The organism is Bradyrhizobium sp. 159 (assembly GCF_023073795.1).
Lineage (GTDB): Bacteria > Pseudomonadota > Alphaproteobacteria > Rhizobiales > Xanthobacteraceae > Bradyrhizobium.
The window spans coordinates 1-56,995 of the sequence record NZ_JADPKE010000072.1 but is presented as its reverse complement, the minus strand read 5'-3'; the positions used below and the strand labels follow the sequence as shown (position 1 = coordinate 56,995).

Here is a 56,995-nt window from a genome sequence, read left to right as displayed (position 1 = left end):
TTACTGCCTTGTATGGTGCTTCAATCGCGCGACGCGCCGCTCTCGGTGCCAGACTTCGAGGTCGTGCCCATCCAGGAATTGAGCCGCCTTCTCTTTGGCTTCTTGGTCGTTGGCGCAATCCAGCTCGTGCACGCCGGTGATGCGCCCATCACCATCAAGGATGTAAGCGCGGTAATCCATGGCAGTCGTTCCCTGAAGGGAACCATTATACCATGATCCAAGCGGCTGAAAAGCGAATTAGGACACTCCAAAATCAACTTAGGAGCGCCGGGACAATGTATTTCGAGCCCGGCGGCGTATCTCTTTAGGAAGGCTTTACCGCCTCAGCCTTCTGGCGTGAGCCGCCAGCCGCTGCCGGTCGTCATGCATTCGGCGCCGGCGCTTCATGACGGCCCCCGCAGCTCAATGTTCCACCGGGCGTCGTATTGGGGTCTAAGCAGACATTCTCTGCTCGACCAGAGTATTCCTGGTTGTGACCCGCATTGCAGATGCGCGGCCTATTGCTGCGCTCTGCTTTCAAGCAGCCGCTCGCGGACCTCCTCCGATACAAAGCGCTCCGCCCGCTGCCATGCCTCGTCATTGTCACCGCGGAACTGGAAGTACTTTCTGAACACGACGCGCTGGGCTGTTGTATCGATGGCAGCAATCCGCACAGTCTGCACCAGCGTGCTTAGCTTGTGAACGATGCCGATGATCAGGATCTGCGTGCCGGCCTGTGACGCCGCGCGCAGCCGATCGCGCAACGCCGGTCCGTCGGTCGGACAATTTGGTGCGCAGGAGGAGGGCACGAGCTCAAAACGCCGGTCTGCCGTGACCTCGATCCGCAGCGCGGTCATAAAAGCCCGCAATCGCTTTTCATGCACGGCCGTCTGATCAGTGGGCTCATTCGACGTGTCGATATAATCGAAATTGTCGACGGAGACGGCCAAGGCCTGGCCGGCCGTCGCGGCGGATGCATCTGAGATGAGGCTGGATCCTAGGAACAGACCGGCTGTGGTAAGAGCTTGCAACAGGGAGGCGTGGCGCATGGCGATGGCTCGATCTCCGTGGCTGAATTGCGGTGCGACTATAACCCTTCGCATCAACTGCTGCATTCCCTACCGCTATTCGGCACCGTCGTTCAGACCAAGTCGCGCCAATGTCCAAAGCCATTGGATATGGAAGCTTCCATAGGTTGCCGCCGCCTTTTCATCCAGCTGTCACGTGGCCTTTTTAGCATTAGCGTGCGGCGGCCGCCCCGTCGCACCTGGCTCCCCGTCCCTTTGGCTTCATGACCGCCAGACGGACGGGGAGTTGGCCGGGCGGCAAGTGCCGATTTTCACAGGATGCAGTGCATCTGATACCCAGCGAAAACTTCGTCGCCAACACCATCTTCGGCTTCTCCGGGGGGTAAGCTTCTCGACATTTGAATTGCCGTCCCTCGCCTCAAGCTGCACCTGCAAGAAATCAAGACCTCGGGCGCGCGCGCCGCGAAACCCCAGCGGGCGTTCCGTCGTTGATTAAAGCATTCACTTCGCACTTGAGGTCATTCGATGTGCAAAGTTGCGACTACTCATGAGGAACTGACGGTCAAGGTGCTCGCCGCCGTCCAAGCACATCAGGGCTGCGAGTTCGTGAAGGAGATCGCGATCACGCCGGTTCAGATCGTCGGGGCAGGAACGACCTGGCATGCGAGCCTTGTCGACAGCGGCTCCGCCGACCCGCAGCTCGCGGCCAGCGTGCTGAGACAAACCAGGGACGAACTAGAGCCTGCGTTCGAGCTGGTGGGCAGCCCCTCAGTGTGAGGAATAGCGATGCCAAAACCTGCGATACATCCGAACGACTTTCCAGTCGAGTCGGACAAGACGACCGTCAAGACCAACGAGGGTAAACCCCTTGCGGAGGCGGAAAGCGAGCCTGTGGCAGAGGAGATTGCGGACCGCTTAACGAGCAAGCTTACCGCGAAGAGAACGATAGATGGACGCCCTAGAGAAGAAACACACCGAGATTAGCGCGGGTACTTTTCTGCTCGGTGTTGTGACGCTGCTGTTCACATGCGTTTGGGTCCAGAGTCGCCCCCAGCCATGAGACGCCATAGCAGGCTAAATGACACCACGCGCCGCCATGACATGAAATACGCTTGGCTTTGGTGATCGCCGTACTCGTGATTTCGCCGGGCTGATGCTTGTCTGGGATTACGGCGTGGGCTGAACGAAGGGATCTCCATGGCAGATGATGACAGCACTAACTGGCCGATGATCATCGGCTTTATCGTCGCGATCGCAATCGCACTTGCTTCGGCGCATTTTCATGGTCAACTCTGATCCTCAACCGCATGTCTACGGGTCCTCGGAGCCACTAACGCTCCGTAATCGCGTCTTAAAACTGGGAACATGCCAGGACCAAGCTCGACGGTGCCCGTGATGTTTCTCCTAGTGCTGCTCAGTTGAGCCATCAGGCTACGATAATGCGGGACGTCCTCCTCAGCGCGGCCATCTCGGCGTTGATGATCCTAGTCACGCTCCTCGCGTTATCTTTGTTTAATTTGATCTAGCCTTGGCCGCAAAGCGTTCTATTTCGAGACTAGTGAGACGGCCGCCGGGCGCCGAGATCATCGGCGGGCCGTCATTCGTCCTTTTAGCGGCAGCAATTCCACTGTATCGCTGGACCGCTATTCAGACCCATTTCCTAGCTTGCGCCTGCCCAGCGAGCGGCGAGCGCGGATGATCTCGGCGCCGTTGACGCGCTCGCCAGCCAAGATTTTGGCCTCGAGCTTCCGGCGAAGTGTCTGTGACGTCGCCGAAGACGACAACTGTATCAAAGCGCGCCAATCGGCGTTGAACATCTCCGGGCGATCCCCGTATAGCCGGGCCACGCGCATCATCTCAGCGACAAGCTGGGAATCGTGAAGATCGAAGTGTTTGCGAACGGCGCAACCAAATGCCTTGTTGCTCGGCGTCATGTCTCGCAATGCCGCCAGCTTGCGGCCTAGCTCAATCCTCTGCTCAACGACCTTCCGGCGCCGCTCTTTCTTGCTGGACAGCTTTGCCGGCTCGGACTGCGGCGGGCAAAGGATGCGACGCACCTTGTTGCGGACGATCTCGCCGAGGACGCTCTGGACATCGCTCAGCCTGAAGTACTCCAGCGAGCGCATAGTCTCGATAATGGCGGTCAGTTTGATTTGGTCGAACGCCTCGATCAGCTCCAAGCCGCGGTCCGCGAACTCCTCTTTGCCGACCACAGACAAGACCGCGCTGACGAATGGCTGGCGAAATGCGTCCGCGTTGCCCTCAGATTCGAAGATGCAGCGACATGCCAGGATGATCTGCCCGCGGGCGTCGTGATCGAAATATTTGCGCCGATATAGAGTTCTCTGAAACGCGGCAAGCACCTCGGCGTCGGCGGGTGCGGCTTCGAGTGCATCGAGGATATCGCGGACTTCGGCGGCGAGTTCGGGAGTTTCCCAGCGATTCCGTACTGCCAGCAATTCGATCGCGTCCATATAACCCCCCACCTAAAACCGTGCTTTTGAATGCGGCGGCTACCCACGTAGCCCAAACGTCGAGCGGGCCTTCGCAGCCCCTGCAAAACAAGGGGTCTAGAGCGGAGACATCAGCTAAGGTCCGCCCCCGGGCGCGGTTACATCCGCCGGCGCCCGGGGGTGTGCTGGCAGGGCGAAGACCGCCCGCCAAACGATAGGCCTCACATCCAGATCTGCGGCATCAGATTGTCCACCGGGGCGCCGGCCTGCTGGACCGCGTCGGCAGTGGAGCCGTTGTTCGTTTCACCGCCCGTATCGACGCTGAGTGCGCTCTGGGTCGCGCTAACGATCTTGTACTGGACGATCATGAAGTCCGCGTTGTCCTGAATTTCCGTCCAGCCCGTGGCCGGCGTTCCATTGCCGGTGTTCAGACGCGCGCAGTGGATCAGGAAGTCGTTGGCGTTGGACGTGGTAATGGACCGCGCGCCCGAAGTCCCTGTGTACGGCAGGGCTCCGTTGGGGTCGAATGGGGTGGACGTGTCCGCCCCGCTGATGCCCCAGGCCGTCGCCGTGATGAAGCTGCTGTCCCCTGCCCCGAGGCTGACCGTGATGGCGTTGTTGAATGCGGCAACGGACGTCGTCCACCACAGCTCGATGATGAACGGGTCTGCGCCGGCGGTGGTGCGCCGCTGCCAGGTGTGGCCCCCGGTGTCGGTAACGCTGGAGACCGGGCCGCCGTTGATCTCGATCGCGATCAGAACGACCACGTTGCCGCTCGACGTCGTCAGCGTTCCTGCTGCCAGCGAAGAGCCGGAGCCAACCGCGTGAATTGAACCATCTAATGCTAGAGCCACTGTCCTACCTCGCCACAACCCTTCACCGCGCCACAGGAAATGGTCATGGCGGTGTGCCCCCATCGCTCCAGAAGGTGAAGGTAGTACCTGTCACCATGTTGACGTTGTCGTGGAAATTTCCGTCAGGCCCTGAGGCAGCGTAGTTGAACACGACAGAATTCGGGAAACCGCCACCCTTGAGTCTTGCGTAATTGTGATGGATGTCGATCAACTGGCTTCCTGGTGTGTACGGCGACACGTAGAAATTGATGTGCTGCGTGTCCGAAACGAAGAACGTGTTGTGATCAATCGTTCCTCCGTACCACGGACCACCAGGATCGCCGCAGACGCCCTGCACGGCCCCGCCGCCACTGATCTCGGCGCAAGTGTTGTACGAAAAATCAATCTCGATAATTGCGCCGCCATAGGTCTGCACCCAATCTGGATGCCAGCCTAGGGACGAATTGTATCCGGTGTCGTTCCAGACGTTGTACCTGCAGGTCCACTTCGAGATGGTGCCGTCGTTGTAGTACGACGAGATACTGAAGATGTCGCACGCGACATTGTGAATCCAGTTGTACTCGAAGATGTGATCCCCGTTCGCCCTGTAGTCTATCAGGAACTCTGGGGCATTCGTGTCTGCGCTCGTAACGCCGCCGTCAAACTCGCAGTAGCGGATCGTCGTTCCTGGATTGCCGGCACCGGGCTGGTTCCTGATCCACATAGTGTTGTATCGGAACTTACAGTTGGTGATGGTGGCGTTGTTTCCACCAATTTGGCTCACGCTTCCGACATTGAGGTACCAACCACCTCCCATGCTGAAGTCGTATCCATTGATCGTTACGTTATCGCCGAGAATAGTGACTATGCGCGAACCCGTGTCGACGCTGACGCCAGACATGCTGATGGTCGCCGGGTCTTTCAGCGTGACGCCGCTGTTGATGCCGGTGCGATAGTCAACACCAGCAACATTCCAGGGCGGTCGCACTGCCATGCCGCTCAACAAGTTCGGGAATTGCGCCGTTCCGGTCGGAGCATTCGCTGCTCCATCACCAGAGCTGACGCCGCTCGACGCCGTGATGCTGACGATCCCGGTGTTGCTGCCGAGTGCATTGGTGGCTTGCACCGTCAGGCTGTAGGCCTGCGCCGTCAGGCCCGACGCGCCTGCCGAGGTGACGGTGATGAGGCCGGAATTGTCGATCGCGAAGTATCCGGCGGAATTGCCCGCAGTGATGGACCAACCCGTCGGGGTGCCGCCGGCCGCGGACACGGTGCCGACGGTGGTCCCGGCCGCCGCCGGTATCGAAAGGGCGAAAGAGAAATTGGCAACAACCGGCGCAGCGCCGACGGTCACGGTAATCGCCTTCGGCGGGCTGGTGCCGAAGCTGTTCGATGCGGTGATCGTCAGATTATAGATGTTGTCGGGGGGCGCCGCCGAGAGGCCGGTGCGCATGTTGCCGCTGGAATAGATGGCGAAGAAGCCCGACGGATTCCCGGCGGTGATCGCGTAGGAGGTCGGGCTGTTGGTGGCGTCGACGTGCCCAATGAGCGCGTCGAAGCCGGGGTTGGTGCCAAGCGTGAATGAGGTCGAGGTGATGACCGGGACGCTCCCCAGCCCGGACGTCCACGACCAGCGTGCGGTGGCCTTGCCGGACAATGGCGTCGTGCCGCCGGAGGCGGCCTTCACCCGACTGCGGGAGAACGCCTTGCCGACAAGCGCGAGCGAGCCTGGAATGGGAAAGCGGACGCCAACACCAAAACGCATTTGTTATGCTCCGTCACTATCTCGATGCGGAGGGAGCAACCGCCCGGCCCGTCGGCGGCCGTCTCGCGTCGGCCAAGGTTCGTACTGGAGGCGCATCCGCACCTCTGGAATAATGCCAAGCTCCTTGAAGGCTTTGGCGTGAACGAAAACATCGCCGCCGCCGTCGTCGGGCTTGATGAAACCATAGCCCTTCAGGTCGTTGAATAATTTCAAAGTACCGCCGTTCATTTCGTCCTCGACAGGTGTTCGATCTGGTCCAGAAGCCGGTCAAAACGTTCTTCCGTTTCAAGCACAAAGCGCTCTGCATCGCCCGAGTCGGGTGCGCTGGCGTCAACATGAACGTTCGCGCGCAACTCCCGCATCAACTCCCTGCGCAAGGCATCGGGCACCGAACGCAATACCAGGCCGAGGGATGTCGACAGCATCACTTCGCCAACTATCTGACGGATTGCCACGCGGTCGAGCCGATCTTCGAGAGACTTCACGCGGTCCTCGAGATTTCGTCGTCGTCTCCACATCGTCACAGCGGCGAATTGCCAGCCGAGCCGACGTGCGGCGTTGCCGGCGCCGCGGCATCGGGGCTTGATTTGCCTGTCGAGCCGACGCCGTTGGCGGTATACTGCCCGGCCAGCTTGATCGCGTTCTGCGCGCCCTGGACCAAGGCCTCAAAATACTGAGACGCCTTCACCTCGATGATGTTCTTGACCTCACCGTGCACTTCGGCAGACCCGGTAAGCGCGGCCTGTACGTTAGCTCCCTCGAGCGACTGCACCGGTGGCATGGCAGACTTTCGAGGGTCCGCGGTCGGCATCGGGATGATCGGCCCACCGCCACCAAGTCCCGAGCGCTTCGCTGCCGCCGCGAGCTCTTCCTTGGTAACGACCGGTGGCATCGTTGCCAGGTCATTGGACTGATCGATCGCGCGCTGGAGATCGAACTGGCGTATTCTGAGACGCCCCCTTGCCTCATCGCCGATCGCCCACGAATCCAGCTTGGAGCCGAGGTCCCGGCGCTGCGCTTCCATATTTTCACGGCGGTTGCGCTCATCCGTTGGCGTGTTCCACCAATTCTGGACCGCGTGCAGGCCGGGCGACGACTCCGGCATCTTCCCGGTGCGCATGAACGTGGCATAGTTCGCGAAGTCGCCCGCCACTGTATTCATCGCGCTGGTTATGGTTTCGAGACCCATAAATGCGCCGCCGAGATCCAGCGCTTGCGTCTTCAATCCCTCAAGCGCCAGCGCCGCGTCCTTTGCCTGCAGATCAGGAACGCCCTCCAGCCCCGTCGTCTTGCGTCCGCGGGCCCGCTCTACGAGCGACTCGTCGATCAGGTTCGTAGCCATGAGGTCGGCGGCGTTACGGGCCGAGAAATGACCTTGCAGCCATTTGACGGTCGTGCCCTTGTCCTCCTCGCTCATGTGCTCGCCGAAATGGACGCCTTGCTTTTCCAGTAGCGGCTTGATGTGCTTTTGCGTCCACTCGTAATTATTTGAGATGTAACCTTCAGTATCGACGAGCTTGCCGTTCTTATCGAGCAGCCCGCTCTCACTGAGCTCGCCTTTGACCTTTTTCGTCATGCGGCCACCGACCAGCGCCGAAAGCCCCGTCGCCAATTTGTTGCCAAAACCGGAGGTGTGCGATGCCAGGATCGGGAAAACATTCTCCATGTAATCCTTGGACAATCCGTACTTGGCCGAGGATGCCGCCGACAGGTCCGACCGGAATTGCTCGCCGGTATAGTCCGGGTTGGCCGCCTTCGCCTTGGACCACATGTTCATGCCGGATGCGAAGTCGGCAGCGCTGTTCGCCTTACCAGCACCTTCCAGCGCTCGGACGACCTGCTCCAGTTCGTGCTCGTCACCGCCGGATATCCTGTTGGATATCCGCGCGCGCGCGTATGTGTCCGCGATCTCCTTGGCCCGGTCGAAACTTCCGAGGCGCGATGCGTTCTTTCGGAGATCGTCGAGAACGTCGGCCCTGGAAATGGTCGGGTACTTCGCTGACAGGCTATCGGCGAGGATGTTGGCTTCACCGAGCTGGGTATCGCTCAGGCCCATCTGTTCATAGCGGACTGCTGCACGGTTCTGTGCGCCAGCCGTCTTGACGGTTGCCCTGACCGCGTGACCGGCCATATAGCCGCCGCCTACGAGTCCTGCGGCGTGCAGGCCGAAACGTGCCGCACTAGATGCTGCGCTAGCGAAGAACTTCTTATGTGCCTTCTCGGCCTCGTCGACACCAGCCTTGATGTTTCGCCAGTGGTCGACCGTCTTGCCTTGCCATTCGTGGATCGCGCGAAAATAATGATCAGCCTTTGGCCGGCCCTGCTTCAGCGTATCGTTAAACAGCGCGAACTCTTTGCGCACGCCCTGCAGTTGCTTCTCGGATAACTGAAGTCTTCTCAACTCCTCGAACATATCGCCCGTAAACTTCAACCGCTTGATGCCCTCAAGCGCCTTCGCGTTCTTCTCGACCGACTTGAACTTTGACGCGATCTTGTCGAGCGTCGACCCGGTTTTGTCCGACGCCTGAATAACTGCGGTAGCGGTAATCGTCTTTGACATTTAACCGTTTCCTATTGAATTCGTGGCGCCGCGCGGCGTCTGACAACCGCGCGGCGCCAGACGCCGGCGGTTTCAAGATGTGCCCGCCGGCGGCGATTGATTCAGTCGGTTCAAGTCGCGGATAACCTCGTTCCACGATTCAGCAATCTTCAGCTTTGCGGCCTGCTCGCTCCGCATCCGCTGCCCCGCCTCGTGCGCTGCTTTGCGGGCGCGCACTGAGATTAGATCGTGCGATGCGTTGCTGGCAGCGGATGACGGTACCGGCGAGCGGTGACTGGCGTGATGCACGCTGGCGCTGTAGGTCGGAGTTGTTGCGTGCGCTGCGTAGCCGCCCCGTATGGCGGCCTCCTCCAGACACCCGGGACACTCGCTGGGCGACTTGGAGAGGTCGTGCTTGATCTGCTGCAGGCGTTGACACGCTGGGCAGTCGTAGATGGATTTACTGTAGTCGTGCGCAACCATCAGGCTGCCTCGATCTCGGCCTTTGTCGGCTCGGCGAGAGCATCGTCGGCGGGGACGAGTTCGATCAACTCGCGCGGCTTCCCGGGCTCAACAACGCGGCCGCGATCGAACAGCAGGCCGGGGCCATCGAACCGCGGCAGCCGCAGGACCATCGCCAACGGATCGAGATACTGGCGCTCGCCGGCTTCGAGATAAGTGATCTGCCGAAACCTTCGACGGACAACTTGGATATTGCGCATGTGGGATGGGATGTAGCCACGCTCATACGACCGCTCAACTACGACGTCTGGGTCGCCGACAATCTCGCCGTTTTGCTCGAAGGTCCACAAATCAACGATGTCCTCTGCGAGATCCTGTCGGGGAGCCGGGGCGCGATAGCGAGCGATGTGGTCGCCAGATAGCAGAGGTGCGTCGTCGTCACCCAGTTTACGATTGAACAACTCGACTGCCTCGGCATTGAGCTTGGCCTGCTCTGCCAGCGCGACCAGAACCGCTGCCGCCTGAGCGCCCTCCTCGGCAATGCGGCTGGCGAGCGCCTTTGATTGCCGTTCTAGTTCGACGCGGCGCGCTGCCCTGGCTGCGACGGTGGCATCGGCTGCATCTTGCTCGAGATCGGCCTCCAATTTCTGGACCAGCAGCGCGAGACGCTCGATTTCTAGTTCTGCTTCCTCGTGGGCAAGTCGCCATTTCGCGAACGCTGCAGACGTCTTAAGGGCATCAGTCCGCTGCTCGTTCAAGACCGTCAGCGCTGCGGTTGCCGCTGTAAGATCGGCGCGGGCCTGCTCGAGTTGTCGGTGAATCTTCAGCGTCACTTCGCGTCCTCGCTTTCGTAAACTGATGGATGATCGACAGTTATCGCAAGCTGGACGTTCTCCGCCACCGACACCGCGGACTTCGCGGACACCGCGAACGAGCACTCACCGCGCTCGACGCGAGCCGCGAACTCGTCGAACAAGTCGGCATCGACATACCAGGCGCCATCCGTGAGCCTCTTGGCCCACTCTGGGTGGTTTGAGCAAATTCGGCGTATGGTGTGCGGCTCGAATGCAAATCGCTTAAAAGCCTTCGCCGCCAGCTCCCAGCGAGGACGGCGTTCCGCGACGGGCTGCTTTCTCGGCGGTTCAGGCTGTGCACAGATTGCTGTTCCCTGCAGCAGTGCGCGCAGCGAACTGATCTCTGCCTCGATAACATCTAGTTGCGCGGCAATGTCGGCGCTGGTCATGTCGGGGTACTCTCCCTCACCGGCGCCCGGATAAGGCTTTAGCGCGGACGCGCTTCTTGCTCGGCTTGGGCCGACTCCGCTTCTTTGCGACCCGCTCTTCAGGCGAAACCACCTCGATCAGGTCGCCGTCGTCGGTCCTCAAGTGCGTCTTTCCCATCAACTTCATTGCGTGCGCAAAAAGTGCGCCCAGCGCCTGACCTTCCTCACGGTCCCAGATTGTCCAAAATAGCTCGCGCTCGGACTGCGACTTGGACTTAGCAGCCGTCAAAAATGACATCATCGCTGTGCTCCGCTGAATCGCGCTGCTCGCAGCTCGAACGTCTTCCAGGCCTGCACCGTCTTCGAAGGCCCGCTCGTTCAGCTGCGCGGCCATCCGGGCCAAGTCCTCGGCCTCATCAAAACACCGATCCCAATCTCGCTCGGACCCGCTGCTGTATAGTCGATAACGTTGGCGCGACAGCTCCAAGTCGTGCCCCTCGTCGCGCGCCGGGGGCAGGATCCTCTCGTCGACGAGTTGACGAATTCTGCGGTCCGTCAGCTTCAGGTCGTGAGCGAGCTCGATTTGGGAAACGAAAACTGGTTCGCGTGCTGTGGTTGCGGTCATCCATGTACTCCTACTGCTCAAACCGGAAGCGGAAGGGCTGATGCGGGCCGGCCCCAATATAGTGAAATGGAGCACGGTTCCGCCGCGCACGGTCGAGACCCGCCGAAAGGTACCTTGGAAATTTCGCGCGAATTTGCCTTCTCGCCGCCCCTGGCGCTGCCGCTGGTGCGGTGGCTGCGCGCGACGTGGAGAAACAGCTTGCCAATGGATCCGACGCTCACGGGTGGGCTTTCCACGATGCCGATTGCCGCTGATGCGTGCCCTCCAGCAGCCCCCGGCACCCGGACGGCTTGGTGCGACGAGCGGCTGTAGAGAGCGGTGCGGAGCGCCGACCAGCGGTACACAAGTATGTGTGTGTGAGCTCGTTCACACCCGCCTGCCCCATCGTTTGGCAGAGTGGCGCCATGACTGAGGACCACGAGCGCGTACCGCGATGGCTGGTGACCGACCTCCTTATTCTTGGGGTTGGAGCGGCCTTCATTGTCGCCGGGCTCTGGCTTGGATTGTAGTTCCAGCAAGGCAGGAGCGTTCATGCAGCCCTCCAGGCGCGGTTCATTGCCCCCAGCTTTTCGTCAATCTCGATTTCATGGATGAGCCAATTGCGCCAGCTCACGTCCCAATCGGTCGAATAGGTCCTCTGCGAAAGGTGGAAAAGCGTGAACTCATCAAACAGGTTCTGGACACAGTCCCGCGAGATACCCTCCTCGGCCGCGATCTCGCGTTGACGGCGCGTCAGCCGGAATGTCGAACGGATTCTCGTCTTGTTTGGCTTCCGCGATAGAGTGACATCGGGATCTTCATCCCAAAAAGCGCGCGCTGGGATCGGACCGTCAGGTCCGTCCGGTTGCCGAGCCAATGACTGGTCATCGGACAGCACGCCGGAGATCGACCCGATGGGGTCTTTGGCTTGTTGACCGACGCGCGCAAGCGCGCGTCCATTAAAATCCTTGTTTGTACGACTCTCGACGTCACGCTTTAATCCGTCACGCGTCCTAATATTACTTATGTCGCGTGACGCATTTTTCCGTGACGCACGATGGCGCCTTGCGCGTTTGGCATCCTGCGTCCTCTGCCGTTTCAGCTTTTCTTCCTCCGAAAGCTTAAGCGCCGGCCTGCCGCGCTTGCCGCCGGTGCTGCGGGCGGCGCGGTATTTGCGCGATCGTTTCGCAGCATCCTCTCGCTTCAGCGCATACCTGATCTCGTAGTTTGGGTCGTCATTGGCACCGATGAAACGAAACCGGAGATGCCGACTGATGCGCAGTGACACCTCAAGCACGGCAGCACACTGGTCATTGGACCAACGCTTGTTCGAGACCTCGGTCTTCGCGACAATCTGACTGAGTTCTCCGTCGGTCAGCCACGGTGCCCATTTTCGGCACCACCGCCGGACGGAACGTTTCGGGTTGGTCGGCCCCGCCAGCCAAGCGTGATCGGCGCCCCAACGAAGGATGCGCATTCCTCGTTCATTCCGGGGAAGCACTTTCCAGAAGCGGCGCTCGAACAATTTGCGTGCGTCCGCGAGCCGACTGCGGGCGAGTACAGCCTTGCTATCGCGATCTTCGTATTCATCGCTGCCAAATGTCTTGATGTCCGCGGTGTTTTGTGATTTTGTACTGGTACGCATATTAATCCTTTGACGCCGGTGGGCCCTCCAACCCGCCGGCGGTTTTTTGTGGGTTAAGCTAATTTCCCTTGGTTCTTCGGCAGATCCTCTATGCCGACGGCGTCAATGACGTCCGCCTCGTTCCGCAATTCGGTCACCACTTCGCCAATCGTGTATCCTTTGACAGCCTGCCGGCGCGCGAACCTGTGGATCGCCCACGCAAGCGCATCGGCGCGCTTGTCGCGCTCCTTCAGCACCACCGCTTCGGCTCGGTTCACCTCGCGAGCGAGTTCAAGATCGATTACGTTAGTCATGCTCAGCCTCTCTCGTTGAATTGACGGAAGTGTCTGCTGTGCCGCCGCAGCCAACCGAGCGAGCGGCAGCGTGCGACGATGTTCTGAGTGCTGCGATGCATTCGGCAAACTGCCGCGTCTCGAACGGCCCAAGCGGCTCGACCAGGTCGACCTCGAACAGCCCGTCGTCCCGCTGGACTATCGGCAGGTGGTGCATCACGGCGCCTCGGCCGCCTGCGCGGTGACGAAGCATCGAACGCCGCCGGAGCTAGTGACCTCGCACCACTCGGTATTCGCGAAGTGGCCGTTCGCCTCGATCTCAGCCCGCTCGTCCTCGAGCCGGTGACGCTTACTCGGCTTGCGGCTTGCTCGAAAGCACAGTTGCTGAAGGCGGCGCCGATGGTGGCCATCCGGAAGCAACCACGACAGCAGAAGGCCGAGCGCTGGTTTTCCGTCGGCGCCGCGCCTGGCGCGGCAACGGCGGCAGTATGCCCGGGCCTCGGTTACCGGCTTCCTTTTCAGTGAGACACGACGCTGAGACAAACATCGGGAAATATCGGGATTTCCGGCTGTCTCAGTTCTCGCCAAGCCATTGATATCTTGAGTTTGGGATGGGCCTGCCGGGCCCACCAGCGCGCTATTTCGGTGTGTCGGTCCACTTTAAGAACGACTCGCTCGGGCTATAAGAGCGATTCGATTCCGGGCTTTAAGAACGACTCGATTTTGTAAATCGATGCCAGATCAGGGGAAATCGGCGGCCGGGCTCGAAGGTGAACATTAACGCCGCAAAAATTTCGCCGTGGACAGGATAATGGGTTTTGCGCTGATCGCAAGCGGCCAGCAGCCGCTGGCTGTCGTGGTGCTGGTGCTGCTGCTGATGCCGCCGGTGATCATGCCCGGGCGGATGATGATCGACATGTCCATCATCATGCTGGTCGTGGTGGTCCCGCCGATGATCGGCGCCGGCGCCGATGAGGCCGGCGATGATCGCGTGCATCTTGCTGGGGCGATGATCGCCGGCCCGCCGTCGTGTACCGATTGTTAGCCCTAGCCCTCGTCCAAGCTTCCCAAGAACTGGTCTAGTGCCCGGTCGTCCGTCTCGGCTTGCGCGCGTTGGACGTCGCGGTCCAATTGGTAGACCAAGTCAGCCAGATGCCCGTCATTCAGCGAGGGGACGAGATCGAACGCCTCGCCTTCGATCACCAGAAGCGGGACGCCTTCATCACCGTAGTGCCTCAGCGCTTCCGCGGTCTGCTTCGGCAGCCACCCTTCGTAGTCCGAAAGCGGGACACGGAAAGAGCCATCATATTTCCGGAGCGTCAGGCGCCTGCTCATCAAGCCCTGGTACTCTCGGTCTCGTTGAGCTCGAGACCGGGCCTGACGGGCTCTTTCGTAGATGGCGCGCTTGACCTCGCGAAGCGCGTCCAGTTCGCCCGCCGCCGCGTTGCTGGCGAACGCGAGTTCTCCATCCGCGGTCCTGGCCAGAAAACCCCGCTTCTCCGAAAGGCGTCCCTTGTAGCCTTTCTTGATGGCGCAAGCCTGCCAGACGTCGACGGCAGTACGCGACGACAAACCGCGGAGAACCTGCGACGACACCTTCTTCAGACTCAGCGGATGGTAGGCCAGAACGGAATGCAGCCCGGCGTCGTGGACGTCGGTCGACCAGTTTCGATGGACCCGCAGAACGCTTCGGTTGAACATCACGCAAGCGTCTTGATGGTCGTCGACGATCTGCACTACCCATTGCGGGGCTCGGGCCGGCATCACCTGCCTCACTAGCGCCGCAAGCCGTTCGTCCGCCAGCACCGGCATCGGAAATCCTCCTCGTTCCTTGCCGATTTGCTCTCGGCTTGCCTACCAGAACTTTAAGGCGGAACGCCGCCGGCGATCCCGACGCGACGCTGTTCGATTCTTCCTCAACGAATCCTTCGAAATTTGTCGAAGCCGCCGTTTTCGAAGGCAACGCATTCTTTCCGATGAAGCGAAGCCGTCGTCGCCTGTCCTCGCGACCTTTCAAATCGTAACGATCAGTGGCGGCCCTCGTTCATCTGCGCTGACCGACCATCGAAGCACACGCGGATCTTCTCCCGCGCACGAAGAAACTCAGCGAGGGCGATGCGCCTGTTGGGCGCGTCGAGAAAGGAAGTGCGACGTGTCCTCCGTACGATCGGGCGCTTGCAGGCGGAACCTGCCTTATCGGGACTGCGATGTAGTCGTCTCCGGGAGCGATGATCCGTCCACCCCGGACACTCTCAGTTGCATCGACGCCAATACTGGCACGTTCGTCGGCATCGCAAGGATAGCAGATCATCGAGAGGATCGTCCGATCACGGACGAGGAGGTCGCGCGCATGATCGGGGGAACGTACCGGTTGGCGTCGATCGCTGTGGACCTGGAAATGGACCTGCTCACCCGGCGGACGCGACGCGTGTCAGACAAGCTGAGACTTCGCCGCCGGCTATGGCGTCGGCGGTACCGCCCCCTGACCTGGAGAGATGAGGTGGAGGACCCAGGGGACGCTCGCTCGCGGTCGCTTCAGTACGGCCCCCGCATTTAACGAGAGATCACGGGCCCTTCGGGCCAAGCGAGACCTCGTCGAGATCGGCCTCGTCCGCATCGACCTCGGCGAGGATGGGCTCTTCGCCGAACGGACGGTTGATGATGGCGAGAGCTTCGGGAGCGGCGTAGATCCGGTTTCGCGCGTATCCGGTCCTCTCCTGCAGAATGCCGGCTTCCTGTAATTGCGCGATGGCCTGATTTACTTGCGCGGGCGACACATCGAGCAGTTGTCCGAGGCGCTTCGCCGTCACAACCGGGTAGTTGTGAAGTTCGTCCAGGGCGCGGATGGCAGCAGATCCCTTTCGGAATTTTCGGCGCTCCCTCCAGCGCCCCGACAAATCCGACAGTGCCGTCCGGGTGCGGATGAGCTCTTCGACGGTACCTGTGACGGCGTCGGCCATGAAGGTGATGATCGGCTCCCAGTCGAGCCGCTGTTGAGCGTCCTTGAGAGAAGCGTAGTACGTGCCCTTCTTGCTTTCGATGTAAGGCGAAAGGTACAAAGGCACGTGCTTCTCTGCCGCCATCATGAGCGGAAGCAGAAGGCGACCGACGCGTCCATTGCCATCGCGGAACGGGTGTACCGCCTCGAAATGGGTGTGCGCGATCGCCATGCGCGTGATGAACCCTTGCGTCATCTGCTGCATGCCTTCGTTCCGCAGGTAGTCGACCGTCTGGGCAAGGCAGTCGGGCACGTCATCGGGGGGCGGAGGATTCAGGCTGGAATATGCGATGTCTTTGTTTCCGCCGATCCACACGACGCGCGTACGGAGATCGCCGGGAACGTCCTGATAGTCGGGGTCGTCCTTCATCACGGCGCGATGGAGGTCCTTGATCAGGTCCATGGTGAAGACGCTATAGCCGGCCTTGGCGGCTCTAGGGATGAATCCGTCCAAGGCAACGGCGTAGTTGCGGACTTGACGCGCTTCGTCCCGGGCGCCGTCGTCGCCCGTCTCTTCGACGGAAAGCAGTTCGTCGAGAGTGCTCTGGGTACCTTCGATCGAGGAGGAACTGACTGCCTCTCGTCTGGTCAGGACCCGGCTGACGATGTAGGGGTCCTTCATCTGGGCGGCGATGGCGTCGACCTTGCCGAAGGAGGCTTGGGCGGCTTCCAAGGCTTTCACCGCCCCGCCCACGAACACGCCGTCCTCCGGGGGTGCCGGCGGGACGATCCCGTAATGAGAATCGTAGGGCGGCGGAAGCCGCTTCAGGGTCTCGCGGATCGTATGGCTGAGATCGCTGCGCTTCATAGGAACCCAGAATAAGACGTCGTTTTCCTGTTTTATATTTTGGGTTTCGGCAAAAAGCCATAACAGGGTGAGATCGCGGGGCAGCTTATTTTGGCTTTTTGGGTCTCACGCCTCCGTTCTTTAAGTTCCCATTAACCAAGCCATGACCCTCAAATGGGTACTCGGAAACGGGAATTAGGCCGCCAAACCGCGCCAACCGCGGTCCGTTTGAGGAGATTCGTGAGAAGATTCTCGCTGCCTCCACCCGTTCAGGCGGCTGGGTCGGTGCGGCTATGGTCGCCGCTTCGTCGGCAAAAACGGGCTGCTGGCCATCTTTGCGGCACATAGCACTCGACGGCATGGTTCGGGCATCCGGAGCGCCCCCAAGCTGGCGGATTGACGATCCGAGCAGCCGGGACGCTTGGATACCACCTGGAATCGACGCCGACGAGTGATGGGGCGCTTACCGCCCGGTTTTCCGTGCTCTCGACGGAGCGAAGCGCCGGCCGTTCCAAGCGAACGACCTGACACCCGCGGCATCGACGACCTCGATGCCCGCCGTCCCGCCCTCCTTCGTCAATTTCATGTCACGTGCGTAGACGCTGAAGACGAGCCACTGGCGTCTGCCGTCGTCTGCGAAGACCTCGTGGAGGCAGCCGCTCGGGCGGCACACCAGAGACGGCCTGGCGCAGGCGAAGTCTTCGAAGTGCTGTGCCCTAAAGCGCAGTCCCGACGCTTCGATGAATACCAAGAAATAGTGTGACCGGGCCGGCGCATTGCCGCAGGCCTCGACGTGCCCCGCGACATGGCGGCGGATATCCTTGGGCAGTCCCTCGATGTGTTCGGGTGCCCAGGGGCGCTCGGCGGCCATGCTGCCGCGGGAGTTGGCCTGGCCTGTCATCGTCGTTGAGAGCAAGAGAGCTAGGACAGATTTCGCAAAGATCGCGGCCGGCGCTTTCATGCTACCCTCCCGAAGGTTTGAGCAGACGCAGCGCGTTCACGGTCACCAGCACGGTCGCGCCGGTATCGGCGAGGATGGCGGGCCATAGACCGGTGATCCCGACGACGGTGGTGACCAGGAAGACCGCCTTAAATCCCAGCGCGATGCTGATGTTCTGCCGGATGTTGCTCATGGTCCGCTTGGACAAATCGACCATGGCCGCGATGTCCGACACGCGACCGTGCAGCACCGCGGCGTCCGCCGTCTCCAGCGCCACGTCCGTGCCTCCGCCCATGGCGATGCCGACGTCGGCGGCGGCGAGCGCCGGCGCGTCGTTGATGCCGTCGCCGACCTTTGCCACCACGGATCCCTGTTGCTGGAGCCGGCCGACGATGCGCTGCTTGTCCTCGGGTAGAAGCTCGGCCTCGACTTCGATCCCGAGCTGTTTGCCGATTGCGACGGCCGTCCGCCGGTTGTCGCCCGTCAACATCATCCTCCGGATGCCCGCGTCCGATAGCAGCTTGAGACCCTTTTCGGCGTCAGGACGGGGCTCGTCGCGCATGGCGATCGCACCTGCGATCTTCTCGTCGATGACGAGCAAGGAGACGGTCTTACCTTCGTCGTTGAGCACCGCGATCCGCGCCTGCTGCGCGTCCGAAAGGGCCGCCAATTCCGCAGCCGCCTTCGGTGAACCGAGGAAAACCTCCATCCCATCCACGATCGCGCGCACGCCCTTGCCGCGGTTAGCCGACGCGTTGGAGGCCGGCGGGATCCGCGTCTTCGCCTCCGCCGCTTTCGACAGGATCGCGGTGGCAAGCGGATGGCTCGATCCGGATTCGAGCGCCGCAGCCATCCGCAGAACGTCCTCCGCGCTGCGGGAGAAGCCGACGATGTCCGTCACCTGCGGCTTGCCCGCGGTGAGCGTGCCAGTCTTGTCGAAGCAGGCGACCGTTATCCGGCCAATCTGCTCGAGCACCGCGCCGCCCTTGAGCAGAAGCCCCCGGCGGGCGCCGGCCGACAGGCTGGCGGCGATGGCCGCGGGCGTGGAGATGACGAGAGCACAGGGACATCCGATCAGGAGGACGGCCAGCCCCTTGTAGATCCAGCCGACCCAGTCACCGCCGAACAGAAGCGGAGGTGCGACGGCGACAAGGGCCGCAACCACGACCACTCCGGGGGTGTAGTACCGTGCGAACCTGTCGATGAAGCGCTCGGTCGGCGCCTTGGACTCCTGCGCCTCCTCGACCAGGCGCACCACCCGCGCGATAGTGTTGTCGGCCGCCGCGGCGGTCACCCGCACCCGCAGCAGGCCGTCGCCGTTCACGGTGCCGGCGAACACGGTCGCTGCCGCGCCCTTCCGGACGGGCGTGCTCTCGCCGGTGACCGGCGCCTCGTCGACCGCGCTCTCTCCGGAGAGGACGACACCATCGGCAGGAACGCGGTCGCCGGGCCTGACCTGGATCGTCGCTCCGATTTGCAGGCTGTCGGCGGGCACGTCCCGCACACCACCGTCATGCTCGAGGCGAGCGGTCTTCGGAACGAGTGCCGTCAGGCCTTGAATGCTGGCGCGGGCGCGGCCTGCGGCAACACCTTCCAGGAGCTCTCCGATCAGAAATAGAAAGACGACGGTCGCGGCCTCCTCGGTCGCCCCGATGATCACCGCGCCGATGGCTGCGATCGACATCAGCATTTCGATCGAGAACGGAGTGCCAGCCCCCGCAGCCGCAATGGCGCGGCGAGCGACAGGAACGAGGCCGACCAGCATCGCAACCAGAAAAGCCCAGTGCTCGGTGGCGGGCACGGGCTTACCGAACGCGAATGCCGCAGCGAGAGCGATGCCGGATCCGATCGCGAGCATTCCCTTTCGGGTAAGCCACCAGGCGGTGGCATCATCGTCGCTCGAACGGGTCTCCTGTGAGGTTTTTGTTCCTTCGCCCGCAAAGCCGTCGCTCTCGGCCCGCGCCACCCGATAACCAAGACTGGAAATCCGATTCCCGATGTCGTCGCGATCGATGCCGTTGTGTCCCACAGTGACGGTGCCGCCGGCGACGGAAACGGACACGTCGGTGACGCCGGGCATCCGGATCAGAGCGTTCTCGATCTTGGTTGCGCAGCTTGCGCAATCCATGCCCTCCACCCGCAGGCGCGTGGTCTCCACCGACACGACTCCCAGATCCGTTTCTCTGTTGATCATCACGCTGTCCTTAAGGGTCGAGAGCTAGAGGACGATCTGACGTCCTTGATCCAGGTTCGGTAGCTTGCGACTGTCGTCATCGCGCAGATGCCGCCCAAAGCCACGAGCATCTGGAAGGCGATCGATCCGGAGACCAGCTCGATCAGGAAGTGCCCGACGAAGGACAGAAAGATGCCGACGCAGAACACCTCGAGAGAACGCTCGCCGCAGATCGACCCCGGTCGCAACAGCGGCGATGTCAGCCATGAGGCGTCGCGCGGTACGAACCTCGCTACGGTCAGGGCGAGCGCGAGAAAATGCAGGATCCGATAAGGAGCCAGATTGGTCTTGTCGTTCGGGACGAAGACATCGACGAGCGCCTCCGGCATCGCGTCCGCGAAACCGAGACGAGCCGCCAGCGTGATGACTAGCCCGAGGAGCAGAAAAAGCGCTGCCGACAACGCGGCGGCCCGAGATCCGATTAGGCGGCCTATCGTCTCGGTCCGATCGAGCGCGACCCAAGCGCCGATCACGAAGAGAAACTGCCAGGCGAACGGATTGAAGTACCAGAACCCCTCCGGGTAGCTGGGAAGATTCCAGCCGAAGGCGCGGGCGGCCGCGTAGATCGCGAAGGATGTCGCGAGCGCCAGGTTGCGCGAGCGGACGAGCAGCCACAGGACCGGCGGAAACGTCGCCATCAAGGCGATGTAGAGCGGCAGGACGTCTATGTTGAGCGGCTTGAATTCCAGCAGCAGCGCGTGCTTCAGGAATTCGATCGGATCGGCGATCAGGCGACGGATGTTGAACTCGTCCAGAAGGTGCGCGTGGCCGTAGCGCTGGGCGACGTAGCCGATGCTCGCGACGTAGAAGACGAACAGCAGGATGTGCGCGACGTAGATCTGCCAGGCGCGCGCCATGATGCCGACCGCCGCGACGAGGAAGCCCTTTGTCGCCATCGTCCGCGAATAGACGTACGCGACCGTGTAGCCGGACACGAAGACGAACAGATCCGCCGCGTCGCTGAATCCGTAGTTCTTCATCGTGACCCAGGCGACCACGTTGTTGGGAATGTGGTCGAGGAAGATCGCCCAGTTCGCCAACCCGCGGAAGAGGTCGAGCCGGATATCCCGGCGCGCCGGATTCGCCGCCTTTTCCGTCATGCCGTCTCCTCTGCTACCGGTGCCGGCGCGGAGTCCTTCCGGAACAGCACGTAGAGGGCCGGCAGCACCAGCAGCGTCAGGATCGTAGAGGAGATGATCCCGCCGATGACGACGGTCGCCAGCGGCCTCTGCACCTCGGCGCCGGCGCCCGTCGCGATGGCCATCGGAACGAAGCCGAGCGAGGCAACGAGCGCGGTCATCAGCACGGGTCGCAACCTGGTCACGGCGCCTTCATGGACGGCCTCGAGCACGGGTTTTCCTTCGTGTCGGAGCCGCTCGATGAAGGCGATGATGACCAGGCCGTTGAGGACGGCGACGCCCGACAACGCGATGAAGCCGACGCCAGCGCTGATCGACAACGGGATACCCCGCAGCAGCAGCGCCAGGACGCCGCCGGTGAGCGCCAGCGGCACGCCGCTGAACACCAGAAGCGCATCGGCCAGCGATCCCAGACTCATGAACAGCAGCAGCAAGACCAGCAGCAGCGCCACCGGAACCACGATCGTGAGCCGTTTGGTCGCCGAGACCAGTTGCTCGAACTGGCCGCCCCAGCCGATCCAGTATCCGGCCGGGAGCTTGACCTTCTGCGACACCGTGTCCTGCGCCTCGGACACGAACGAGCCGAGATCGCGCTCGCGGACGTTTGCCGTCACGACGATGCGGCGCTTGCCGTTCTCGCGGCTGATCTGGTTCGGGCCGGGCGCGGAATCGACGGTTGCGACCGACGACAGCGGCACGTAGCGCGGCTGTGCGCCCGCCGCCGCAGACAAAGCGGTCTTCGTGAGGGCCGGCGTGCCGGCCTCTTCCGCCGGCAGGGGTATCGGGATCGCCCGGATCGCCTCGATATTGCCGCGCAGCCGCTCCGGAAGACGCACGACGATGTCGAACCGGCGGTCGCCTTCGAACAGCTTGCCGACGCCCTTTCCGCCGACGGCGATTTCCACGATGTTCTGGACGTCGCCGACGCTGAGGCCGTAGCGAGACAGTGCGCGCCGGTCGAGCTTGACGGTGAGGATGGGCAGACCGGCGACCTGCTCGGTCTTCACGTCGGTCGCCCCGCGGATGCCCTGGATCACCGATTGCACTTGCTTGGCGGCGCCCTGCAGCACGTCGAGATCGTCGCCGAATATCTTGACGCCCACGTCGCTGCGGACGCCCGAGATCAGCTCGTTCACCCGCAATTGAATCGGCTGCGAGACCTCATAATTGCTGCCCAGGATGTCGTTGGCCGCCTTCTCGATCTCCTCGACCAGCTCCGGCTTCGTTTTCTCGGGGTCCGGCCACTCGCTGCGCGGCTTGAGCATGACGTAGCCGTCGGAGATCGACGGGGGCATCGGATCGGTGGCGACTTCGGCCGTGCCCGTTCGCGCGAAGAACTCCTTCACCTCGGGCAGTTGCTGGATTCGCCTCTCCAATGCCATCTGCAGGTCGAGCGCCTGCGTCAGGCTCGTTCCGGGAATCCGGATCGCGGCAAGAGCGACATCGCCCTCATCGAGGCTCGGAATGAACTCGCCGCCCATGCGGGTCGCCGCGAAGACGCTCGCCTCCACCACCACGACCGCCGCGAACGCGACGACGCCGCGGAATGCGATCGCCCGGTTAAGGAGCGGCAGGTAGACGCGCTTGGCGGCGCGCATGAAGAGGTTCTCCTTCTCCGACACCTTGCCCCTGACCACGATGGCGACCGCGGCGGGGACGAAAGTGATCGAAAACAGGGCTGCGGCGGCGAGCGCCATCAGCACGGTCAGCGCCATCGGCGTGAACATCTTGCCCTCGACTCCGGTCAGCGTCAGGACCGGCAGGTAGACGACCGCGATGATCAGCGTTCCGAACAGGCTGGGCTTGATGACCTCGGCGGAACTGCGACGGATCGTCTCCAGCCGCTCCCTCAGGTTCAGCAGGCCGCCCTTCTGATGCTGCGCTTCGGCAAGCAGGCGCAGGCAGTTCTCGACGATGATGACCGCGCCGTCCACGATGATGCCGAGATCGATGGCCCCTAAGCTCATCAGGTTCGCACTGACCTTCGTCTCGACCTTGCCGGTGACGGTCATCGCCATCGACAGCGGGATGACGCAGGCTGTCACCAGCGCCGCGCGAAAATTGCCGAGGATCAGGAACAGCACGATGATGACGAGGATCGCGCCCTCGACGAGGTTTGTTTCGACCGTCTTGATCGTCGCCTCGACCAGATGCGTCCGATCGTACACCGCTCGCGCAACCACGCCCTCCGGAAGAGACTTGGCGATGTCTCCCAGCTTGGCGGCCACCCGTTGAGCCACCGCCCGGCCGTTCTCGCCGATCAGCAGCATGGCGGTGCCGAGCACCGTCTCCTAGCCGTTGAGGGTCGCGGCGCCTGTGCGGAGGTCCTTGCCTTCGGTGACTTGCGCCACGTCCTTGACCCGGACCGGCACGCCGCCGCGCGAGCCGATGACGATGTCCTCGATCTCCGCGATATTGGCGACCTGCCCCGGAGTCCGGACCAGGTATTGCTCGCCGTTGTTCTCGATGTAGCCGGCGCCGACATTGGCGTTGTTGGCGGCCAGCGCGGTCATCACGTCGCGGAAGCCGAGCTTATAGGCCATGAGCTTGCCGGGATCCGGCAGCACCTGGAATTGGCGCTCGAACCCACCGATGGTGTTGACCTCGATGACGCCGGGAACGTTGCGGAGCTGCGGCTTGATGATCCAGTCCTGGATCGTGCGCAGGTCGCTTGGGGTGAATTCCTTGCCGCCCGGCGCCTTGGCGCCCTGTTTCGCTTCGACCGTATAGAGGTAGATTTCGCCAAGGCCGGTGGCGATCGGCCCCATCGCGACTTCGACACCTGCGGGAAGCTGGTCCTTCACCTGTTGGATGCGCTCGTTGACGAGCTGGCGGGCGAAGTAGATGTCGGTCCCGTCCCGAAAGACGACCGTGACCTGGCTCAGGCCGTAGCGCGACAGGGACCGGGTGTATTCGAGCTTGGGCAGGCCGCCCATCGCCGTCTCCACCGGAAACGTGATGCGCTGCTCGGTTTCCAGCGGCGAATATCCCGGAGCCTGCGTGTTGATCTGGACCTGCACGTTCGTGATGTCAGGCACGGCGTCGATCGGCAGCCGAGTGAAGTTCCAACCACCGAAGGTCAGAAGCCCGAGCACGAAGAGGATCACCAGCCAGCGCTGGCGGATGGAGAACTCGATGAGGCGCTCAATCATGCTCTGCCTCTCCCTTGCCCATGTCGGCCTTCACGACGAACGAGTTTTCGGCGACATACTTCTCGCCCGGCGATATGCCTGCACGGACTTCCACGAACTTCTGGTCGGAATCCCCGAGCTCGACGGGGCGTGCTTCGAGCTTGTCGTCGTCTTCCCGCACGAACACGACCGTCTTGTTCTCGAAGGTTTGGATCGCGCCCGCCTGCACCGCGACCGGCACCTTCCGCTCGGCAAGGACCAAACGAGCGGTCACGAACAGGCCCGGCCGCAGCCGTCCGTCGGGGTTCGGCAAGATCACCCGCGCGATGGGCCGTCTGCGTTTCGCTTGCCCCGACGGGCGCAAGATAGGAGATCTTGCCCTTGATGTCGCTTGCGGCGTCGTCGGGATCGATCAGCACCTCGTCGCCGATCCGGACGCGCCTGAGATCCTGACGATAGATCGAAAGATCGACCCAGATCGTTGAAAGGTCCGCCACGACGAAGGCCGGCTTCTGCTCGGACACGTATTCGCCGAGCGAAATCTGCCGGTCGATCACGGTGCCGGCGATCGGCGCCTTGAGATCGTACACGGTGAGGCTTTGGTTGCTTTCGATCGAGGCCAGCAGGTCGTCCTTGGCGACCACGTCCCCGATTCGCCTCTTGATGCCGCGCGCGATGCCGGGAAAGCGCGGAGTGACCTGGACCACGGTCTCCTGGTTGGCGCGCAGCACGCCGTTGAAAGACAGGGTGTCCGTCAGGGTAGCCGGTCCGGCTTCGGCGAACGTCGCGCCGGCAGCCGCAAGCTTGACGTCGCTGATCACGATGCGGTCGGCGCCGTGCTCGTCCTTCTCCACGTGCTGGTTGCCGCCCTTGTCCTCCTTGGCTTCGCCGCCTTCATGCTTTTCGGCATGCTGCGTCGCGGCGGGAGCATCGGCCGGCATGAGCCAGCGATAACCGAACGCGCCGGCGGCGGCCGCGGCTACGGCCAGGATGAATGCGCTGGAAGTTCTCATCGTGCGCTCTCCCGCGCCAGAACGAAGGGATTGCCGACGAGCCCTTCGATGGTCGCAACGGCGACATGGTAGTTCTGCAACGCCTCCTGCTCGCGCAGGCGCGCCTGGGTGACGTTGGCCTGGGCATCCAGCACTTCGAGCAGAGAGAAGCGTCCGGCGCCGTAGCCCTGCTCGATCTCGTTGGCGGCAGCTTGGGCCTTGGGAATGCCGGAATCGCGCAGAATAGCGAGCTCCCCCAGCGAGCCCTGCACGGTATCGTAGGCCCGCCCCGCGACGACTAGGAGGGTGTTGCGGTTCGCCTCGCGCTCGGCTCGCGTTTTGGCCAGGCTTTCCTGGGCCGACAGGATATTGCCTTGGTTCTGATCGAACACCGGGATCGGGACCGACAGGGTCAGCCGGACCGCGTCGTCGTTGGTTTCGTTGAAATGCCGCCAGCCGGCGGCGAGACGGACGTCCGGGTAAGGCTTCAGCCGCGCCAGAAGAAGTTCGGCATTGCGCTGGGCGTAGACTGCATTCCACCTCACCAATTGCGGGTTCGCGTCGATGGCCGCGATCACTGCCTGGAACGACGGCGCCCGAGCGGTAGCATCCAGACGTCCGGAGACGCTGGCGAACTTCGGTGAGGTCTCCCCTATGAGCACCCCTAACTCGCGACGGGCGCTGGACAGGCTGGCTTTGGTGCGCTCGCGATCGGCCTTCACCAGGGCGGCGGCGACTTCGTCTCGGCAGGCGACGACGCGCCGGCGTCCACCCTGCGCTGGAGCAAGGGCGTCAGACGCTCGAGCGCGGCGACCTGCTCGTCCAGGATCTGGATGCGCCGCTGCAGCCCGAGCACGTTCAGGAACGCGATCGCCGTCTCGGCAAGGATCTGCAGGCGCACCGCCTTGCGTTCGATCGTGGCTCCTTCCACACCTGCCTGCCCGGCGGCGATGCGGGCCTCGCGCTTCCCGAAGAGCTCGAAGAGCTGGCTGATCTGCAGCGTCGTCTCGGCCGACTTGGTGCCGCGGTAGATACCGGATCCGAAAGAATTGTCCTGTTCGTAGGACAGTTCCGGATTGAGCAGTGCCCCCGCCTGGATGCGCTGGCCGGCGGCGATCCCGACGTCGCGCTCGGCAGCCGTCAGGCGCGGACTGGTCGCGAGCGCGCGCTGCAGCGCCGCTCCGAGGTTGAGGGTCTGCGAATGCGACACCGCGCAACCAGGGACTGACCAGCAACGCCGTCGCGCACGCGAAACGCGTGACGCACTTTGGAAACATGGTGAAAACCTGACGAAAGACGGATCTAGGGCGCGATGCGCCCAGCGGTCATTTCAGGTCAGGAATTTCGGGGGCGGTGGGTCGATTCCGGGCGGCAGACCGCGCCGAACGACCTGCAGCGTGGGTACCATCTCTATCGGGCGCATCACGGCTACCGCTGCAATCACTGGGGCCGGAACGGAGACGGAGAAGCAGCCGTGACAGTGATGGTCGGCCAAAGCGCCCTTGTCGGAATGGCCGATGCCCTTGTCGGCGAAGGAGACGACAACATTGGGCGACGAATTTGTGACATCCAGATCGCACACGCCGTGAAGCACGCCGGCGATCAGGTAGGTCGCGATCACAAATATGGTCATCGCACCGCGCAGCGAGCGCGGCAGGATACGGCCAAATCTGAAGGAAAGGGTCACTCGGGGTTCCGATCGATCGGGCGATGACCGGTACCATGCACTAGGCCGGGGTGTCGATCCGCAACAGTGTTACATCATTATGATCCGGGAACCGGGGGCTCAAGTCACGGGAGGGAACGCTTGACGGAATAGGCGGCAGCTCTGAGCTCCAGCTGCCTCGCGCACGGCAAGGGTGCCAAATAGTCCGAGAGGCTCGCGCGAAGCGTGGATCGATGCTGCATGCTCCCTCCTGTCGTGTATCGTGTCTGCTTGATGAAGTCGGCGATGCGGTCGGCCACGTCTTCCGCGGAAGAAATGATGTTGACCCGGCCGCCGCTCGAATCGACGGCGGTCCACTCAGGTCGATCCAGCGCCCGATCGTTCTACGTCGACAATGGAAAGCAGTTGCCGCTTTGGAAGGACTTGCCTCATTTCACGTACTGGCTGATCCCGATAGCTGTCGGGGTACCGTTCATCGTTCGTTCACTTCTATGGGCCCCGTTAGCGCGAGCTCGCGGCGGAATTCCCACGTGATTAGGGCAAGAGCGACGGCGCAGCAATTGAGGTCCGGACCCCAACGCCGATCGCGTTATCCTCGCGCGAAAGCCCGTGCACTCATCGGCACACGCAGGAAATCGGCAAACTACCCGCAGCAAGCTCCCTTGCCATTCTCTTGGATCGGTGGGCAAGGCACGGTGCCATAGGAGCAGAACACGCAGCAATTGCCCGATTTAGGCTTCAGCCGGGTGCCGCATCCGCGGCAATCGTAAAAGAATTGGCAAGCGTCGGTCGGCATCGTCTCAATGGATCGATGGCCGCATGACGGGCAAATGAGAGTGGATTCGACGTGCATGCCCTCTAACGTAGCATCGCGCGAGCCAGTTTCCAACGATCATCGCCTGGTTGATCCCGGAGGGCACCTTAACGGCAACGATACGAAGGATACGTGCGGAGCTTTGAACGGCATTGGAGTTGTCACCGACGTCGAACGTAGTGTGCGTCGTGATCGCGACCTCGTCGGCCTGTGCGCAAGCAGTAGACCTCACCACGCTCACCGCTGCAACCAATTCATAAGGGATCGACGCGTGATCTGACATGCCATCTCCCGCGGTGTCGAATCCTCGACTTGGCCTGATGATCGGCGCCACGCGCTGACTTCTGCCGCAGCGAAACATCCAATTGACAGCCGTTTGCAAATAAAACTAGGGTGACAACGACGGTTCTCCTTCGGGAGATCAATAGGGAATACGGTGCGGGGATCCCCCAACGCCGTGGCTGCCCCCGCAACTGTAAGCGGTGAGCCTTCGCCAAACGCCACTGGGCCTGCGGACCTGGGAAGGCGGCGAGAGGTAACGACCCGCGAGCCAGGAGACCTGCCGTCAGTCGTGGTCACACGCGAGCACATTGGGCGGGGTGTCCTGGTGGGTGTTGGGGCTGCCTTCTTCTTGAGGCAGCGGCCAAGCTGCGTTCGCGGTGACGTGCCACGTTATCGCGAGTCTGTTGATGACCTCCCGTACAATCTTCGCGCCGCGGTATCGCCGCGCGATTCTGCGCTCAGCTGCATTCTCCTGCCTGGTTTTGTCGACCGACGGCTGGGCACAGTCCGAAAGGACGGTCCAGACGCTCGACCCCGTTGTGGTGCAGTCGCCGGCAACGTCGCCGAGGGCCCAAAGCACCCGACGCAGTTCTGCGACCGCCAGCGCCGCGCGTTTGCGCCAGCAGCGCAACATAGCTGTCAATACCGGTACACAGGTTGCCGCGCCGACTGGTCCTGTCTTCGCCGCACCGACGCTCAACCTCACCGGCGCGAGCACGGCCGGCAGCCGGCTCGGCCTGACGCGACTGCAGACGCCAGCCAGCGTGGAGGTGATCTCCGCTGAAACCATCGCCGAACGCGGCCAGCAGAACATCCTCGACGCGGTGACGCAAAACGCCACCGGCTTCACGGCGAGCCCGGCACCGGGCAATGGCGGCGTCTCGTTCAATACCCGCGGCTTCACGGGCCTTGGCTCCGTCATGACGCTGTATGACGGCACCCAGCTCTATATCGGCGCCGGGACGGTGGCCTTTCCGTTCGACACCTGGTCGACCGAGCGCATCGAGGTGCTGCGCGGCCCTGCGTCGGTGATGTACGGCGCGGGCGCGGTCGGCGGCGCCATCAACGTGGTTTCAAAACTGCCATTGTGGGTCCCTCGCAATCAGGCCGAGATGTCGCTGGACAGCAACATGACCCGGCGAATTGCGGTGGACAGTGGCGGTCCGGTCAGCAAGGACGTCGCCTATCGGATCACCGCCTCCGGCAACATGTCGGATGGCTGGGTCGATCGCGACGACACCTCGAACGTCGCGCTTCATGCCGTGATCCAGATCAAGCAGAACGACGACGTCACCTGGACACTGTCCACGGACTACGGTGACCGCAACCCGTCGCGCTACTTCGGCACGCCGCTGATCAACGGCAGGCTCGATGAATCTCTCCGCTTCTAGAATTACAACGTCAGCGACAGCCACATCCGCTACCAGGATAGCTGGAACCAGGTGAAAACTGAATGGCAGGTGGCCGATGGAATTTCGGTTCAGAACACGCTTTACTATCTGAACTCCAAGCGACATTGGAAGGACGTCCAAGCTACGCCTATAACCCCGCCACCGGCCTGATCAACCGCAGCAGCTATATCGAGATTTTTCACGATCAGCAGCAGGTCGGCAATCGCATGGATGCGAAATTCCGCGGACATGTCCTTGGCATGGCCAATGAGTTCGTCGCAGGTTTCGACGTCAACAGCATCAATTTTACCTACACCAACAATTCACCTTACGGCGGCTCGTCGTCCGTCAACCCATTCAGTTTCGCTCCAGGCGTATTCAACAGCCCGAACCCCACAGTTCCCGGCTATGGCAGCGTAACCAACCAGTACGCGCTGTTTGCCGAGAACAGGCTGTCGGTCACCGAGCAACTGTCCTTGATTGCCGGCATACGTCAGGATGAACCGACAATCGCGCGCACCGACTATGTCTCGCCCGCCAACAGCTTCGAGAAATCGTTCTCTTCGACGACCTGGCGCGCCGGCGCCGTCTATGCACCGGTCAAGGATCTCGCTTTCTATGCCCAATATGCCACCGCGGCCGACCCGGTCGGAGGGCTCGTCTCACTGTCCTCCGCAAACAAGAACTTCGACCTGGCGACCGGCAAGCAGGTCGAAATCGGTGTCAAGCAATCGTTCTGGGGCGGCCGCGGCGAATGGACCCTGGCCGGCTATGAGATCGTGAAGAACAACCTGCTGGCACGCGATCCCAACATTCCGTCGCTGACCGTCCAGGTCGGCCAGCAGTCATCGCGCGGCGTCGAAGCGTCAGTCGGTTTCCTGCTCGATCATTGCTTGCGCATAGATGCCAATACCGCCTTCCTGCGCGCGAAATACGATGACTTCGTGCAGGCGGTGGGCGGCGGAAGCGTGAACTATGCCGGCAACGTACCGGTCAATGTGCCGCAGAACGTCTCCAATATCTGGGCGACCTGGGCCTTCGCACCGAACTGGTCGGCCAACGCAGGCGTGCAGATCGTCGGCAAGACCTATGCCGACAACGCCAACACGGTGACGCGCCCGGCCTACAACATTGTCAATGCCGGCGTGCAGTGGAAGCCCGACCTCAACACCACCGTGTCGTTCCGCATCTACAATCTCTTCGACGAGATCTACACGACGTCGGGCGGCACTACTCAGTGGCTGCTCGGCATGCCACGCACGGCGCAGCTCGCGGTCAACGTGAAGTTCTGAGCGTGTCACGGACCCTCAAACGCACACTCCGGCGGTGGCTGTACATCGGCCACCGCTGGGTCGGTATCGTCACCTGCCTGTTCTTCGCCATGTGGTTCATCTCCGGCGTGGTGATGATGTACGTGGCTTTTCCCGGCCTTTCCGACAAGGAAAGGCTGGCAGCGCTCCCTGATGTCCAATGGGAGAAGGTGGCGCTGTCGCCGGACGACGTGATGAAAGCCGCAGGCGCGACGCGCTATCCGCGCGACCTCCGGCTTTCGATGCTGGCCGACGAGCCGGTGTATCGGATCACCGGCTGGGACGGCAAGCGACAGGCGATCTCTGCAGCCGATGGCCGGATCATCACCGGCGTCTCCGAACAGCAGGCGCTCGCGGTCGCACAACATCATCCCGCGAGCAGATCACCGCAACTCGAAGACATCATCGATCGCGACCAATGGAGCGTAACGGCCCGTTACGATCCGCTGCGGCCGCTTTACCTCATTGCGCTCGGCGACGATGCGGGTACCAGGCTCTATGTCTCCTCGCGCTCCGGCGAGATCGCGCTCGACACCAACCACACCGAACGGGTCTGGAACTGCCTCGGCTCGATCCCGCACTGGATCTATCCGACCGTGCTGCGCAAAGATGGGCCGCTGTGGCGGCTGGTCGTGCTCTGGATCTCCGGTATCTGCCTGATCATCGGCGTCACCGGCATCTGGATCGGGATCCTTCGCGTACGCCTGAAGCGGCGCTATGCCAGCGGCAGGATCACGCCTTATCGTGGCTGGATGGCCTGGCACCACGTCACCGGCCTGATCGCGGGTATCTTCGTGCTGACCTGGACGTTCTCCGGTTGGCTTTCGCTCAATCCCGGCGAATATTTCGCAAGCCGCAACATGACGCGCGAGGTGCTGCAACGCTATGCTGGCCATGATACGCCGACGATTGCGACGAAGCTGCCAACACCGCAATCCGCCGCCGTCGAAGTGCGCTTTGTCTGGCTTAATGGCAGCCCGATGATGATCGCCGCATCGCGTGATGGCACGCAAAGACCGCTGGATGTGACGTCGGGCCAATTCGCAACGCTTCCGCAGGATCGCCTCTGGACTGCCGCAACAAAATTGCTGCCGCAAGCGCGCGTCGTGGAACGGTCAATCCTGAGGGAATACGATGCCTATTGGTATGCCCATCATCAGGACCGCGAATTGCCGGTGCTGCGCGCCGTGTTTGATGATGACGCGAAAACATGGTTTCACATCAGCCCCGTCACGGGCGACATCGTTGGCCGCGTGGACAGCGGCCGTCGCACATATCGATGGCTGTTCAACGCGCTGCACAGTTTCGATTTTCGGTTACTGCTGATGTATCCCCCGGCCTGGGACATTGTGGTGTGGCTGCTCTCGATCCTTGGGACCATCGTCTCGGTGAGCGGTGTCGTTGTCGGCTGGCGCTATCTGAGGTACTTCCGTGTCGTCGAAGCGCCCGGCCGCTGCTGCCGCCGGTGGTTCCGCAGAGGTCAAGTGCTACGCCTGGAACGGCGCGGGCGATAGCCCCTCGGGTGGCTGAGCTTGCAACGTGCTACGGACTGGACCTGCGACCAGAGCCTCGTAGTGTGCACCGGCGGCAGGGCCGAGGCGGATCTGGTCCGCAAATGCGCTCTCCTTGTACGGTAATAAGTCGCTTGCCCTGGGCGATGTGCCGAGATGGACCGAATAATGGAGGCCGACCGGCTGACGTAGCCGACGCCAAGATGTTGCTCGCAAACTTCTGTGCCACTGAAAGCCAACACACTCAGCACCGAGACCGCATTTTGGCGAGAGATAGAAAATTAACCGGGCTCCGCTTCTCCGATCAAGCTGCCACAGAGGTCTTCCTTGCTGCTCCGGCGGCCACTCCTTCGGCGTGATCAGAACTTGCCGCTCTGTCAGCCTGGCCGCGCACTGCCTTCGTACATGAAGGTCATCGGCTTCGGTCCCGCTATGTAGCCGGTCTCGATCCGGTCGATCCGGAATCCCGCATCCTCGATCATGGAGCGGATCGGGCGGTTGAGGTGACAGCCGCCGCTGATGTGCCGCCATGGCGGCGTCAAACGGTCCTGCCACCAACGCACGCTTAGACTAGGCGCCAGGCCATGCTCGGCGAACAGGAGCTTGCCGCCGGGGCGGAGCACCCGGCGCATCTCGGCAAGCGCTACGGCAGCCTGCGGAACGCTGCACAAGGTCCAGGTGGTCACGATGCTGTCGACGGTGCCATCGTCGAGCGGAATGGCTTCGGCGGAAGCTTCGACGAATTGCACGCGCAGGTCCGCATGCACGGCTCCCCGAGCCATGGCGACCAGCTTCGGAGAAGGCTCGAGCGCCAGTATTTCCTTCGCTGGCGAACGATAGAACGGCAAGTTGCGGCCCGAGCCGACGCCGATTTCCAGCACGCGGCCCTCGGCGGCGCCGATCACGCGTTCGCGAAAAGGCAGAAGCTGCTTGTTGCTCATCGCGAGATCGAGAAGGCTCGGCAGCACGAAGTCCTTGTAGAAGTCCATCGAACGCTCCCGAAGCTTGTAACCGCGGTTTCGAAGACGGTTGGAGTGTGCACCACCAACGAGCCCAAACCGAGCCGATCGGAATGCCGGCAAGGCTCAGCACCGCGGCTCGATCATCTTGCTGATCTCCTCGGGCCCCGCGAAAATCACATCGACGCGATCGCCCATCATTCCGGCCGGCACGATGGCCGGAGCCCCGCTCTCCGGACCGTCCTTGCTGGAATCCGTCTTGATCCGGAGATTGCGTTCCCAAAACGCCCGCGTCTTGCCGTCGGCCGTAGTCACACGATAGGTGTCCCGGCAGTGCGTGATGCTAGTCACGTGCTGCGGGGGATCCAGATTCTTCAGATTCGGAACGCGCCCACCTCCCATCATTCCGCCCATCATGCCACCGCCCATCATGCCGCCCCTGCCTTGGGCCATTTGCCGTGGAGCTGCGCCTGGCTTGGTTGCTTCCTTCAGGAAGGCGAGCAGATCGGCGCGCGTGCGAGCATCCTTGATGCCCTCGAACGGCATGGCGTTGTCCGGCACCATGCGTTCCGGATCGGTCAACCAGGCATCCAGCGAGCGGTCATCCCAAATGATCCCCGAAGCTTTCAGCGCGTCGGAGTAGCGGTCGAAACTCGGCAAGCTTCCGGCGTTCCTTCCCCAGACGTTTGCAAGACTTGGCCCCGTCATGTTGCGGTCGGGCTCGAGGGAGTGACATGCTGCACAGGCCCGAAAATCCTGCTCCCCGCGAACTACGCTGTCCTGCTGCGCCCGAGCCGGCGCGGAGACGAGTACAGCAGCGAGAGCCGCAAGTAGAATGCGATGCATGATCAATCTCCTCGGCCCGAGAAGAACAGGTATTTGATCAGCGCGGCCGCGCCCAGCGCGAGCACGACGACGATCAGGACCCAGATCAGCGCCATGCCGCCCATCATTCCAGACATCATCCCGTCCATCATTGGCTCACCTCATTTGGCAGGCTCCGGGATTCGGAGTGTCGTGACGACAGCCTTCGACTTCGCCGGCACTCCCGGTTTGCCCACAGGCGGCAACCGGAAGCCTTTGACCAGGCCGAAGATCGCCGGGATCACGATCAGCGTGAGCAGGGTCGACGAGATCATGCCGCCGATCATCGGCACCGCGATCCGCTGCATGATCTCGGACCCGGTGCCGGTGCTCCACATGATCGGCAGCAGTCCCGCCATGATGGCGACGACGGTCATCATCTTCGGCCGGACGCGCTCGACCGCGCCCTCCATGATGGCCTCGCGGAGATCGGTCCGGCTCAAGGTCCAACCCTCGGCGGCGCGGCGCGCCCTGATCTCGGCAAGCGCCTCGTTGAGGTAGATCAGCATCACCACGCCGGTCTCGGCGGCGACGCCCGCGAGGGCGATGAAGCCGACGGCGACGGCGACCGAGAGGTTGAACCCGAGCCACCACATCAGCCAAAGCCCGCCGACCAGCGCGAACGGCAGCGACAGCATGACGATCATCGTATCGGTCACCGACCTGAAATTCAGGTACAGCAGCAGGAAGATGATGAGCAGCGTCGCCGGCACGACGATCTTCAGGCGGGCCATGGCGCGCTCGAAATATTCGTACTGGCCACTCCAGACCACGTAGTAGCCCGACGGAAACTGGATGCTGGCCTGGACGGCGCGTTGCGCCTCGGCGACGTAGCCGCCGAGATCCCGGTCGCGGATGTCGACGTAGATGTAGGTCGCAAGCTGTGCGTTCTCCGTCCGGATCGACGTCGGGCCGCGCGCGAGTTGAACGGTCGCGACTTCCGCGAGCGGGACGGCGCCGCCGGCCGGCATCGGAACGAGGACGTCGCTTGCGATCTTCTTCGGATTGTCCCGGAGGTCGCGGGGGTAGCGCATGTTGACCGTGAAGCGCTGCCGGCCCTCCACGGTGGTCGTGACCGCCTGACCGCCGAGCGCGGTCGCGATCGTGTCCTGGACGTCCTGGACCATGATGCCATAGCGGGCCAGCGCCGACCGGTCGGGCGTGATCTCCAGGTAGTAGCCTCCGATGGCCCGTTCGGCGTAGGCGGACGATGTTCCGGGCACGTTCCGCAGCACCTGCTCGATCTGCTTGGCGAGCTTGTCGATCTCGACGAGATCGGTGCCGATCACCTTGACGCCGACAGGAGTGCGAATGCCCGTCGAGAGCATGTCGATGCGCGCCTTGATCGGCATGGTCCAGGCATTGGAGACGCCCGGAAACTGCAGAGCTTTGTCCATCTCGGCGATCAGGCCGTCGATGGTGAGACCCGGCCGCCACTGCTCCTTGGGCTTGAGATTGACCACCGTCTCGAACATCTCGGTCGGCGCCGGATCGGTCGACGTGGAGGCCCGGCCGGCCTTCCCGTAGACCGACGCGACCTCCGGGAAGGAGCGGATGATGCGGTCCTGGGTCTGCATCAGTTCGGCGGCTTTGGTGACGGAGATGCCGGGCAGCGTCGTCGGCATGTAGAGCAGCGTGCCCTCGTCGAGGTTCGGCATGAATTCGGTGCCGAGCTGACGGGCGGGCCAGATCGTGATCGCGAGCGCGGCGAGCGCAAGCAGGATAACCAACGTCTTTGCGCGCAGCACGCCCTTGATGACGGGGCGATAGATCCAGATCAGGAAGCGGTTGATCGGGTTGCGGTGCTCCGGAACGATCCGTCCCCGGACGAAGATCACCATCAACGCAGGCACCAGCGTGACCGAGAGCAGCGCGGCGGCCGCCATCGCAAAGGTCTTGGTGAAGGCGAGCGGGCTGAACAGCCGCCCTTCCTGCGATTCCAGCGTGAAGATCGGCATGAACGATACCGTGATGATCAGCAGGCTGAAGAACAATGCCGGCCCGACCTGCGAGGCGGCCTCGATCAGGATTGCGATCCGCGACTTGCCCGGCTCCGCGCGCTCGAGGTGCTTGTGGGCGTTCTCGATCATGACGATGGCGGCGTCCACCATGGCGCCGATCGCGATGGCGATGCCGCCGAGGCTCATGATGTTGGAGCCGATGCCGAGCAGCTTCATCGCTCCGAACGCCATCAGCACGCCGACAGGCAGCATCAGGATGGCGACCAGCGCGCTGCGGACGTGCAGCAGGAACACGACGCAGACCAGCGCGACGACGAGGCTCTCCTCGACCAGCGTGTGCTTGAGCGTGTCGATGGCGGCGTAGATCAGGTTCGACCGGTCGTAGACCGGCACGATGTCGACCGACTTCGGCAGGCTGGTCGCGATCTCCTTGAACCGCTTCTTGACGTTCTCGATGACGTCCAGCGCGTTCATCCCGAAACGCTGCAGCACGATGCCGCTCGCGACCTCCCCCTCGCCGTTGAGTTCGGTGATGCCGCGCCGCTCGTCCGGCCCCAGTTCGACCCGGGAGACGTCCCGCAGCAGCACCGGCGTGCCCTTGTCCGTCTTGAGGACGATGTTGCCGAGATCGTCGATGCTTTTCAGGTAGCCCCGGCCCCGGATGACGTATTCGAACTCCGACAGCTCGACCGTCCGGCCGCCGACATCGGCGTTGCTGGCGCGGATCGCGTCCCGGATCTTCGGCATGGTGATGCCGAGGTCGCGCATCCGCTGCGCATCCAGGATCACGTTGTACTGCTTGACGAAACCGCCGACGCTCGCGACCTCGGCGACGCCTTCCGCCTTGGCCAGCGCGAATTTGAGATTCCAGTCCTGGATGGTGCGCGTGTCTGCGAGATTCAGCTCCTTCGACACCACCGCATACTGGTACACCCAGCCCACTCCCGTGGCGTCCGGACCGATGGTCGGCGTGACACCGGCAGGAATGCGCGATGTAGCGGCGTTCAGGAACTCGAGCACCCGCGAGCGCGCCCAGTAGATGTCGGTGCCATCCTCGAAGATCACGTAGACGAAGGAGACGCCGAAGAAGGAGAAGCCGCGCACCACCTTGGATTTCGGCACGGTGAGCATGGCGGTGGCCAGCGGATAGGTGACCTGGTCCTCGATCACCTGCGGCGCCTGCCCCGGGTATTCGGTGTAGACGATGACCTGGGTATCGGAGAGATCCGGGATCGCGTCGAGCGGGAGGTGGACGAGCGCGTAGATGCCGGCCGCGGCGGCGAAGCCGGTGCCGAACAGCACCAGCAGCAGGTTGCGCGCCGACCAGGCGATGACGCGGGCGATCATGGGCGCGCTCCCGATCCGGTGGCTGGCGCCTCGGGCGGCGGGCCGCTGGACTCGGCAAACCCCTTGAGCGCCGCTTTCAGGTTGCTCTCGGCATCGATCAGGAAGTTGGCCGAGGTCACGACCGCTTCGCCTTCGGACAGGCCATTCGTGATCTCGACGAAGCCGCCGCCGCGCCGGCCGAGCTTCACTTCGCGCGGCTCGAAGCGGCCCTCGCCCTTGTCGACCAAGACGGCCTGGCGGCTTCCGCTGTCGAGCACGGCACTCTCCGCCACCGCCAGAACCGGTCCCGGCGTGCCGGCCTCGATCTCGGCATCGACGTACATCTCCGGCCGCAGCAGTTCGTCGCGATTGGATACCTCGATCCGGATCCGCGCGGTGCGCGTCGCGGCGTTGAGATGGGGATAGATCAACGCCACGGTGCCCTCGAAGCTTTGGCCGGCGAACGCGCGTGGCCTGATGGTCACCTTCGTCCCAACCGCGACCTGCGGCAGATCGCGCTCGGCGACGTCGATCAGGACCCAGACGAGGCGGTGGTCAGCGATCCTGAACAGGACGTCGCCGGGCCCCGCGCGCATGCCGGGCACGGCGTTGCGCTCGAGGATCTCGCCGTCCTGCGGCGCGAGCCACGGGATCGAGAGAGAGATCTCCCGGGTGCGCTCGAGCTCCTTGATGGCCGCTTCCGGAGCAGCAAGATTCTCCAGTCGTCGGCGCGCGCCCTTCAGCTCCTTTCCGGTCGCGCTGGCGTTGATCGCCGAAAGATATTCGGCGGCGGCGCTGGACAACGCCGGGCTGTAGACGTTCAGGAGCGGCTGGCCCTTGTGGACGTGGTCGCCGGTCGTGACGTTGGCGACGCTCTCGACGAAGCCCTCGAAGCGGAGGGCGACGACTGAGACGCGTCTCTCGTCCTCCTGGACGGTGCCTGGAGCGCGGATCAAGGAGGTCACGGGTCTTTTGACGACCGCCTCAGATTTTGCGCCTGTACGCTGTATTTTCCCCGGCGAGAGCTTGATCGATCCGTCGTCGGTGTCCTCGCCTTCGTACACGGGGATGTAGTCCATCCCCATCGAGTCCTTCTTGGGCACCGGCGAGGTGTCCGGCAGGCCCATCGGATTCCGGTAGTATTTGATCTTGCGCTCGGTCTTCGCGTCGGCCTTGGTCCGCGCCGGCGCTTCCTCGGGTTCGTCGAAGCTCAGGTCGGCTCCCGCGGGCACGGCACGCCAGGCGCGCCCATCCGGCGTCTTCTTCGGCCCGAGCGAATAGAACGGCTTCCCGTCCGGATCCTGGTAGTAGATCGCCGCGCCGCTCTCGGCCGCCGCAGCGACCGTCACCGGTCCGGCGAACGGATTTGCGCGCGGGATCGCGCCCACGTAAAGCGCGGCTGCGGCCGCTGCGCAAACCGCAGCGGTCGCACCTATGGTGATGGCGCGCGTCATTGCTTCGCCGTGACGACGAGCTTGTTTTCGACCGTGCCGGTCTCGCCCTGCACCTTGGCGCCGAGGGACAATTGCCAGCGGCCCGCCATGCTGAAGTTGGCCTTGAACCGGTAGGTCCCGGGCTCCGTCCCCGGCATCGAAGTCACCTTCGTGACCATCTCCTGCATGCCGTCCGGCGCCATGTCGAGCCGGGAGGCGAATATGACCGCGTCCGGCACGGGTTTGCCGGTTTTCTTGTTCACCAGCCGCACCGTCACGACCTTGTCGGGGCCGGTCTGTACCGCCTGCTCGACGAGCTGGAATTCATAGTCCTTGATGTCGGCGAGAGCGGACCTTGGCGCTGCCGTTAGCGAAAGCCCGACCAGCGCGGCGGCCAGCCCGCGCGCAGCAGTGGAGATCTTCATGATGTCTGTTCCTCGAAACGTCTGTTGAGCCGCCGAAGCGGCCTGCGAATGCGCGCGATGGACGCGCGCCAACGTTCCGGCGCCGCAGCGCCGGTCAGACGATCGATCGAGGGGGCTGGTCCGGAGGGGGACGGGTTAGGCCGTCGGCGATCATGTCATCGAGCGGCCGCAGCAGTTCACGCACAGGCTGCCTGATGCTCACTGTCGCCGCCGAAGGTCCAGTCTGGAGCACCTTCAACATGCAGATCGCGATGAGAGGACAGTCCTGGCATTGCTTGTTGTTCTGCTTGTCCGGGCAGCACGCCATGTCATCCGGCATGTCCTGCGCGTCAGCCATCTGCATGGCGCCCATCGAATGTCCCGCCGCCGCCGGCGTTGCCAGCGGTGCGACCGTCAGCCCTGCGGTCACAAGGACCGCGAGCAGAAGTCTGAGGAGGCGGCGAGCATTCATGGCGTCACAGTCTCATAGGGGCGGGACGCTGGAAAGTGCCCCGGTTCACAAATGCGCGAGCGGGCGCCCCGGTGGTTAACTTTCTAAGACGGTCAGCCGATGGCTTCCTTGCCGACGAACCGCATGAACGTCGCACGACCTGCCGATCCGAACAGCACGACGGTGTAAGGCTCAGGGTGTCCACCTTCCATCCCCGGCGACCCTGCAGGCATGCCGGGCACGGCAAGCCCCAGAGCCTTCGGGCGCTCCGTCAGCAACCGCCGCACCGCGGACGCCGGTACGTGTCCCTCAAGGATGTAGCTGTCCACCTCTGCCGTGTGGCACGCGGCCAGATCGGCCGGGACGCCCAGGCGTTTCCGGACGGCCGGAAGGTCGGAAGCATCGTCCACCTGGACCGTGAATCCGGCGTCGCGCAAGTGTTGTACCCAGCCCAAGCAACAGCCGCAGTTCGGATCCTTGTGGACCTTGATCATGGGTTCAGCGGCAACGGCGGGGCGCACCGCCGCTCCAACTGTCGCGCCAGCGATCAGGGCCAGAAAGGATCGTCGCGCAAAGCACGCCTTCTCCGCGCCTCGTTCTCGGTAGCTCATCGGACACCTCTCCGTGAAGAAGTCGAGGGATTGCGGAGGTAATTGTATTCCGCGGATCCCTCGGCCGCCAATCAGCGAACGAAGCCGCGAAACTAGCGGGATTTGGGACTGGGCGTCTATGCCCAAGGGAATCTGCCTGGCGAGCGAGCCGGGGTGCGGGAAATCCCTGCTGGCTAGGGCCGTCGCCCGTTACTGTGGTGATGCTCCCATTGTGATCTCGTCCGTTGCGGATTGGTTCACGAAGGAACGCTCGTATATGGACGACGTGATCCGGGCGATGCGCTTGGATCGTTCGGTCGCTCTCGCGCGAGCCCATGGAATTGGTTTTCTGTTCCTGGATGAGGTTGACGCGGTCCCGGATAGAGCCCCTAGATAGTCGCAACAAGGATTATTGGCTACCTATAGTTGCAGACCTGTTGACCAGGTTCGACGACGGGACTTCGTCGGCCAGGCGGGGCGTGATCCTGATCGGTGCGACCAACAATCCAGAGTCCGTGGACCCCGCCCTGCTGCGCCCCGGCCGCTTCGAACGGATGATCAAGATCGAGCGGGCCGACGCAGCCGGCACGCTGAGCATGCTCAAGTTTCACGTCGCCGGCGCGGTACCTGACGACGAGCTCGATGACATCGCTACGGCCATGGAGCGCTCGACTGGCGCGGAGGTCATGGCGTTCGTCCGCGAAGCTCGCCGGATCGCGCGTCACGCCGGACGCGAGCTGCTCGCGGCGGACCTGCGCGCGGCGCTTCTGAGCTCCGAGCGGCCCCCGCCCGAGATGGACTGGCGCATTTGCGCGCACGAAGCCGGCCATGTCCTGCTCGCGCTGGTTCTCGAATGCGGAGTGCTGCGTCACTGCATCGTCGGGGCGAGGAGCGGGGCGGAGAACCGCACGCTAGTCGAATACGCGTCCTCCCCCGACTTGGCCACGCGGCAAACAGTGGAGGATCGCACCACCATGCTGCTCGGGGGCCGCGCCGCCGAGCGCGTTCTGTTCGGATGCAATTCCGCGGGCGGATCGGGCGACGAGTCCTCGGACGCAGCCATGTCGACGGAAACCGAAAAGAGAAGAACCCTGGGTAGCTTGCGGCCGAGTGTGGTGAAGATCGTGCGCGCCACGGGCGGCGGACCGATCCGTACCATCCTCGAACGGGGGCACAGGAAGCCGACGGGGGTCTTCACGTCGCGCAAGAACCGGCGTGAGTTTCCTTGGGAGGCGATCGACGAGAGACACTTCATGTGGATCTCCGAGGTCGACTACCGGGTGACGTCCTTTCTCGTCCAACCGTTCCGAATGGAATTTCACTTCGCGGACGGCGGCAGGATGGACTACTTCCCGGACATGGAGCGCAGGCTTGGGCCCATTCGAATGTTCGACGAGTGATCTGCGCCGCGCCAGACCCAAGGACAAGTGGGATGCGGTGCCACACGAAGAGCGGATCGAGATCGAAGCGAACGAGTTTTCCGCGCCTTGGTGGTTCCGATGCCGGAATATCGGGCGGAGCGTCGCAAGCTGAGCAAGGCGTGCGACCTTGAACAAGTGCGCGTACTGGCGCGGAAGTTCGACGTCTCCCTCGAAGTGATGGCCAAGGTCTACGTGACCAGTGCCGACGAACTTGCAGCCATCGTGATATCCAAAGATCGAAAGGTGCAGAGGGTGATACCTGCACCGAATTTCCCCTATGTTGGTCTTCGCGCCGGCGCCCCGATTCCTGAGCTTTCCCTCATTCGCCGTTGGCCAAGCCCGTCCACAATCGGCACCGTTTCGGAATTGAGGGATGTGCCCACTCACGTATGGCTAGAGAAGCGTGGCCGCGTCGAAGCCCTTTACGAGCAAGTTTTCGCGCAGAAGAACGGTTACGCCACGACGCTGCTGACAGTCGACATGAAAGAAGACGACGGCGAAGACGACGACCGCCACTGGAATCGGCGTTAGGGGGTAAGTTAAAGTGCAGCGGGATCGAGCGTCTCTTGCTCCAGGTGGCGCACGTTCGATCCGAATGCCAACCAATCCGCTAGATCGCGAACCGCGCTATCGGACCTCGCTATGGATGCCAAGCTCGGATCCGCGTCTGCCGGCTGGCCGTGCATCTCCGCCAGCTGCCTGGTCATGAGGTGGGGCTCAGGCCCGCGGGACAGGCTCTCTTCGAGGTACCTGAAGATGCGCACGCCGCCGGCATCTACGTCGCCCCAGTGAAGGAACGGCACGTCGGCTGGCACGGCCGCCAGAACCTTCGCTAGAAGCTCGATGACACCAGCCGCCGGGAAGCCGCCGGTGTAAACGACCAGGCTGGCGTCATGGATCTCGCGGACCTGCCGATTGAAGGTCGCGAAATTCTCGATCGTCAGGATGGCTGATGGTCGCTCCAAGACCAACAGCTGCGAGAGCATCTCCGGATGAATCGAGGCGAACGGCTTGGCGCGACCATCGACCTGACGGCCGTCCGCGCCCTCGACGGCGACGGGCCCCTTCAGATGAACAGGATGACTGAAGCGCTCCAGCCCGATGTGCGCCCAGACCACGTCGGCTGCAGCACCCGGCAGTCCGACCCGGACGCCGAGCACGGCGGCGAGCCGCGAGGCATGCCGATCGAAGGCCTTCGTGTCGTTCGTCGCCTTTTGGGAGAAGCTTCGCGCGTCCAGCCCTCGCGCTTCCTGCCGGGAGATGGACGCCAGCAGCGTGAAGAACTCCTTGGCGGCGTCGGCCTGGGCGGCGGTCAGGCGGTAGGCGGCCTCGCTTCGTGCCCATCTCGCCGCCATCTCGTCCAACAAAGTGGCGACCCACGGCTCGCCGGTCGCTGCGACGGGCAGCAATTCCGCCCTGACGCGCTGCGCGGTCGCGAGTGCCGTCGGGCGTCCGAGATGTCTGGCGAGCAATTCCGGGTCTCGAACGCGAACTCTCTCGACCAGATGTCCTCGGTCTCTCTTGCCCCGCTGCACCTCCACTGCGCCGAACCGTTCCGCCGCGGCCATCTGGTCGTGAAAGCGGCCCACCTGCTGCGCGGTCGAAAGTCTGTCGTACTCCGGCGCCGCGGACGGCGGCCGGGTGCGATCCGGATTGCGTTCGCTCCGCTCCAGCAGGCGTTCGAGGAATTCGACCCCGGCGTCCGTCGTACGAACGTCTGTCATTCCGCAGCCTGGTCCTGCGGGACGGCGCCGGCCTTCTCGACCTCAATCAACTCGGCTTTGAATACATCGAAGCCCTTGCGATACGGGTCGGCTGCAACGATCGCCTGGCGAGCCATCTCCGTCGGGTATTCGGTGTCGATCATCACCTGGTTGCCCAAGCGGTTCACGTTGACGACCGTGTCGACCACTTCCATGAACACGTGCCGCTTCTCGTCCGGAGTAGCGAGCATGACCTGGAGACCCAGGTCCCGCATGAATTCAGAGCACTGGCCGATTGCCTTGGTATCCAGACGATTGAAGGCCTCGTCGAAGATGGCGAGCGAGAGCCCGCTCTCGCCGGTGCGACGGTTTTGGTAGGTCGCGGCCAGCGAGGCGCCGATGGCGATGTAAAACGGCAACTGACCTTCGCCGCCGGATCCCGTACCGGCGCGGCTCGTCAAAGACGAGCGGATCTTGCCCTCGGCGTCCTGGATGTAGAGCTCGAAGTTGAAATACTTGCGGGGATCCTCGATCTCCTCGGTCCGCGCCTCCGGGTTCGACAGGATCTCCTCGATCTGTCGCACGGCGCGCATCATCGGTGAGCTCGCATCCTCGCTGCGGTCACCGAAAAGCGGCAGATTGAACTCGGGCTTTCTGGATTCCTCGACGAGCTCGATCATGTCGACGTGGGTTGGGGCCTCCAGCGCCTTGAACGAGTAGTAGTCGCGCCCGTGGAACTGGCGATCCTTTAGGTGGCGGTTGAGCTCGTTCAGGGTGGACTTGATGCCGGTAAAGGCGTCGTCGAGCCGATGGAGAAGGTCGTCCCGGAATGCCGAGGTCATCTCCGTCGCAGCGTTGCGACACTGCTCCTCGTACTGAACCAACTCATGCGCATCCAAGCGGTCCTTTTCAGCGGTCGCCCACTGCTCGACGACCGACGGCGTCGCCTCCTCGGCGGTGAACGGCGGCACGACATGGAATTCCTGGCCGTGCTTGTTCATCGCACCGGTCATTTCGCGCATCAGAGTAGAGCGCCGGTTGGTAGAACGGTTTTCCCGGTCCGCCGTTAGCCCGGCAATTCGGTCCGACAGGGATTCAGTGGCCATTTCGGTCACCTTTGATCGGTAGTCGCCCATGTCCCTCGATTGCGGGAATTCGTCCAGCAACTGTCGCGCGCGGGTGCGACGAGCCCCCGCCAGGACGCCACGGTTGTTCTTCATGTAATCTTCATACGCGCCCTCGGCCCGGTCTCTCGCGCTGTGGGCCCGGGTCGACGCATCCTGCGTCTCAGTCTTGAGCCGATTTGCCGTCTTGACCTCGGCGGCGAGGCGCTCCAGATCGGAGACGAGCTTGGGATCGCGATTCCGCTTGGCATCTTCGATATTTTTCCCGATTTCCGCCAGCTTGCGATCGAAAGCAGCCAGTTCCTCGCCGGCTCCGGTGCAGGTCAGGCCGGCGCCGCGGATCGCCTGAAACTGCCCGAACATGGCTTCGAACAAGCGCGCTTCGTCCTCCGAGCGACGGACATCTCCCGCCGATTCCGCAAGCTGCCGGAGCAATTGCTGCCGTTCGGCCTGAAGCTGTTGACGCATCTGCTCCTGCGTGGCGCGCCCGAGCTTAAGATACTGAGGCTTCTGCAGTCGCCGGACCGTCCGCCCGCCCTGGACCATGAGATCTGGCGTGATGGCGTTCTCGGCCGCAGCCATCCTATCCATGGTCTCGACCATCATCAGGCGGCCAATCCGATAGTTGAGGAATGCCCGGGCGTGACGGTTTTCCGTACTGATGATCTGTGCGAGAGAGCCCTTTTCAGCCGGCCTGGTGTTGTCGGTCTTGGTCGTGTTGATGACCTCCGCATCCCTGAAGGAGTGCTCTCCACCCTCCCGGAATATCTCCAAGGCGCGTACCGCCCTTGTGGGCTCGACGATCAATGCTTCCCGGGAGCGACCCAGAAAGGCCTCAGCTGCCATCCGCCACTTGTCGTCGCGTATCTCGACCAGCTCGCACAGTGGGGTCGCCTCGATACCGTGCGAAGCCAGTTGCCTGATGAGGTCCCGAGTGCCGCCTTCGATGGGGCTCAACCCTTGATCCATCCGCTTCAGGTTACTGTCGATCAGTTCGATGCGATCCTGCAGAGCCTTGGTCGCCACTCGCGCGTGAAAATGCGCGTCCGAAAACGTCTTTCGCGCTGCCTCGAGCCGCTCCTGGTCGACAGCCGCAAGAGCCGCATCCAGATGGGAAGCGCTATCCTTCCAGTTCTCGGGAAGCGGTTTGTCCCACTCGGAAAGTGGAGCCCTTCCCCTCGCAACGGCCACTGCACTCAGCAGCGCGTGCAAGAAGTCGTCACGGTGAACCAACAGATTGAGATCGACGGCCTTCCTGATCGAAGCGATGAGAACTTCGATCTCCTTGACTGGCACCATCGCGTTGGCGCGCTGGCTAAGGGTTGCGGTCTTGTCGGACTCGTACATCTGGGCCAACTGCTCGCCGTCGCTGGTCCTGATCGAGAGTTCGACGGTCTTGTGCTCAGCATCAAGGGTGGCATGTCTGGCTGCGGCCGCGACCGCGTCGACCTCAGCTCTGCTCGCGGCGCTCCGGAGTTGCGCGATGACCTCTTCCTGCCTCCTGGCCTCCCGCCGAAACTTCTCCCACTCAAGCCGCGCGATCTGCCAGCCCGTTACCGCAATGACCCTTTCGTTTTCGACCGCCCGCGCGACGATACGGAGGATCCCGGCCAAGCTGGCGCTTTGTGCCTTCAATTCTTCGATACGGCGGGTCAACGTGCGCCAATGTTCGATACCGCGGCGAAGCCTATCGACCTGAAGAGGCTGGACGTCGAGGACGTAGTTTCGGACGAAGTCGGTAGGGTTGTCCACTGGCTTCAGCAGCAGGGCATTCCGAAAGGCCTTCTGAAAGCGCCTGGGATCGAGAGGGAAGCCCGCCGGCGACAGCGCCCTGAGCGCTTCAGCCACGAAGTCGGTCGCGCTCGAGAACGCGTCGTCAACCTCGACGTTGCGGGCGCGCAAGGCATTGCGGACTGCATGCCACTGCAGCGTCTCGACCTCGTCATCGCCGACAGGACTCAGGATGTCGTCCTTCGTCAGCGCAGCTTTTGCGATGAAGCGCGCCTCGCAGGCCTCGTCGCTTCTCGTGGCCGAGGCCGAAAAGGCCACACCCAAGCTCACGGCCGAACCGTCGCCCAGGTCCTCGAACACAAGGATGATGTAGGTGTAGGCGTGCTGGCGCGTCGGCTCCGACCGCTCGCCCTTCTCATCGAGCGAGACCACGCCGAGGCAGTAATCTCGCAGCGTCCGCTTGCTCCTGACGTTGCTCTGGGCGCTCGGGTTGAAGCGGATGCTGGCCATGCTCGCGCCGGAGAGCACGGTCTGCACGGCGTCGATGATCGCTGATTTGCCGGCGCCGTTTGGACCGATGATGGCGGTCATGCCACGCATATCAACCTGCTGCGCCCGAAACAGGTACCAGTCGACCAGGATGATGCGCCGGAGCTCGATCACGCCTGGACCTCGCTCGCGCCGTCTGTCTTTGCCGTCGCTGCGGCCGATCGCGACACGAACTCTTCAAGGGAGCCGAGCGTGTCCTTGGAGACCACAATCGGCAACGCGGGCCGCAGGAAGAGGGTGAAGTTTCTGTCATCCCGATCTTCGATCCGCACGAGCCCGCGCTGCCTGAAGCCGGCCAGGATCTCCTTTACCCGCCCGAAGTTGGGGCGCTCGCGATGGGTCCGGTCCTCGTAGATCTGCAGGATCTGCTCGCTCTCGACCTCCACCTCGCCGAATTCCTTAGCTTCGAACCGAGTGAAGGCCTCCTCGTAATGGAGTCGCAGCACCAGCAGGAGCAGGCTCTCGTCGAGCCTCATGCTCTGACGGGGCGGCAGTTCGTTCGCCACCAGACCGATGTATCCATCGTTCGGCCTGCCCACGACCCGGTAGCCGAGCGCGTCGAACAAATTCTCGAAGTAACCCGTGTAGCGGCGGAGTACCTCGTAGGAGGTCTTCATGCCCCAATCGTTCTCGTAGATGAACTGAGCACGCCAGAGCGACTGCGCGGCCTGGCGCAGTTCCTTTTGCAGCCGCTCGCCGTCGCCGCCCTCGCTATCCTCATCGTCGATGAGCTTGGAAAGATCACGCAGCATTGACCGAAGTCCTCGTTCTCTCGATCCGGAAGGAGGTCACGTCGATCCAGTCGTTCGCGCTACGCCCTTCTTCGAGCGTGATCGTGAATTCACCCAAGCGCACTGAGCGACCGACCGCGGCCAAGTTCGGAATAGCTCGGTAGGCAAACAGGTCCGCAATGCTCCGAATCTCGATCTCGGCGGCTGACACGGCATCGCGGTCTCGCATCTGTTGGCGGGCGAACTCGAGCAGCTTTTGGTCGGAAACTCGCACCATCCGATCGAAGTCAGTGGTGGCCTGAACATAGGCGCGCAGATAAGGATCCTGCTTCGGCACCTTGAAGCGCGTCCGCTCCGGCGGAGCTTTCGGCGGGGGCGGGGTGTACAGCGCAAGCGATGTGATCGGCAGAGCGACATCCGGCGATCTCAAACGGATCTCCACCTCGTCGCTGTCGATCTTCGAAAGCTGCTCGATCAGCCGAACGATCCGCTCGGCGGAGCCTTCCCCCATGATGTCCATGTAGTGGACGGTGGTGCGGATGCGTCGCTCGAGGCGATCCCTGAAGTCCTCGATCTTGTCCATGAAGGGGCCGACGTCCTCGAACACGCTCTTGATCTTCTCGAGCTCCGCGATGACGCGCTCCTCGGCCATGGCGATCGTGGCGCCGGCCGGCATGACGCCCTGCTCGATGTAGGCGCGCGCGATTTTACGAAGACGCTCGGCGTCGGCGAGCATGTCTCCCGCGAGAGACGCGATCGTCCGACGATGTCGGTAAGGGTTATTCGACGTCTTCAGCTGCTTGTAGTCGGCGATCAGCAGCCCATCGACGAAGTCCTGGAAGAACGTGCGAAGGATGGCCGCCGCGTTGGGATTGCCCAGAATGCGGTCTTCGATCTCGCGCATCCCGGCCAAGATGCGGCGCATGCTGCGGGCGAACCGCGCCGCCGTCTCGTGGGCGTTAGCGAGACCCTGAGCCATGGTCTCCGGCTCCCGGAACGCAGCCTCAAGGTTGTTCTTCACGTCCACCACGGCGCCGGCGACACGCACGCGGCTGTTACCGAAATCGACGATCGCACCCAGGACCATGAAGGCGTCAGGGTTCATGTCGACGTAGGTGCGCCACTTCTCAGTCTCTTCCGTGAGCCAGCCGGTGTCGCGCAATCGATAGTAGGCGAGATAGTGGGCCTGGCTAGTGGTCTGATCCTCTTCCGGATCACCCTCGGAGAGATCCCCCATCGACCCGATGCCGAACTCCGAAAGTCCGATCTCGATCTGTTTCACGACCTCTTCCTTGAGCGGCGTCTCAAGGATGCGGGCCGAGTAGACCCGCTCATAAAGTCGCATCAAAAGGCGGGCATAGACGTGCTTTTTCGGCCCCGACAAAGGCTTGAACAGTGTCTCCGGAAGGTAACCAAACAGCTTCATCCCTCGGTCCCCAGGCGGCGAATTGAACCGCGGCGACTACGCAACCGCAAGGAAAAACGGAGATCTTTCAGGGCGTTCTCTTCGCTTTTCTCCGCTTAAGGTATTCCCGGGCCGCCTGCTCCATCACGTCCCAGGCCGCCCGGTGCTCGTCTATCGCCACCTGCTTGATGTCGGCGATGACGTCCTTGTCCATCATCGCGAGGAATGTCACGCGGTCGCCGATCGGCGTCCTCTTGCCCCGTTTTGGCGCCCTTTTTTCGCGATCATTCATCCGCCCGCTGCGCATTAAGCCTCCGATAACCATAAGGCCGGAGCAGCCGTGGCGCCAGAGAAGGCGGCCAGTCTTATATAAGAAGTGCGATCCTTCTTATATAAGAATAACGCGCTAACCGCTTGACTCGAGCTGACCTTCCTGCTCAATATGTTCTTGTTTTGTTCTCCTGTTGAGTGCTGGCGTCGTGATGTCGAGCGTGCTGCAGGATTGGAGGCGGGGGCTGATCGAGGCCCATTCCGACCTCTTCCGCCCGCCGGTGGGCGTCCCTGAGGGGGCAGAGGGCTGCCCCGAGTGCGGCCCCGGATGGCGCGACCTCATCGACCGGTGCTGCATCCGGATCAGGGCGGCGGTCGCAACCGAGGACGGCACCTTCAAATTCACGCAGATCAGGAGAAGTACGCGAGCATTCGCCTGTACTGGACCGGTCGCCTCTCTCCGGAAGCGACCTCCCGCGTCGAGGAGGCGATCGACCTGGCCGAGGCCCGCAGCGCCTGCACTTTGCGAGATTTGTGGCGAGGCAGGCGTCCTCCGGACGGGCGGGTGGCTGACGACCCGCTGCGACCTGCACGCTGAGGGGCGCGCGCCCGCCGAAGTCCGCCCCGGCTTCGAGAATATCCACATCGTCCGCTACGGCCTGGGCGCGCAGCGGCGGATCACGTGCCGCCGCTACGACCGGGAGAATGACGCCTTCGTGGACGTCGATCCCGCCACCCTCGGAATCGCGGAGGACTGACATGGCGACGTTCCGCTGCCGGACCTGCCACCAGGAAGGCAAATTCATCTACGACGCGTCCCGCCACGCCTGCCCGCGCTGCGGCTCGCGCGAAGTGCAGGTCGCCGTCGGCGTCGACGAGATGCCCGACCCGCTCGTGGACGCGCTCCTCGAACTCGCCGACGGGGCCGAGCCCCTCGATCGCGAACATTGGGAGGACTGACCATGCGCCTGTGGGTCATGTCCGACATCCACCTCGAACTGACGCGTGGCTGGGACCTCCCGCCGGCCGCAGCGCGTCCGGATTTCGACATGCTGATAGTCGCGGGCGACCTGACCCCGCGGGCCGAGCGCGGCGTCCGGTGGCTGCTCGATCGCGTGACCGACCGGCCCGTCATCTACGTCATGGGCAATCACGAGGGCTACGGCTGCGACCTCGGACGGACGCTCGAAAAGGCGAAGGCCTTGGCGGAGGGCACGAACGTTCACGTGCTGGAGAACGAGACCGTTCGCATCGGGAATGTCACGTTCGCGGGCGCGACCCTCTGGACGGACTTCGCCCTGAACGGAGACGCGCATGCCGCCATGGGCGTCGCCGGCGACCGCATGAACGACTTCAAGAAGATCCGGATCTCGAACTACGAGCGGCGTTTCCTGCCGCATCACGCGCTTACGCGACACTTCAAGTCGGTCGCGTTTCTGAAGGAACAGATGCGCAAGCCGCGCGGCGAGGACCGCCTGGTCGTCGTCACGCACCATGCTCCGATCCCCCACATCACCGACGAGCCCGGCGGCTCGGGCGAGGATCCGACGCTCGACCCGGCATTCCGGAGCGACCTGAGGCGGCTGATGGCGCGCGCGCCGGACGATGGCACGGGCGCGCTGCGCCCGGCGGACCTCTGGCTCTACGGCCACACCCACGAGTCTTTCGACGCCATGGTCGGCGAGACCCGCGTCGTGTCCAACACAAAGGGTTACGGCCCGTGGCCGCCTCCATGCCCACTTGGGACAACCCGCATTTCGACGAACGCCTGATCATCGAGATCTGAAAGGGACGGTCATGACCGACATCGACAATCAAGACCACCGAAGCCAACCCGCCCCTCCTCCAGGTTTCGAGTGTTTCGTCATGTTCAGACCACAGCCCCGCCGCCGGCCCGACCTCTTCGTATCCGCGAAAGCGCCCGTGCCGATCCCCGCGCGACACCCTGCTCTTAGAGAAGCGCTCGTCCAGGCGAGCCTCGATCCGCGGGTGCGCTCCATCGCTCACGTACCGACGGCGCATGTTTCGTCCGCACCGCTCGACCCGGTCGAGGTCGACGCGATCGTCCTTGCGCGCGACGATGGCCGCTTCTACCTCGACGTGGTGCCCGCCCCGTCAGGTCCGCGAGCTCGACGAGGAAGGGCTCGTGCTGATCGCGCTGCGGGAGCTGGAGCTCTCGCCCCTGGTCGTCACGGCGGAGGAGCTCGTTCGCGAACCCCGCTGCGGCAACTGCCGCCTGGTCTGGTCGCACCACGGCCACCTCGTGCCGGTGGGCCTGCGCATCAGCATCCTGCAGATCCTGCGCGACGACGGACCGATGGAGCTCGTCCGCCTCGTCGAGCTCGTCCGCAGCGACCATGATCCCTCGCTCGCGGTGATGGCGCTGGCCTGCGCAGACCTCCTCGAAATCGACCTGGCGTCGGAACCGCTCGGTCCCTCCACCCTGGTGAGATCCCGCACATGAAAAAGCCCACAGGCCGCCGCCCCACCGGCAACGTCATCCGCATGACCCCGAAAGCCGACGACCCCGAGAGGCCGTCGGGTACCGTCCTGATCGACCGCGTGTATCACGGCAAGCTCGGCCAGTTTGAGGACGGCGATGACGAGCGCCGGATCGAGGACAGCTTCGTGCTCGACTGCGAGGAAGAAAAGGATCCGCCCGGCGGCGACCGCCCCGACGCGACGACCGCACTGGTCGGCGCGAGCTTCGACGCGGCAACCACGCCGGATCAGCGGCGGCGGCTCCGCCATAACCTGGCGATGTGCGCAATCGTCCACGTCCCCAGCACCGCCTGGGTCACGCCGATCTCGCTGTACTTCCGGTGCACGTTCGGCGCACGCTGGCTGCAGCAGACCAGGCATGGTCCCAATGCCGGCGACAGAGCCTTCTCGACCAGCTCCGCCTCGGTCGCGCTGGCCCTATCGGCCGGCCAATCGGTCGTGGGCATCGCCGCCGACCTGGGTCTGCTTCCGCAGCCTAGCGTTTCCGCCAAGGCCAAGATCGCGAATTCGTTTTCCGAAAGTCCAATATGGGTGAGGGAGGGAAATTTCGCGATGTACTGCCCTTGCTCATCGTCGACGGCAAGCATGATTCCCCCTTCTTTTCTAGTATTTTTCACGACGGAGAGCTTCATCTGGACACCGGCGAGCGAAAAGCGCGCCTTCTTCTTGGCTTCTGATTCTGGCCCGGCCGGAACGGGGACGCCGTCGCTCGGCAACGCTCGTACCGCTCCCGGTAGATTTGTCCCCAGTGCAGCCAAGAGATCGAAGTCATTTCCAGGTCTTACTGACGCTGCGTGGTGCTTTTCCATTGCTTCGCGCAGTTTCTCTTCGGGCAGCAAGTTCGCGAAGAACGGCGGCAGCGCGCCGCGTATGGGTTTGGGATCCCGGCGGAGGCTGCCATCTGCCGAGCGAAGCGATAGGCTGAAGATCGGAGGGTCGTTCAAGCTCCGATACGCGGGCAAGAGATTGAATGCGTTGTAGTCGCCCGGCGTTCGGACGAGCGTGCCGACGGCAAGATCGTTTAATGAGATGTCGAGCGATTGGATACGTTCAGCCGCGAGGACAGGCTTATTCATGCTCCTCCTCAACATCTGACGTGAACGCAGGGCGGTCATCATCGCCCGTAGCTCTCTGCAGCATTGATTGAATAGCCGGTACCATCGCTTGCGGAATCAGCATCATTTCCATGCCAAGGGCGCGGGCAACGTTGACGAGTGTCGTTGCGCGGGCTGCAGCGGCACCCGTCTCAATGTCGCGATAGCGCGGCCTGCTAATGTTCGCCCGGAGGGCGATTTGCTCCTGGGATAGGCCAGCAGCCATTCGTGCTCTTCGAAAGTGCACGCCAAGCTCCTTGAGCAGCGGGTTTGGAGCCGAAGTCATGGATATGTTCTCGGATCATTAACATCGAAATGATCTGTAAACAGATCATAAATTGAACGTGAACAGATCTTTGTCGTCGGCAATGATCCGTAAACATATCTTTATGGCGAGTCGTTCCAGCGGCACTTGTCGTCTGAATTGTTGACTCTGCTGCCAGGAATGGCCTTGGGGCTATGCACTTGACGCGATGAAGAAGGCAGATCTTATCGCAAGGTTGACCGATTCCTATGGCGCTCGCGTGCATTGGGAGCTCAGGAGGAATGGCCCGCCAGTGAACGAACCCAATCCTGAAACGCGGTGCGTCGCTTTTATGGAACGCCAATTGAAAGCGGCGGTAGATGGCGAGCAAGTCCGTATCGCCAAGTCAATTCCGATGTCCGCCAACCCGCCTCGATGTAGCTGCGAAGCGTCGAACTACCTATCAGTTCGCTTTTCATTCTTCGGCATGCTTCCCATGATGACGGCCAATAGCCTCCAGGCGTGACCGGCCGCTGTCGTGGCCACTCGCAGGGCCGCAATGCGAGCGGAGTGGTCTCGGCTACTTACCAGCAACTTTTCTTCTATTCGCGTTGATATCCAATCTTACGACGCGCAATTGACGTGTTCCTATGCAACATCAACCGGAGCATGATGGTCAAATCGGCGGCACTCGACAGGCAAAGTTCGACGACTGCGTTGATTCTCTTGACGTTCCGCCCAAGAAGCGACCAGGCGATTACACGAGAGCCTCGCTCGCTTCGATCGTGAGAGTTGACGATGGGCCACTCGAAGGAGACGCTCCGCATCATGAAGCGACCTCGGAAGAATCGTGGCATGCCGCCGCCCGCGACGTTCGATATCGATTCGCTGCCGGGCAGCTCAAATTTAACGGCATTAGAGACGGCCGCCGTAATCCGGCGCACGCCTGGAGCCCTGGAGCTGTGGCGGCGCAATCCGAACCACCCGCTGAAATGGCGCTACGTCGATGGTCGCCCGCTTTACCGAGTCGATGCGGTGCGCGACTATCTGGCCGGACGCGATAAGACAACTAAGTCGTCGCAGCCGCATAATGCTCGCGAAGACGGCCCAGCAATTCGGCCTTGATGGGATCGAGCGGATTCGTCCGCTGCAGGCGCACGACCTTGCCTCCCCGTTTCGCGCCGACCAACTCCGCGATGTAGTCATGAGCAGCTTCGAACGCCATCTTGCGGATAATCCACTGTTCGTCGTGATTGTAGACTTGATCGATCCCGCGCGGCTTTTGCCCGACACACAACCGCTGGATTTCGTTGTCATAGCCGCAGCGTGACATGATGGTTCGCAAGCTGCGCCTTAAGTCATGCATTGTGAACTTGGCGACACCCGCTTCCTTGACCAGGCGGTCGACCAAGTTTGTGAAGCCCGACATCTGGCCGCCGGTCTTCGGTGATGGGAAGACATAGTCCGACGTCGCACGCTGAAAATGTTTTGCGGCCGTAAGCACCTCGTTAACGAGATGGGTGCGCGGCATGTCGTGGTAAAGGCCCATCTTGGTCCATGCTGCATCGAAAGTGATGCGGTCATCCATGACGTGATTTTGCCACTCGATCGTGGCTGGCTCGCTGCGGCGCGGGCCACCAAGTAGGCACATTCGTGTCAATAGCCCAAACGTCCCAAGCTTGCCGGATGCGTGCCAGACTTTGATGATCTCTTCGTCGGTCAGCGCCCGGCCCTTCGTTCGGCGCCCGACCCGCTGCGCGCGCGTCTCCTTGGGCACGCGATAGCCGGCGAGCACGTTGTGCTCGACGTAACCTTCGCCGACGCACCATTCGAGGAACGTGTGCGTGTGCTTGCGCAAGTCCTTTGCTGCGCCGCGCTTGCCGGTCTTGCCGATCCTATCTACCGCCGCCATGATTTGCCGTCGCGTGAGCTCGGCGATGGCGAGGTCGAAATGATCTTTCAGACCGCGTCGGAGTGCCGACATGGCCGGTTTCCAGTTGACGACCTGGCGCCCGGTCAGGGACATTTCGTACGGGCCATCTTCAACGATCAGGGTCGCCAGTGTCGTGCACTGCCGCTCGGCCAGCGCTTGCCGCTTCGCCTCGCGCTTGACCTCGTTAGGATCGATCCCAATGACCACCTCCGCAGCGACGACGGTGGCGGCCTTGCGCGCGGCCTTCTCATTGAATTTGGGCCACGCACCCAGCGTCTTGCGTTGAGTGCCCTTCGTCCCAGGCCTTGTGAACATGAAGACCCAGGTCCTGCCACCAGTCGCGCGCATCCTGATCGCGAGCCCCGGCTGCTCTGTGTCGTGCAGATAGTGCTGCGATTTGCCCGGCGGCAGCGTCGCCGCACGGATCGCCGCGTCAGTGAGTCTCAGGTAATTCGTCGTTCCTTCAGCTCTGAGAGATTCTTTACTCTTTTCCATCGCTTGTGCTCTCGCTCCTGGCGCCCTGAGACGGGTCGAGGCGCGACCCTAGAACAAATGGACCACAAGCCATCGCCTCCACGTCCCAGTTTGTGTGCCCTAAGGGAATTCCTCCGAAGGGCACAGCAGGGACATACAAAATGTGGTAAGGCCAACCGAGGCCAAGGATGGTCCAATATGGCCACAAGTCTTTAACTTGCAAGGACTTTTACAATAAGACTATGGCTGGATTAGGTTGGCTACAATCCACCAATTGTGGTTCACACGGGAGAGGTCCAAGGTTCGATCCCTTGTGCGCCCACCATTCCTTTTCCTGAACCTACCGGTTGCGAATGATCGTCGACGCTGATGGTGTTCGGCGACCCGTCTCAACCAAAAATGCGAAAACAACCCCATGCACAGTAGCCGACATCAGCCGGATCAAGGGGTTAGACTTCTACGACTTTTCCGAATCCACGATTGACTCGTCGGGCAAAACAGGGGCAGGATGACATCATCCGCGGAGAAGCCCGCCAGACGATGAGTTGGAACGAAGCCGAGATCCTCGCGGCCCGTCGCAAGATCCTCAAATCCGCACAAGACATGCTGGCTGGACAGCTCTCTTACATCGAGGGCGCACGGAACATTGTTACCGCCAGCACGAAAGCACGCCTCGACAAGCGGGACGTCGACCTGCTGCCCTTTGTCGGCATCGTTTCCGAGACAGACGCGCTACCCCTTTGGTGAGATGAGAAAGCAGCCGATGGCGCTCTCTCGCCGATCCCGGCAAGCTGAGCGACGACCAACATCGGAAACGATGCGCGGGCAATGTAGAATGCGTTCTGAAACATCCGGAGGAGCGGCGCATGGCGATCGTATTCATCACGGGCAGCACGGACGGTCTCGGCCGCGCGGCGGCACAATCCCTCGTCGATCAAGGTCACCGCGTCGTGCTGCACGCGCGTTCGGCCGATCGTGCCGCAGCACTTGGCCAGCTTGCGTCGCGTGCCGCCGGGTTGGCCGTCGGCGATCTCAGAAGCGCGGCAGAGACGAGGAGCATCGCCGATCAGGTCAATGCGATCGGGCGCATGGATGCAATCATCCACAACGCCGGCGTCTACACGCGGCCGAGCCGTGGCTCGACACCGGAAGGCCATGCCGAGACTCTGGCCATCAACACGCTTGCGCCGTACATGCTGACGGCCCTGATCGAGCGGCCCGACCGATTGGTGTATCTCAGCAGCGGGCTGCACCGCGGCGGAGAGGGTTCGCTGGACGACCTCGACTGGACGAAACGGGCCTGGGATTCGGCCAAAGCCTATGCCGAGAGCAAGCTGCACGTCGTCGCGCTCGCTTTTGCGCTGGCACGACGCTGGCCCAAGGTCCTGAGCAACGCCGTCGATCCCGGATGGGTGCGCACGAAGATGGGTGGTGCGAGCGCCCCGGTTGATCTCGACACCGGACAACGGACTCAGACCTGGCTGGCGGTGAGCGAGGATTCCGCTGCCCTGGTCAGCGGGCGCTACTGGCATCATCTCCAGCAGCAGCAGCCGGCCAGTGAGGCGAGCGATCGGATATTTCAGGACCAACTCATCGGCAAATTGAGCAAGCTGACGGGCGTTGAGCTGCCGGAGGCGTAAAGCGCGATGATTCGTCGTCATTGCGAGCGCAGCGAAGCAATCCAGTCTGCCTCCGCGGACACACTCTGGATTGCTTCGCTGCGCTCGCAATTGTGCATGTTCACTAATTCGCTGATTGGATCGCTCCAGCGGAGGACGATCCGATGCGCGACAACAGCTATGACCGGACGATTGAGCGCAACTATCTGCA

Annotated in this window: 50 protein-coding genes, 4 pseudogenes and 1 riboswitch; of the genes and pseudogenes, 15 read left to right on the top strand and 39 right to left on the bottom strand. The window is 62.7% G+C overall.

Annotated elements, in window-relative coordinates; all coding sequences use genetic code 11:
- Both IVA96_RS20455 and IVA96_RS20450 read right to left on the bottom strand, forming a co-directional pair.
- Window positions 1-180: a hypothetical protein gene (locus IVA96_RS20455; protein ID WP_247418898.1), complete on the bottom strand. Its 180-nt coding sequence runs from the start codon at window positions 178-180 to the stop codon at window positions 1-3.
- 317 nt (window positions 181-497) lie between these two features.
- Entirely contained in the window at window positions 498-1,094 is a 597-nt protein-coding gene (locus tag IVA96_RS20450) for a DUF2380 domain-containing protein (protein WP_247418896.1), read from the bottom strand.
- Window positions 1,095-1,532: 438 nt separating this feature from the next.
- On the opposite strand from IVA96_RS20450, the gene IVA96_RS20445 reads away from it, so the two are divergent.
- On the top strand, window positions 1,533-1,784 hold the full coding sequence (locus IVA96_RS20445; protein ID WP_247418887.1) for a hypothetical protein: 252 nt from the start codon (window positions 1,533-1,535) through the stop codon (window positions 1,782-1,784).
- Window positions 1,785-2,650: 866 nt separating this feature from the next.
- On the opposite strand, the gene IVA96_RS20440 is transcribed toward IVA96_RS20445, so the two are convergent.
- From IVA96_RS20440 to IVA96_RS20385, 12 genes are all read right to left on the bottom strand, one after another.
- Window positions 2,651-3,481: a hypothetical protein gene (locus IVA96_RS20440; protein WP_247418886.1), complete on the bottom strand. Its 831-nt coding sequence runs from the start codon at window positions 3,479-3,481 to the stop codon at window positions 2,651-2,653.
- Between the two features lie 200 nt (window positions 3,482-3,681).
- Window positions 3,682-4,227, bottom strand: a complete 546-nt coding sequence (locus IVA96_RS20435; protein ID WP_247418884.1) for a hypothetical protein — start codon at window positions 4,225-4,227, stop codon at window positions 3,682-3,684.
- A 130-nt stretch (window positions 4,228-4,357) separates the two neighbouring features.
- The gene (locus IVA96_RS20430; protein WP_247418883.1) at window positions 4,358-6,058 is read right to left on the bottom strand and encodes a cadherin repeat domain-containing protein; all 1,701 of its coding nucleotides are present in this window, start codon (window positions 6,056-6,058) and stop codon (window positions 4,358-4,360) included.
- 3 nt (window positions 6,059-6,061) lie between these two features.
- Complete coding sequence (locus tag IVA96_RS20425; protein WP_247418881.1) at window positions 6,062-6,286, bottom strand: cold shock domain-containing protein; 225 nt, start codon at window positions 6,284-6,286, stop codon at window positions 6,062-6,064.
- The gene (locus IVA96_RS20420) at window positions 6,283-6,543 is read right to left on the bottom strand and encodes a hypothetical protein (protein WP_247418879.1); all 261 of its coding nucleotides are present in this window, start codon (window positions 6,541-6,543) and stop codon (window positions 6,283-6,285) included. The genes IVA96_RS20425 and IVA96_RS20420 overlap by 4 nt, the downstream gene beginning before the upstream one ends.
- 35 nt (window positions 6,544-6,578) lie before the next feature.
- Window positions 6,579-8,618 carry a hypothetical protein gene (locus IVA96_RS20415; protein WP_247418877.1) on the bottom strand — a complete coding sequence of 680 codons (2,040 nt, stop codon included), beginning with the start codon at window positions 8,616-8,618 and terminating at the stop codon, window positions 6,579-6,581.
- A gap of 72 nt (window positions 8,619-8,690) precedes the next feature.
- On the bottom strand, window positions 8,691-9,080 hold the full coding sequence (locus tag IVA96_RS20410) for a hypothetical protein (RefSeq protein WP_247418875.1): 390 nt from the start codon (window positions 9,078-9,080) through the stop codon (window positions 8,691-8,693).
- The gene (locus tag IVA96_RS20405) at window positions 9,080-9,892 is read right to left on the bottom strand and encodes a hypothetical protein (RefSeq protein ID WP_247418874.1); all 813 of its coding nucleotides are present in this window, start codon (window positions 9,890-9,892) and stop codon (window positions 9,080-9,082) included. The genes IVA96_RS20410 and IVA96_RS20405 overlap by 1 nt, the downstream gene beginning before the upstream one ends.
- Complete coding sequence (locus tag IVA96_RS20400; protein WP_247418872.1) at window positions 9,889-10,302, bottom strand: hypothetical protein; 414 nt, start codon at window positions 10,300-10,302, stop codon at window positions 9,889-9,891. Before IVA96_RS20400 ends, IVA96_RS20405 begins: the two co-directional genes overlap by 4 nt.
- A 16-nt stretch (window positions 10,303-10,318) precedes the next feature.
- Window positions 10,319-10,906 (bottom strand): hypothetical protein, encoded by a 588-nt coding sequence (locus IVA96_RS20395; RefSeq protein WP_247418870.1) that lies wholly within the window; start codon window positions 10,904-10,906, stop codon window positions 10,319-10,321.
- A 529-nt stretch (window positions 10,907-11,435) separates the two neighbouring features.
- Window positions 11,436-12,530: a hypothetical protein gene (locus IVA96_RS20390; RefSeq protein WP_247418868.1), complete on the bottom strand. Its 1,095-nt coding sequence runs from the start codon at window positions 12,528-12,530 to the stop codon at window positions 11,436-11,438.
- A 53-nt stretch (window positions 12,531-12,583) separates the two neighbouring features.
- Window positions 12,584-12,823 (bottom strand): hypothetical protein, encoded by a 240-nt coding sequence (locus IVA96_RS20385; protein WP_247418867.1) that lies wholly within the window; start codon window positions 12,821-12,823, stop codon window positions 12,584-12,586.
- Window positions 12,824-12,893: 70 nt separating this feature from the next.
- Between IVA96_RS20385 and IVA96_RS20380 the strand changes: the two genes are divergently transcribed.
- Together IVA96_RS20380 and IVA96_RS20375 are read left to right on the top strand one after the other, a co-directional pair.
- Window positions 12,894-13,148, top strand: a complete 255-nt coding sequence (locus IVA96_RS20380) for a hypothetical protein (RefSeq protein WP_247418860.1) — start codon at window positions 12,894-12,896, stop codon at window positions 13,146-13,148.
- Between the two features lie 465 nt (window positions 13,149-13,613).
- Complete coding sequence (locus IVA96_RS20375) at window positions 13,614-13,847, top strand: hypothetical protein (RefSeq protein ID WP_247418858.1); 234 nt, start codon at window positions 13,614-13,616, stop codon at window positions 13,845-13,847.
- A gap of 2 nt (window positions 13,848-13,849) precedes the next feature.
- On the opposite strand, the gene IVA96_RS20370 is transcribed toward IVA96_RS20375, so the two are convergent.
- The 10 genes and pseudogenes from IVA96_RS20370 to IVA96_RS20325 form a co-directional block, all read right to left on the bottom strand.
- Entirely contained in the window at window positions 13,850-14,614 is a 765-nt protein-coding gene (locus IVA96_RS20370; RefSeq protein WP_247418856.1) for a hypothetical protein, read from the bottom strand.
- 752 nt (window positions 14,615-15,366) lie between these two features.
- On the bottom strand, window positions 15,367-16,608 hold the full coding sequence (locus IVA96_RS20365; protein WP_247418854.1) for a Fic/DOC family N-terminal domain-containing protein: 1,242 nt from the start codon (window positions 16,606-16,608) through the stop codon (window positions 15,367-15,369).
- Window positions 16,609-17,050: 442 nt separating this feature from the next.
- The gene (locus tag IVA96_RS20360) at window positions 17,051-17,548 is read right to left on the bottom strand and encodes a hypothetical protein (protein WP_247418850.1); all 498 of its coding nucleotides are present in this window, start codon (window positions 17,546-17,548) and stop codon (window positions 17,051-17,053) included.
- Between the two features lies 1 nt (window position 17,549).
- The gene (locus tag IVA96_RS20355) at window positions 17,550-19,721 is read right to left on the bottom strand and encodes a heavy metal translocating P-type ATPase (protein WP_247418848.1); all 2,172 of its coding nucleotides are present in this window, start codon (window positions 19,719-19,721) and stop codon (window positions 17,550-17,552) included.
- Window positions 19,721-20,860, bottom strand: a complete 1,140-nt coding sequence (locus IVA96_RS20350) for an OpgC domain-containing protein (protein ID WP_247418846.1) — start codon at window positions 20,858-20,860, stop codon at window positions 19,721-19,723. Before IVA96_RS20350 ends, IVA96_RS20355 begins: the two co-directional genes overlap by 1 nt.
- Window positions 20,857-24,051 (bottom strand): annotated as a pseudogene (locus tag IVA96_RS20345) (CusA/CzcA family heavy metal efflux RND transporter). The gene IVA96_RS20350 and the pseudogene IVA96_RS20345 overlap by 4 nt, the downstream one beginning before the upstream one ends.
- Window positions 24,044-25,043 (bottom strand): annotated as a pseudogene (ihpB, locus tag IVA96_RS20340) (divalent metal ion exporter adaptor subunit IhpB). The pseudogenes IVA96_RS20345 and ihpB overlap by 8 nt, the downstream one beginning before the upstream one ends.
- Window positions 25,040-26,299, bottom strand: a pseudogene (gene ihpA, locus IVA96_RS20335) (divalent metal ion exporter subunit IhpA). Before ihpA ends, ihpB begins: the two co-directional pseudogenes overlap by 4 nt.
- Before the next feature lie 53 nt (window positions 26,300-26,352).
- Window positions 26,353-26,709: a hypothetical protein gene (locus IVA96_RS20330; protein ID WP_247418844.1), complete on the bottom strand. Its 357-nt coding sequence runs from the start codon at window positions 26,707-26,709 to the stop codon at window positions 26,353-26,355.
- 622 nt (window positions 26,710-27,331) lie between these two features.
- Window positions 27,332-27,541 (bottom strand): GDCCVxC domain-containing (seleno)protein, encoded by a 210-nt coding sequence (locus IVA96_RS20325; protein WP_247277366.1) that lies wholly within the window; start codon window positions 27,539-27,541, stop codon window positions 27,332-27,334.
- 347 nt (window positions 27,542-27,888) lie between these two features.
- A riboswitch (cobalamin riboswitch) is annotated at window positions 27,889-28,084 on the top strand.
- A 107-nt stretch (window positions 28,085-28,191) separates the two neighbouring features.
- Between IVA96_RS20325 and IVA96_RS20320 the strand changes: the two genes are divergently transcribed.
- The 3 genes from IVA96_RS20320 to IVA96_RS20310 all read left to right on the top strand — a co-directional run bounded on the left by IVA96_RS20320 (window position 28,192) and on the right by IVA96_RS20310 (window position 31,999).
- A complete protein-coding gene (locus tag IVA96_RS20320) occupies window positions 28,192-29,175 on the top strand; it encodes a TonB-dependent receptor plug domain-containing protein (RefSeq protein ID WP_247418842.1) in 984 nt (327 codons plus the stop codon).
- 125 nt (window positions 29,176-29,300) lie between these two features.
- On the top strand, window positions 29,301-30,467 hold the full coding sequence (locus IVA96_RS20315; protein WP_247418840.1) for a TonB-dependent receptor: 1,167 nt from the start codon (window positions 29,301-29,303) through the stop codon (window positions 30,465-30,467).
- A gap of 2 nt (window positions 30,468-30,469) precedes the next feature.
- The gene (locus IVA96_RS20310) at window positions 30,470-31,999 is read left to right on the top strand and encodes a PepSY domain-containing protein (protein ID WP_247277743.1); all 1,530 of its coding nucleotides are present in this window, start codon (window positions 30,470-30,472) and stop codon (window positions 31,997-31,999) included.
- A gap of 374 nt (window positions 32,000-32,373) precedes the next feature.
- On the opposite strand, the gene IVA96_RS20305 is transcribed toward IVA96_RS20310, so the two are convergent.
- From IVA96_RS20305 to IVA96_RS20275, 7 genes are all read right to left on the bottom strand, one after another.
- Entirely contained in the window at window positions 32,374-32,985 is a 612-nt protein-coding gene (locus IVA96_RS20305; RefSeq protein WP_247418839.1) for a class I SAM-dependent methyltransferase, read from the bottom strand.
- A 96-nt stretch (window positions 32,986-33,081) separates the two neighbouring features.
- Complete coding sequence (locus IVA96_RS20300) at window positions 33,082-33,801, bottom strand: cytochrome c family protein (protein WP_247418838.1); 720 nt, start codon at window positions 33,799-33,801, stop codon at window positions 33,082-33,084.
- Window positions 33,802-33,941: 140 nt separating this feature from the next.
- The gene (locus IVA96_RS20295) at window positions 33,942-37,127 is read right to left on the bottom strand and encodes a CusA/CzcA family heavy metal efflux RND transporter (RefSeq protein WP_247418837.1); all 3,186 of its coding nucleotides are present in this window, start codon (window positions 37,125-37,127) and stop codon (window positions 33,942-33,944) included.
- Complete coding sequence (locus IVA96_RS20290; protein WP_247418836.1) at window positions 37,124-38,560, bottom strand: efflux RND transporter periplasmic adaptor subunit; 1,437 nt, start codon at window positions 38,558-38,560, stop codon at window positions 37,124-37,126. Before IVA96_RS20290 ends, IVA96_RS20295 begins: the two co-directional genes overlap by 4 nt.
- Entirely contained in the window at window positions 38,557-38,964 is a 408-nt protein-coding gene (locus IVA96_RS20285; protein WP_247418835.1) for a FixH family protein, read from the bottom strand. The genes IVA96_RS20290 and IVA96_RS20285 overlap by 4 nt, the downstream gene beginning before the upstream one ends.
- 94 nt (window positions 38,965-39,058) lie before the next feature.
- Window positions 39,059-39,415 carry a hypothetical protein gene (locus IVA96_RS20280; protein ID WP_247418834.1) on the bottom strand — a complete coding sequence of 119 codons (357 nt, stop codon included), beginning with the start codon at window positions 39,413-39,415 and terminating at the stop codon, window positions 39,059-39,061.
- Between the two features lie 92 nt (window positions 39,416-39,507).
- Window positions 39,508-40,005, bottom strand: a complete 498-nt coding sequence (locus tag IVA96_RS20275) for a DUF411 domain-containing protein (RefSeq protein ID WP_247277374.1) — start codon at window positions 40,003-40,005, stop codon at window positions 39,508-39,510.
- A gap of 314 nt (window positions 40,006-40,319) precedes the next feature.
- Here IVA96_RS20275 and IVA96_RS35475 point away from each other — a divergent pair, with 314 nt between their 5' ends.
- Together IVA96_RS35475 and IVA96_RS20260 are read left to right on the top strand one after the other, a co-directional pair.
- The gene (locus IVA96_RS35475; protein WP_346347901.1) at window positions 40,320-41,384 is read left to right on the top strand and encodes an AAA family ATPase; all 1,065 of its coding nucleotides are present in this window, start codon (window positions 40,320-40,322) and stop codon (window positions 41,382-41,384) included.
- Window positions 41,385-41,483: 99 nt separating this feature from the next.
- Window positions 41,484-41,936 carry a hypothetical protein gene (locus tag IVA96_RS20260; RefSeq protein WP_247418833.1) on the top strand — a complete coding sequence of 151 codons (453 nt, stop codon included), beginning with the start codon at window positions 41,484-41,486 and terminating at the stop codon, window positions 41,934-41,936.
- 8 nt (window positions 41,937-41,944) lie between these two features.
- Here the strand turns inward: IVA96_RS20260 and IVA96_RS20255 are convergent, their stop codons facing one another.
- From IVA96_RS20255 to IVA96_RS20235, 5 genes are all read right to left on the bottom strand, one after another.
- Complete coding sequence (locus tag IVA96_RS20255; RefSeq protein WP_247277376.1) at window positions 41,945-43,129, bottom strand: Wadjet anti-phage system protein JetD domain-containing protein; 1,185 nt, start codon at window positions 43,127-43,129, stop codon at window positions 41,945-41,947.
- Window positions 43,126-46,626 (bottom strand): SbcC/MukB-like Walker B domain-containing protein, encoded by a 3,501-nt coding sequence (locus IVA96_RS35840; protein ID WP_247418831.1) that lies wholly within the window; start codon window positions 46,624-46,626, stop codon window positions 43,126-43,128. Before IVA96_RS35840 ends, IVA96_RS20255 begins: the two co-directional genes overlap by 4 nt.
- Entirely contained in the window at window positions 46,623-47,264 is a 642-nt protein-coding gene (locus IVA96_RS20245) for a DUF4194 domain-containing protein (RefSeq protein WP_247277378.1), read from the bottom strand. The genes IVA96_RS35840 and IVA96_RS20245 overlap by 4 nt, the downstream gene beginning before the upstream one ends.
- On the bottom strand, window positions 47,254-48,669 hold the full coding sequence (locus IVA96_RS20240; protein WP_247418829.1) for a Wadjet anti-phage system protein JetA family protein: 1,416 nt from the start codon (window positions 48,667-48,669) through the stop codon (window positions 47,254-47,256). The genes IVA96_RS20245 and IVA96_RS20240 overlap by 11 nt, the downstream gene beginning before the upstream one ends.
- A 67-nt stretch (window positions 48,670-48,736) precedes the next feature.
- On the bottom strand, window positions 48,737-48,955 hold the full coding sequence (locus IVA96_RS20235; RefSeq protein WP_247418827.1) for a hypothetical protein: 219 nt from the start codon (window positions 48,953-48,955) through the stop codon (window positions 48,737-48,739).
- A 175-nt stretch (window positions 48,956-49,130) separates the two neighbouring features.
- Between IVA96_RS20235 and IVA96_RS20230 the strand changes: the two genes are divergently transcribed.
- The 4 genes from IVA96_RS20230 (at window position 49,131) to IVA96_RS20215 (ending at window position 51,382) form a co-directional block, all read left to right on the top strand.
- Window positions 49,131-49,676: a hypothetical protein gene (locus IVA96_RS20230; protein WP_247418825.1), complete on the top strand. Its 546-nt coding sequence runs from the start codon at window positions 49,131-49,133 to the stop codon at window positions 49,674-49,676.
- Between the two features lies 1 nt (window position 49,677).
- The gene (locus IVA96_RS20225) at window positions 49,678-49,878 is read left to right on the top strand and encodes a hypothetical protein (protein ID WP_247277382.1); all 201 of its coding nucleotides are present in this window, start codon (window positions 49,678-49,680) and stop codon (window positions 49,876-49,878) included.
- A 2-nt stretch (window positions 49,879-49,880) separates the two neighbouring features.
- Window positions 49,881-50,690, top strand: coding sequence for a metallophosphoesterase (locus tag IVA96_RS20220; RefSeq protein WP_346015512.1), 810 nt, complete (start codon window positions 49,881-49,883; stop codon window positions 50,688-50,690).
- Window positions 50,691-50,986: 296 nt separating this feature from the next.
- The gene (locus IVA96_RS20215) at window positions 50,987-51,382 is read left to right on the top strand and encodes a hypothetical protein (RefSeq protein ID WP_247418822.1); all 396 of its coding nucleotides are present in this window, start codon (window positions 50,987-50,989) and stop codon (window positions 51,380-51,382) included.
- A gap of 511 nt (window positions 51,383-51,893) precedes the next feature.
- Here IVA96_RS20215 and IVA96_RS20210 read toward each other — a convergent pair.
- Window positions 51,894-52,496: pseudogene (locus tag IVA96_RS20210) on the bottom strand (HipA N-terminal domain-containing protein); the annotation flags it as partial.
- Window positions 52,489-52,800, bottom strand: a complete 312-nt coding sequence (locus IVA96_RS20205) for a helix-turn-helix transcriptional regulator (protein ID WP_247277384.1) — start codon at window positions 52,798-52,800, stop codon at window positions 52,489-52,491. The gene IVA96_RS20205 and the pseudogene IVA96_RS20210, both read right to left, overlap by 8 nt.
- A 271-nt stretch (window positions 52,801-53,071) precedes the next feature.
- On the opposite strand from IVA96_RS20205, the gene IVA96_RS20200 reads away from it, so the two are divergent.
- On the top strand, window positions 53,072-53,284 hold the full coding sequence (locus IVA96_RS20200; protein ID WP_247418811.1) for a hypothetical protein: 213 nt from the start codon (window positions 53,072-53,074) through the stop codon (window positions 53,282-53,284).
- A 543-nt stretch (window positions 53,285-53,827) separates the two neighbouring features.
- On the opposite strand, the gene IVA96_RS20195 is transcribed toward IVA96_RS20200, so the two are convergent.
- Entirely contained in the window at window positions 53,828-55,186 is a 1,359-nt protein-coding gene (locus IVA96_RS20195; protein ID WP_247418809.1) for an integrase arm-type DNA-binding domain-containing protein, read from the bottom strand.
- A gap of 519 nt (window positions 55,187-55,705) precedes the next feature.
- Between IVA96_RS20195 and IVA96_RS20190 the strand changes: the two genes are divergently transcribed.
- A complete protein-coding gene (locus IVA96_RS20190; protein ID WP_247418806.1) occupies window positions 55,706-55,912 on the top strand; it encodes a hypothetical protein in 207 nt (68 codons plus the stop codon).
- A 119-nt stretch (window positions 55,913-56,031) separates the two neighbouring features.
- The gene (locus tag IVA96_RS20185; RefSeq protein WP_247418804.1) at window positions 56,032-56,805 is read left to right on the top strand and encodes an SDR family NAD(P)-dependent oxidoreductase; all 774 of its coding nucleotides are present in this window, start codon (window positions 56,032-56,034) and stop codon (window positions 56,803-56,805) included.
- The last annotated feature ends 190 nt before the right edge of the window (window positions 56,806-56,995 follow it).

Bases quoted from the DNA above. Each gene is read 5' to 3' on its own strand.
- IVA96_RS20305 (WP_247418839.1), bottom strand. From the start codon at position 32,985: ATGGACTTCTACAAGGACTTCGTGCTGCCGAGCCTTCTCGATCTCGCG.
- IVA96_RS20195 (WP_247418809.1), bottom strand. From the start codon at position 55,186: ATGGAAAAGAGTAAAGAATCTCTCAGAGCTGAAGGAACGACGAATTAC.
- IVA96_RS20365 (WP_247418854.1), bottom strand. From the start codon at position 16,608: ATGAAGCGCAGCGATCTCAGCCATACGATCCGCGAGACCCTGAAGCGG.
- IVA96_RS20370 (WP_247418856.1), bottom strand. From the start codon at position 14,614: ATGCCGGTGCTGGCGGACGAACGGCTTGCGGCGCTAGTGAGGCAGGTG.
- IVA96_RS20300 (WP_247418838.1), bottom strand. From the start codon at position 33,801: ATGCATCGCATTCTACTTGCGGCTCTCGCTGCTGTACTCGTCTCCGCG.
- IVA96_RS20320 (WP_247418842.1), top strand. From the start codon at position 28,192: ATGACCTCCCGTACAATCTTCGCGCCGCGGTATCGCCGCGCGATTCTG.
- IVA96_RS20430 (WP_247418883.1), bottom strand. From the start codon at position 6,058: ATGCGTTTTGGTGTTGGCGTCCGCTTTCCCATTCCAGGCTCGCTCGCG.
- IVA96_RS20445 (WP_247418887.1), top strand. From the start codon at position 1,533: ATGTGCAAAGTTGCGACTACTCATGAGGAACTGACGGTCAAGGTGCTC.
- IVA96_RS20230 (WP_247418825.1), top strand. From the start codon at position 49,131: ATGTCGAGCGTGCTGCAGGATTGGAGGCGGGGGCTGATCGAGGCCCAT.
- IVA96_RS20455 (WP_247418898.1), bottom strand. From the start codon at position 180: ATGGATTACCGCGCTTACATCCTTGATGGTGATGGGCGCATCACCGGC.
- IVA96_RS20390 (WP_247418868.1), bottom strand. From the start codon at position 12,530: ATGCGTACCAGTACAAAATCACAAAACACCGCGGACATCAAGACATTT.
- IVA96_RS20395 (WP_247418870.1), bottom strand. From the start codon at position 10,906: ATGACCGCAACCACAGCACGCGAACCAGTTTTCGTTTCCCAAATCGAG.
- IVA96_RS20415 (WP_247418877.1), bottom strand. From the start codon at position 8,618: ATGTCAAAGACGATTACCGCTACCGCAGTTATTCAGGCGTCGGACAAA.
- IVA96_RS20225 (WP_247277382.1), top strand. From the start codon at position 49,678: ATGGCGACGTTCCGCTGCCGGACCTGCCACCAGGAAGGCAAATTCATC.
- IVA96_RS20375 (WP_247418858.1), top strand. From the start codon at position 13,614: ATGGGTTTTGCGCTGATCGCAAGCGGCCAGCAGCCGCTGGCTGTCGTG.
- IVA96_RS20400 (WP_247418872.1), bottom strand. From the start codon at position 10,302: ATGACCAGCGCCGACATTGCCGCGCAACTAGATGTTATCGAGGCAGAG.
- IVA96_RS20205 (WP_247277384.1), bottom strand. From the start codon at position 52,800: ATGACTTCGGCTCCAAACCCGCTGCTCAAGGAGCTTGGCGTGCACTTT.
- IVA96_RS20255 (WP_247277376.1), bottom strand. From the start codon at position 43,129: ATGACAGACGTTCGTACGACGGACGCCGGGGTCGAATTCCTCGAACGC.
- IVA96_RS20325 (WP_247277366.1), bottom strand. From the start codon at position 27,541: ATGCACGTCGAATCCACTCTCATTTGCCCGTCATGCGGCCATCGATCC.
- IVA96_RS35475 (WP_346347901.1), top strand. From the start codon at position 40,320: ATGGAATTGGTTTTCTGTTCCTGGATGAGGTTGACGCGGTCCCGGATA.
- IVA96_RS20280 (WP_247418834.1), bottom strand. From the start codon at position 39,415: ATGAATGCTCGCCGCCTCCTCAGACTTCTGCTCGCGGTCCTTGTGACC.
- IVA96_RS20360 (WP_247418850.1), bottom strand. From the start codon at position 17,548: ATGAAAGCGCCGGCCGCGATCTTTGCGAAATCTGTCCTAGCTCTCTTG.
- IVA96_RS20220 (WP_346015512.1), top strand. From the start codon at position 49,881: ATGCGCCTGTGGGTCATGTCCGACATCCACCTCGAACTGACGCGTGGC.
- IVA96_RS20385 (WP_247418867.1), bottom strand. From the start codon at position 12,823: ATGACTAACGTAATCGATCTTGAACTCGCTCGCGAGGTGAACCGAGCC.
- IVA96_RS20425 (WP_247418881.1), bottom strand. From the start codon at position 6,286: ATGAACGGCGGTACTTTGAAATTATTCAACGACCTGAAGGGCTATGGT.
- IVA96_RS20275 (WP_247277374.1), bottom strand. From the start codon at position 40,005: ATGAGCTACCGAGAACGAGGCGCGGAGAAGGCGTGCTTTGCGCGACGA.
- IVA96_RS20290 (WP_247418836.1), bottom strand. From the start codon at position 38,560: ATGACGCGCGCCATCACCATAGGTGCGACCGCTGCGGTTTGCGCAGCG.
- IVA96_RS20260 (WP_247418833.1), top strand. From the start codon at position 41,484: ATGCCGGAATATCGGGCGGAGCGTCGCAAGCTGAGCAAGGCGTGCGAC.
- IVA96_RS20410 (WP_247418875.1), bottom strand. From the start codon at position 9,080: ATGGTTGCGCACGACTACAGTAAATCCATCTACGACTGCCCAGCGTGT.
- IVA96_RS20440 (WP_247418886.1), bottom strand. From the start codon at position 3,481: ATGGACGCGATCGAATTGCTGGCAGTACGGAATCGCTGGGAAACTCCC.
- IVA96_RS20235 (WP_247418827.1), bottom strand. From the start codon at position 48,955: ATGCGCAGCGGGCGGATGAATGATCGCGAAAAAAGGGCGCCAAAACGG.
- IVA96_RS20240 (WP_247418829.1), bottom strand. From the start codon at position 48,669: ATGAAGCTGTTTGGTTACCTTCCGGAGACACTGTTCAAGCCTTTGTCG.
- IVA96_RS20350 (WP_247418846.1), bottom strand. From the start codon at position 20,860: ATGACGGAAAAGGCGGCGAATCCGGCGCGCCGGGATATCCGGCTCGAC.
- IVA96_RS20355 (WP_247418848.1), bottom strand. From the start codon at position 19,721: ATGATCAACAGAGAAACGGATCTGGGAGTCGTGTCGGTGGAGACCACG.
- IVA96_RS20295 (WP_247418837.1), bottom strand. From the start codon at position 37,127: ATGATCGCCCGCGTCATCGCCTGGTCGGCGCGCAACCTGCTGCTGGTG.
- IVA96_RS20190 (WP_247418806.1), top strand. From the start codon at position 55,706: ATGAGTTGGAACGAAGCCGAGATCCTCGCGGCCCGTCGCAAGATCCTC.
- IVA96_RS20450 (WP_247418896.1), bottom strand. From the start codon at position 1,094: ATGCAGCAGTTGATGCGAAGGGTTATAGTCGCACCGCAATTCAGCCAC.
- IVA96_RS20285 (WP_247418835.1), bottom strand. From the start codon at position 38,964: ATGAAGATCTCCACTGCTGCGCGCGGGCTGGCCGCCGCGCTGGTCGGG.
- IVA96_RS20185 (WP_247418804.1), top strand. From the start codon at position 56,032: ATGGCGATCGTATTCATCACGGGCAGCACGGACGGTCTCGGCCGCGCG.
- IVA96_RS20245 (WP_247277378.1), bottom strand. From the start codon at position 47,264: ATGCTGCGTGATCTTTCCAAGCTCATCGACGATGAGGATAGCGAGGGC.